The organism is Parabacteroides sp. AF17-3, assembly GCF_003635445.1.
Lineage (GTDB): Bacteria > Bacteroidota > Bacteroidia > Bacteroidales > Tannerellaceae > Parabacteroides > Parabacteroides goldsteinii.
Genome location: NZ_QTMM01000009.1, coordinates 1 through 52119, shown reverse-complemented (window position 1 = coordinate 52119; position 52119 = coordinate 1). Strand labels below are relative to the sequence as shown.

35 protein-coding genes and 2 riboswitches (1 of these 37 only partly in view) are annotated in these 52119 nt (G+C 46.5%); of the genes, 11 read left to right on the top strand and 24 right to left on the bottom strand.

Annotation, left to right across the window (positions count from 1 at the left end; genetic code table 11):
* Positions 1–34: riboswitch (cobalamin riboswitch) on the bottom strand (it extends 161 nt beyond the left edge of the window).
* A gap of 241 nt (positions 35–275) precedes the next feature.
* Genes DWW91_RS13305 through DWW91_RS13290 form a run of 4 tightly spaced genes read right to left on the bottom strand, consistent with a single transcriptional unit; the run spans position 276 to position 4100 of the window.
* Entirely contained in the window at positions 276–1808 is a 1533-nt protein-coding gene (locus tag DWW91_RS13305; RefSeq protein ID WP_046145583.1) for an acyl-CoA carboxylase subunit beta, read from the bottom strand.
* Position 1809: 1 nt separating this feature from the next.
* Positions 1810–2331: a biotin/lipoyl-containing protein gene (locus DWW91_RS13300; RefSeq protein ID WP_046145584.1), complete on the bottom strand. Its 522-nt coding sequence runs from the start codon at positions 2329–2331 to the stop codon at positions 1810–1812.
* A 37-nt stretch (positions 2332–2368) separates the two neighbouring features.
* On the bottom strand, positions 2369–3883 hold the full coding sequence (accC, locus tag DWW91_RS13295; RefSeq protein WP_122328003.1) for an acetyl-CoA carboxylase biotin carboxylase subunit: 1515 nt from the start codon (positions 3881–3883) through the stop codon (positions 2369–2371).
* Between the two features lies 1 nt (position 3884).
* Positions 3885–4100, bottom strand: coding sequence for a cysteine-rich CWC family protein (locus DWW91_RS13290; protein WP_046146438.1), 216 nt, complete (start codon positions 4098–4100; stop codon positions 3885–3887).
* A 58-nt stretch (positions 4101–4158) separates the two neighbouring features.
* Positions 4159–4356, bottom strand: a riboswitch (cobalamin riboswitch).
* Positions 4357–4493: 137 nt separating this feature from the next.
* Between DWW91_RS13290 and DWW91_RS13285 the strand changes: the two genes are divergently transcribed.
* The 5 genes from DWW91_RS13285 (at position 4494) to nrdG (ending at position 9543) form a co-directional block, all read left to right on the top strand.
* Positions 4494–5261, top strand: coding sequence for a threonine/serine exporter ThrE family protein (locus tag DWW91_RS13285; RefSeq protein WP_007655662.1), 768 nt, complete (start codon positions 4494–4496; stop codon positions 5259–5261).
* A complete protein-coding gene (locus DWW91_RS13280; RefSeq protein ID WP_007655663.1) occupies positions 5258–5746 on the top strand; it encodes a threonine/serine exporter family protein in 489 nt (162 codons plus the stop codon). The genes DWW91_RS13285 and DWW91_RS13280 overlap by 4 nt, the downstream gene beginning before the upstream one ends.
* Before the next feature lie 24 nt (positions 5747–5770).
* Positions 5771–6499: a DUF6064 family protein gene (locus DWW91_RS13275; RefSeq protein ID WP_122328002.1), complete on the top strand. Its 729-nt coding sequence runs from the start codon at positions 5771–5773 to the stop codon at positions 6497–6499.
* Between the two features lie 326 nt (positions 6500–6825).
* Positions 6826–9033, top strand: a complete 2208-nt coding sequence (locus tag DWW91_RS13270; RefSeq protein ID WP_007655665.1) for an anaerobic ribonucleoside triphosphate reductase — start codon at positions 6826–6828, stop codon at positions 9031–9033.
* 9 nt (positions 9034–9042) lie between these two features.
* On the top strand, positions 9043–9543 hold the full coding sequence (gene nrdG / locus DWW91_RS13265; protein WP_007655666.1) for an anaerobic ribonucleoside-triphosphate reductase activating protein: 501 nt from the start codon (positions 9043–9045) through the stop codon (positions 9541–9543).
* A gap of 602 nt (positions 9544–10145) precedes the next feature.
* On the opposite strand, the gene DWW91_RS13260 is transcribed toward nrdG, so the two are convergent.
* Complete coding sequence (locus tag DWW91_RS13260) at positions 10146–11057, bottom strand: AraC family transcriptional regulator (RefSeq protein ID WP_228100131.1); 912 nt, start codon at positions 11055–11057, stop codon at positions 10146–10148.
* Positions 11058–11353: 296 nt separating this feature from the next.
* On the opposite strand from DWW91_RS13260, the gene DWW91_RS13255 reads away from it, so the two are divergent.
* From DWW91_RS13255 to DWW91_RS13245, 3 genes are read left to right on the top strand one after another with little or no spacing between them, the layout of a single operon-like run.
* Complete coding sequence (locus DWW91_RS13255; RefSeq protein WP_122328001.1) at positions 11354–12469, top strand: efflux RND transporter periplasmic adaptor subunit; 1116 nt, start codon at positions 11354–11356, stop codon at positions 12467–12469.
* A gap of 14 nt (positions 12470–12483) precedes the next feature.
* The gene (locus DWW91_RS13250; RefSeq protein ID WP_122328000.1) at positions 12484–15696 is read left to right on the top strand and encodes an efflux RND transporter permease subunit; all 3213 of its coding nucleotides are present in this window, start codon (positions 12484–12486) and stop codon (positions 15694–15696) included.
* Positions 15697–15700: 4 nt separating this feature from the next.
* Positions 15701–17071, top strand: coding sequence for a TolC family protein (locus DWW91_RS13245; RefSeq protein ID WP_122327999.1), 1371 nt, complete (start codon positions 15701–15703; stop codon positions 17069–17071).
* A gap of 147 nt (positions 17072–17218) precedes the next feature.
* On the opposite strand, the gene rocF is transcribed toward DWW91_RS13245, so the two are convergent.
* The 8 genes from rocF to DWW91_RS13210 form a co-directional block, all read right to left on the bottom strand.
* Positions 17219–18115, bottom strand: coding sequence for an arginase (gene rocF, locus DWW91_RS13240; RefSeq protein WP_007655677.1), 897 nt, complete (start codon positions 18113–18115; stop codon positions 17219–17221).
* A 23-nt stretch (positions 18116–18138) separates the two neighbouring features.
* The gene (rocD, locus tag DWW91_RS13235; RefSeq protein ID WP_122327998.1) at positions 18139–19347 is read right to left on the bottom strand and encodes an ornithine--oxo-acid transaminase; all 1209 of its coding nucleotides are present in this window, start codon (positions 19345–19347) and stop codon (positions 18139–18141) included.
* Between the two features lie 242 nt (positions 19348–19589).
* The gene (locus DWW91_RS13230) at positions 19590–22196 is read right to left on the bottom strand and encodes a cadherin-like beta sandwich domain-containing protein (protein ID WP_122327997.1); all 2607 of its coding nucleotides are present in this window, start codon (positions 22194–22196) and stop codon (positions 19590–19592) included.
* 1 nt (position 22197) lies between these two features.
* Complete coding sequence (locus DWW91_RS13225; RefSeq protein WP_199722579.1) at positions 22198–26388, bottom strand: hypothetical protein; 4191 nt, start codon at positions 26386–26388, stop codon at positions 22198–22200.
* A 663-nt stretch (positions 26389–27051) separates the two neighbouring features.
* Positions 27052–28002, bottom strand: coding sequence for an Rpn family recombination-promoting nuclease/putative transposase (locus DWW91_RS13220; RefSeq protein WP_122327996.1), 951 nt, complete (start codon positions 28000–28002; stop codon positions 27052–27054).
* A 165-nt stretch (positions 28003–28167) separates the two neighbouring features.
* Positions 28168–28992, bottom strand: a complete 825-nt coding sequence (locus DWW91_RS13215; RefSeq protein ID WP_122327995.1) for a DUF6261 family protein — start codon at positions 28990–28992, stop codon at positions 28168–28170.
* Between the two features lie 30 nt (positions 28993–29022).
* The gene (locus DWW91_RS28315; protein ID WP_255420033.1) at positions 29023–29154 is read right to left on the bottom strand and encodes a hypothetical protein; all 132 of its coding nucleotides are present in this window, start codon (positions 29152–29154) and stop codon (positions 29023–29025) included.
* A gap of 72 nt (positions 29155–29226) precedes the next feature.
* Positions 29227–29778 (bottom strand): hypothetical protein, encoded by a 552-nt coding sequence (locus DWW91_RS13210; RefSeq protein WP_046145599.1) that lies wholly within the window; start codon positions 29776–29778, stop codon positions 29227–29229.
* Between the two features lie 298 nt (positions 29779–30076).
* On the opposite strand from DWW91_RS13210, the gene DWW91_RS13205 reads away from it, so the two are divergent.
* A complete protein-coding gene (locus DWW91_RS13205) occupies positions 30077–32032 on the top strand; it encodes a hypothetical protein (RefSeq protein WP_122327994.1) in 1956 nt (651 codons plus the stop codon).
* A gap of 75 nt (positions 32033–32107) precedes the next feature.
* Here DWW91_RS13205 and DWW91_RS13200 read toward each other — a convergent pair whose 3' ends face one another.
* Positions 32108–33343 carry an MFS transporter gene (locus DWW91_RS13200; RefSeq protein ID WP_007655681.1) on the bottom strand — a complete coding sequence of 412 codons (1236 nt, stop codon included), beginning with the start codon at positions 33341–33343 and terminating at the stop codon, positions 32108–32110.
* Between the two features lie 225 nt (positions 33344–33568).
* Here DWW91_RS13200 and DWW91_RS13195 point away from each other — a divergent pair, with 225 nt between their 5' ends.
* Complete coding sequence (locus DWW91_RS13195; RefSeq protein WP_122327993.1) at positions 33569–37528, top strand: hybrid sensor histidine kinase/response regulator transcription factor; 3960 nt, start codon at positions 33569–33571, stop codon at positions 37526–37528.
* Between the two features lie 766 nt (positions 37529–38294).
* Here the strand turns inward: DWW91_RS13195 and DWW91_RS13190 are convergent.
* From DWW91_RS13190 to DWW91_RS13145, 10 genes are all read right to left on the bottom strand, one after another.
* Positions 38295–39455 carry a 1-acyl-sn-glycerol-3-phosphate acyltransferase gene (locus tag DWW91_RS13190; protein WP_122327992.1) on the bottom strand — a complete coding sequence of 387 codons (1161 nt, stop codon included), beginning with the start codon at positions 39453–39455 and terminating at the stop codon, positions 38295–38297.
* Positions 39456–39466: 11 nt separating this feature from the next.
* Complete coding sequence (locus DWW91_RS13185) at positions 39467–40474, bottom strand: D-alanine--D-alanine ligase (protein ID WP_122327991.1); 1008 nt, start codon at positions 40472–40474, stop codon at positions 39467–39469.
* Between the two features lie 2 nt (positions 40475–40476).
* Positions 40477–41550, bottom strand: a complete 1074-nt coding sequence (locus DWW91_RS13180) for an RluA family pseudouridine synthase (RefSeq protein WP_010801503.1) — start codon at positions 41548–41550, stop codon at positions 40477–40479.
* 2 nt (positions 41551–41552) lie between these two features.
* The gene (locus tag DWW91_RS13175; protein WP_122327990.1) at positions 41553–42188 is read right to left on the bottom strand and encodes a PASTA domain-containing protein; all 636 of its coding nucleotides are present in this window, start codon (positions 42186–42188) and stop codon (positions 41553–41555) included.
* Positions 42189–42305: 117 nt separating this feature from the next.
* Positions 42306–42458 carry a 50S ribosomal protein L34 gene (rpmH, locus tag DWW91_RS13170; RefSeq protein ID WP_005633099.1) on the bottom strand — a complete coding sequence of 51 codons (153 nt, stop codon included), beginning with the start codon at positions 42456–42458 and terminating at the stop codon, positions 42306–42308.
* A gap of 97 nt (positions 42459–42555) precedes the next feature.
* On the bottom strand, positions 42556–44445 hold the full coding sequence (locus DWW91_RS13165) for a RagB/SusD family nutrient uptake outer membrane protein (protein WP_007655707.1): 1890 nt from the start codon (positions 44443–44445) through the stop codon (positions 42556–42558).
* A gap of 12 nt (positions 44446–44457) precedes the next feature.
* A complete protein-coding gene (locus DWW91_RS13160; protein ID WP_122327989.1) occupies positions 44458–47910 on the bottom strand; it encodes a TonB-dependent receptor in 3453 nt (1150 codons plus the stop codon).
* Positions 47911–48150: 240 nt separating this feature from the next.
* Positions 48151–49173, bottom strand: a complete 1023-nt coding sequence (locus tag DWW91_RS13155; protein ID WP_046145603.1) for a FecR domain-containing protein — start codon at positions 49171–49173, stop codon at positions 48151–48153.
* A 66-nt stretch (positions 49174–49239) separates the two neighbouring features.
* A complete protein-coding gene (locus tag DWW91_RS13150; protein ID WP_232434158.1) occupies positions 49240–49836 on the bottom strand; it encodes an RNA polymerase sigma-70 factor in 597 nt (198 codons plus the stop codon).
* A gap of 36 nt (positions 49837–49872) precedes the next feature.
* Positions 49873–50835, bottom strand: a complete 963-nt coding sequence (locus tag DWW91_RS13145) for a tetratricopeptide repeat protein (RefSeq protein WP_007655712.1) — start codon at positions 50833–50835, stop codon at positions 49873–49875.
* Between the two features lie 940 nt (positions 50836–51775).
* Between DWW91_RS13145 and DWW91_RS13140 the strand changes: the two genes are divergently transcribed.
* Positions 51776–52051 (top strand): OadG family protein, encoded by a 276-nt coding sequence (locus DWW91_RS13140; protein ID WP_010801500.1) that lies wholly within the window; start codon positions 51776–51778, stop codon positions 52049–52051.
* Positions 52052–52119: the final 68 nt, after the last annotated feature.

The window sequence follows — 52119 nt, the reverse complement described above, 5'->3', positions numbered from 1 at the left end:
TTGTTTTCAGGATGTTATTAGAGCTTCACAGCAGCGGGACTGTCCGGGATTTACACCCGATTCCCTTTTAATCCGTATCATCCGAACAGACAACACGAAACCAATTCGGAGGCAAAGCTACAAAAATAAAAGACAAAATCAATATGATAAATACAAGTTTTTTAAACTTTTACGTTCCTGTTTATTTATAAAACTATGACATAAGCAGAAATCCCTGCCAGCCTCACGGTCGACAGGGATTTACCATTCATAATTCTAACAACAAAATCAAATCGTTACAATGGCATATTGCCATGTTTTTTCGGCGGATTGCTCTGGCTTTTGTTCTTTGCCATCTCCAACGCCTGTATCAGCTTGAAACGAGTCTGCCGCGGCATGATAATCTCGTCGATAAATCCTTGCTCGGCAGCCCGGTAAGGATTAGAGAAGTTTTCCGCATATTCTTTCATTGCCTGCTCTTTCTCTTCCCCGGTTGCTTTTCTATATAAGATATTAACAGCCCCTTCTGCTCCCATAACGGCTATCTCCGCCATAGGGTAAGCCAGGTTAACATCGGCACCGGTCGGTTTGCTCGACATAACGATATAAGCACCGCCATAGGCTTTCCGGGTAATCAACGTGATTTTAGGCACGGTCGCTTCCGCATAAGCATAGACGATCTTCGCACCGTGGCGGATAATACCGTCGTGCTCCTGGGTACATCCCGGAAGAAAACCGGGTACATCTTCAAAAGTAACCAGTGGAATATTGAAACAATCGCAAAAACGGATGAAACGAGCCGCCTTATCCGAAGCATCGATATCCAGCACACCTGCCAGGAATGCCGGCTGGTTGGCAACGATACCGACCGTACGTCCGCCTAAACGGGCAAAACCGACTACGATGTTTTTTGCAAAATGCGGCATTACCTCAAAGAAATAGTGATTATCCACCACCGGTTCAATAATATCTTTTATATCATAAGGAATATTCGGATCATCCGGAATCACCTCCTGCAACGATTCTTCTTCGCGGCGGATATCATCCGTACAAGGAACAAGTGGGGCATCTTCCATATTATTGGCCGGAAGAAAACCGAGTAATTCGCGGATACTCATTAATGTTTCTTCTTCCGTATCACACATAAAATGAGTAACACCGCTCTTAGTACTATGTGTATAAGCACCACCCAATTCTTCTTTTCCTACTTCTTCATGGGTAACCGCCTTGACCACGTCCGGACCGGTGATAAACATATGGCTTTTTTCTTTCACCATAAAAATAAAATCGGTCAACGCAGGCGAATAGCAGGCTCCTCCGGCACAAGGTCCGAGGATCGCAGAAATCTGCGGAACCACTCCCGAGGCCATCGTATTCTGATAGAAAATGGAAGCATATCCGGCCAGACTGCTGACCCCTTCCTGAATACGGGCACCACCCGAATCATTCAGGGCAATTACCGGCGCTCCGTTTTTCAATGCCAGTTGTTGCACCTTGACGATCTTCGCGGCATTCGTTCCGCTCAATGTTCCTCCGTAAGCGGTAAAGTCATAAGCATAGACAAACACTTGGCGTCCGTCTATCTTGCCATACCCCGAAACGATCCCGTCACCCGCTATTTTGTTCTTTTCCATACCGAAATTGGTACAACGGTGAACGACAAACTTATCCAGTTCGACAAATGTACCCTTATCCAGTAACATGTCAATACGTTCACGGGCAGTCATACGTCCGGCTTCATGCTGTTTCTCTATGCGTGCCATACCGCCTCCCAATGAAGCTGCCTTATCCAGTTCTTCAAACGTTTTATATAAATGTTCTTTTCCCATTTTAATCCTCTTTGTCTGTTATTATATCCAAAGTCAGAAGGACCTGGTTGCTCGTCACCGAATCCCCTTCTTTTACCTGTACATCGCGTACCGTGCAGGCCGAACTTACCTTATAATTACTCTGCATCTTCATTGCTTCGATCACTACGACAATATCGCCAGGTTCGAGACGGTCGCCTTTCTGAACAGCAACCTTCACCACCTTGCCGGGCATCGGAGAAATAATCTTATTGTCCTGCCGCTCTTCGCTATTCCTGCGCATACGCAAATATTTCACCTGCGTATCAACAATATCCACACCATAAGAGAGGAAATGGGTATTCACCGTATAGTTTTTACCACTTTCTCCGCGGATCAGTTCTGCATTATACGAAACACCGTTGTGCAAAATAGAACAGGCGCCATTTTCGGCCATTACGACATCGACTTCATAAAGGATACCGTCAATAGTCAACCGGACTTTGTTCCCATCTTTACTGACCAACGAAACATCCGCAACTCTTTTTCCAATATGTATTTCCATAAATAATAATTATTCAATAGTGCTAATGTGCCGATTATTAAATACGCAGGACTCCTTTTTGTAATCCGAATTCACGCCAGCGGCTGATCGGACGATTGTCGGAAGCCTGACCGGATCTGTTTTCCTCCAGATTGACCAGATAATCTATATAGGCAGCGATCATAGCTATATTTTCAGTCTCTGTTCCACCCTCTTCTACGGGATGTTGCAATTGTCCGGCATTTTTTTCAATAAAAGAAGTATCATACTTTCCCTGCACAAAGTCGGATGTATCCATAATCCGACGTAAGTAACCGATATTCGTTCTCAACCCGGTAATCTTATACTCATGCAATACCCGCCGCATGCGTTCGATCGCATATTGGCGCGTTGTCGCCCAAACGATCAGTTTTCCGATCATCGGGTCGTAATAAACCGGTATTTCATATCCTTCATACACATAACTGTCTACACGGACACCGATGCCGTTCGGCTCTGTCAATTGTTTAATGACACCGGGAGAAGGCATAAAACCGGCTTCTGTATCTTCTGCACAGATACGGCATTCAATGGCATGTCCGCGCTGGACGATCTCCTCCTGGCGGATATGGAGTGGTTCGTTGTTAGCCACCCGAATCTGTTCTTTTACCAGATCGACGCCTAAAACTTCCTCGGTAATCGGATGCTCCACCTGGAGACGCGTATTCATTTCCAGAAAATAAAAATTCCGATGTTTGTCCACCAAAAACTCAATGGTACCAGCACCGGAATAGTTGACAGCTTTTGCCGCAGCAACAGCCTTTTCACCCATATTTTTTCTTAACTCGGGAGTGATGAACGGAGACGGACTTTCCTCCACGATTTTCTGATTACGGCGTTGAACGGAACATTCACGTTCGCAAAGATGGATTACATTCCCGTGATTGTCACCCAATACCTGAAATTCGATATGATGAGGTTCCTCTACGAATTTCTCCAGATAAACTGTGTCGTCACCAAAAGACGATAACGATTCCGAACGGGCAGAATGATAAGCCTCCACCACATCTTCTTCTTTATAGATCAGTCGCATCCCTTTTCCTCCGCCTCCCATAGAGGCTTTCAGCATAACGGGGAAACCGATTTCCTTACATATCCGAACGGCTTCGGCAGCATCCAGCAACGGTTGTTGCGTTCCCGGAACAACCGGCACACCAGCCTCGATCATCCGCTTACGGGCTGATATCTTATCGCCCATCGCCTCCATCGTCTCAGCAGCCGGGCCAATAAAAATAATATTTTCCTCTTTACATCTGCGGGCAAAAGCTGCATTTTCCGAAAGGAAACCATAACCGGGATGAATGGCATCGGCTTTATGAATTTTTGCCGCTTGGATAATCTTTTCAATATCCAGATAACTATCTTTTGATGCAGCAGGCCCTATCAGGCAGGCCTCATCAGCATAAAGTACATGTCGTGCTGCCCGGTCGGCTTCCGAAAAAACAGCCACAGACTGTATTCCCATCTCCCGGCAGGAATGCATCACACGTACGGCGATCTCGCCACGGTTTGCAATTAATATCTTCCGTATCATATCAATGCTTTAAATGTTTATAACGGGGATTCACCTCACAGGCATAGAAATATTTCTTGATCTCATTCAAACAGGAGTTGCACAAACATCCCGGATAATGGACCTTCACATAAGCAAGCTGGAGTTCATCCAATTTCACAGGCACACAATGACAGGCGGATATATCATCTACCCGACAAACAAAAGAGTCCCCACAACGCGGACAATCTTTCTCCATAAATCTGATAAATTTAGAATAAACAATCATTTCGAACCCGTATCCTAACCCACGAGGATATGAGCCTTTAACGAACGGCAGGTCTTCTGACTGACTCCCATCCTGAAGCCTTCCCGACACATGTCAGTGGCATAAGTTGTTTTCAGAATGTTATTAGAGCTTCACAGCAGCGGGACTGTCCGGGATTTACACCCGATTCCCTTTTAATCTGTATTTCCAGAATCAAAAATACAGAACCATTTCGGTGCAAAACTACAAAAATAAAAGACAAAACAATGATATAAAATAAGTTTTTTATACTTTTGCGCCCCGGTTTAGGTTTATCGCCCGTTTTTCAGCCAGCAAAAAGAAACATTCCGGAATAGAATCCGGTTCATATATAAAAAGTACGACATGAGTAGAAATGAATCTTTGCTACCCGTAGCCAAATTCATCGCAGAGTACTCCGCCCATATGATGGGATGCGGGGTACACACATCCCGGGTAGTCCGGAGTTCCAAACGAATAGGAGAAGCATATGGCGCTGATGTTAAAATCAGCATTTTTCAGAAAAATATTATTCTGACGATCTCCGACAATGATACGAAAGAAACATACAGCGAGGTGATCGATATCCCCGCCCTTCCGATAAGTTTCGAGAAGAACGCCAAACTGAGCGCTCTGAGTTGGGAAACGTATGACAAACATTTGTCGCTGGAAGAATTAAAAGATAAATATGAGGAGATTATCGCCAGCCCGCACATCGATCCGCTTTTCGTTCTGATACTGGTAGGTTTTGCCAATGCCTCTTTCTGCCGCCTGTTCGGGGGAGATATTACTTCGATGGGGATTGTCTTTTCTGCGACTATCACCGGTTTTTTCCTGAAACAACAGATGCAGATACGGAAATTCAATCATTACATAATCTTCGTGGTATCGGCCTTTATTGCATCGCTTTGTGCCTCTACAGCGTTGATATTCGACACGACCTCGGACATTGCACTGGCAACGAGCGTCCTGTTCCTGATACCGGGCGTACCGCTGATCAATGGGGTCATCGATATTGTCGAAGGGTATATACTGACCGGTTTTGCCCGGCTGGTCAATGCACTGATGCTGATTATCTGTATCGCGATCGGGCTTTCTTTCACATTAATGATGGTAAAAAATAATTTGATATGATAGTATTGGATATTCTTTTAGACGGACTTTTTGCAGCCATTGCAGGTATTGGTTTCGGTGCGATTTCCGACCCACCTATGCGGGCGTTTCCTTACATTGCCTTGCTGGCTGCCGTAGGCCATGCCTGCCGATTCTGCCTGATGACTTTCTTTGGTGTGGATATCGCCACCGCCTCCCTGTTCGGGGCATTGGTGATCGGATTCGGTAGTTTGTGGCTGGGAGGCAGGATTTACTGCCCGATGACAGTGCTTTATATCCCGGCTTTATTGCCGATGATCCCAGGCAAATTTGCCTACAACATGGTTTTCTCGCTGATCATGTTCCTCCAGACGATGGACGAACCGGTACAGAAAGCGAAATATATTGAAATGTTCATGTCGAACGGTTTCGTTACCTTCACCGCGATCTTCATGCTGACGGTCGGTGCGACACTGCCGATCTTCCTCCTGCCGGGTAAGGCTTTTTCATTAACACGACGCAAATAAAATCATCAGCATACGAATAACTCTATGGAAATTTTCTGGAAAACGATAGGACTCTACAATACAGCAACCTGGGAATGGCAACTGGGAATTATCCTGATCGGGATAATATTGACCGTCCTGCTGACCCGCAACCCTCAGCCGTGGGTAAAGAACGGAATGAAAATCTATCTGATTGCCGTCTATCTGTGGATATCGGTCATCTATTACTACATCTACTGTGCCGAGCGCAGCTACAACGAAGTGATGGCCTTATTCTGGGCGATCATGGCGATACTATGGGGGTGGGATGCCTTGTCAGGATACACCACTTTCGAACGTACCCGCAAATATGACTGGTTGGCGTACTTCCTGTTTGCCATGCCGTTTATCTATCCGCTGATATCGATGGCACGGGGACTGACTTTCCCGGAAATGACTTCGCCGGTCATGCCTTGTTCGGTCGTTGTTTTCACCATCGGGCTCCTGTTGTTCTTCTCTAAGAATATCAACATGTTCATAGTCCTGTTTCTGACACACTGGTCGCTGATCGGCTTGTCAAAAACATATTACTTCAATATCCCGGAAGATTTCCTGCTGGCCAGTGCTTCCGTCCCGGCGTTATATCTTTTCTTCAAAGAATATTTCGCCAACAACCTGCACACCGGCTCGAAGCCGAATGCGAAATATGTAAACTTATTACTTATCCTGGTCTGCGTTGCCATTGGGATATTACTGACGACAACCATGTTTATTGAATTACTGAAAGACAAATAGCAATCCGAATAAGCAATTATAGATATTTCGTACTATCGACAGACAGGGCGATTGACCGGAATCGCCTCTGTTTTCTCTGTTTTCTCTGTTTTTCTGCATAAACAATTGATACCTTTCACATTATACCCTATTATCACCAAGCAGCCTTTTTGGGGAAACTTTTTATCATCAAAATCTTCAAAGTTTTCCGTTTTCACAAACAACACATATGACTATCAGTTATTTGACATAATTTAACCCGTTAAAAGTTTTCCAAAAAGAAAACTATATAACAATTGAGTATACCTTTGCAGGAGAATAAAAAGTAATACACCAATACAATTATCATGATTCAGACAGTTATCAAAAGGGATGGACGTATCGTCGGATTTAATGAGGAAAAAATAGTAACGGCGATCCGTAAAGCGATGCTGCATACGGAAAATGGAGAAGATTTGCAGTTGATCCGCCAGATCACGGATCATATTTCATTCAAAGGAGAACCGCAAATGACAGTCGAAGCGATTCAGGACGCTGTCGAACTGGAACTAATGAACAGTAGCCGCAAGGATGTGGCTCAGAAATACATTGCCTACCGCAATCAGCGCAGTGTTGCCCGTAAAGCAAAAACCCGCGATATGTTCCTGGAAATCATCAATATCAAGTCGAACGACATTACCCGCGAAAATGCAAATATGAACGCAGATACCCCCGCAGGTATGATGATGAAATTTTCCAGTGAGACAACCAAACCGTTCGTTGACGATTACCTGTTGAGCGAAGAGGTAAAAGAGGCAGTTGCCAACAATTACCTGCATATTCATGATAAAGATTATTACCCGACCAAGAGCCTGACTTGCGTACAGCATCCGCTGGACCGCATCCTTAAATATGGATTCTCGGCCGGACACGGCGAATCGCGCCCCGCCAAACGTATCGAAACGGCAAGTATCTTGGGATGTATCTCTTTAGAAACTGCACAAAATGAGATGCATGGCGGACAGGCGATCCCGGCTTTCGATTTTTACCTGGCACCTTATGTGCGTAACAGCTATATCGAAGAAGTCAAAAATCTGGAAGATCTGAATGGCGTAGACTATTCACACCTTTATAATAAAGAAATAGACGATTATGTAACCCGTCCGCTGGATGGCCTGACCGGAGACAAACGGCTCGTACAGCATGCTATCAATAAAACCGTCAGCCGCGTTCATCAGTCCATGGAAGCTTTCATCCACAATATGAACACGATCCATTCACGCGGTGGTAACCAGGTGGTATTCAGCTCCATCAACTACGGAACGGATACGTCTGCCGAAGGCCGCTGCATTATCCGTGAATTGCTGAAAAGTACATACCGGGGTGTCGGCAACGGTGAAACCGCCATTTTCCCGATCCAGATATGGAAAAAGAAACGGGGCGTAAGTTATCTGCCGGAAGACCGGAACTATGACCTGTATGAACTGGCCTGTAAAGTGACTGCCCGCCGCTTCTTCCCGAACTTCCTGAACCTGGATGCCACATTCAACCAGCATGAAGACTGGAGAGCCGACGATCCCGAACGTTACAAATACGAAGTGGCGACCATGGGATGCCGTACCCGCGTATTCGAAAACCGTTTCGGACCGAAAACATCTATCGGACGCGGCAACCTGTCGTTCTCGACGATCAACATCGTACGTCTGGCAATCGAATGCATGGACATTGAAAATAAAGAAGAGCGGATTGCCCGTTTCTTCGCAAAGCTGGATGAAATGCTGGAAACCACGGCCCTTCAACTTCATGAACGTATGGAATTCCAAAAAACGGCTTATGCCAAACAGTTCCCGCTACTGATGTCCTCTTTATGGCTGGGCAGCGAGAAATTGAAACCGACCGATACAATTGCCCCGGTTATCAACCAGGGCACACTGGGAATCGGATTCATCGGACTGGCAGAATGCCTGGTTGCCCTGACCGGCAAACATCACGGCGAAGACGCAGCCTCACAGGAACTGGGATTACGGATCGTGACTTATATGCGTGACCGTGTAAACCAGTTCTCGGAACGTTATCAGCATAATTACAGTGTACTGGCAACTCCGGCAGAAGGACTTTCCGGTAAGTTTACCGCCAGAGACCGCAAGAAATTCGGACCGTTACCCGGTATTACCGATCGCGATTATTACACGAATTCCAACCATGTCCCGGTATATTACAAATGTAGCGCCCGCCATAAAGCAGAAGTAGAAGCCCCTTACCACGCACTGACAGGCGGCGGCCATATCTTCTATGTGGAAATAGACGGCGACGCCACCCACAACCCGGAAGTGATCATGAAGGTGGTCGACATGATGGATAAATACAATATCGGCTACGGCTCGGTAAACCATAACCGCAACCGCTGTCTGGATTGTGGCTACGAAAACGCAGCAAACCATCTGGACGAATGCCCCAAATGCGGCAGCAAACATCTGGACAAGCTACAACGCATCACCGGCTATCTGGTAGGTACAACCGACCGCTGGAACAATGCCAAGTTAGCGGAGTTGAATGACAGAATTATTCATAATTAGAAAAATACGATGTTATCGATTATTGATATTATAGAAGATACGACTGTAGACGGTCCGGGATTCCGGACCGCTATCTACGCTGCCGGCTGCCCAAACCAGTGTCCGGGTTGCCATAACCCTGAATCGTGGGATATCAATAAGGGCCGACCTGTTCCTACTGAAGAGATACTGGAAAAGGTTCTCGCAGACGATTTTGCAGACGTAACTTTCAGCGGGGGCGACCCGATGTTTCAGCCGGAAGAATTCACCAAGCTGGCACGAGCCATCAAAGAAAAAAGCCGGAAAAACATCTGGTGTTACACCGGATATACATTTGAGAGACTGCTGGAAAACCCGAAACAGGCCGCACTGCTTCAATATGTAGACGTTCTGGTAGACGGCAAATTCAAACAAGCCCTCCACGACGAAAGCCTCCTGTTCCGAGGCAGCAGTAACCAGCGATTGATCGATGTCAAAAAATCACTGAAAGAAAATAAAGTCGTTTTCTATAATTATAACCCGTTTATATAAAAAACAAAACGACAATAGAATAAGACATATACAAACATTATGGCAGATAACAACCCTAAATGAAAACAGACTTATTTTTCATTTAGTCATTCCAGAAAAACCCATTACACATTTATTAACATATAGATTATCTAATAGCTACTTTTTATCTCGTTTTAAACGAATTAAATTTTGTTTTAAACAAATTCGAACTTCGTTTAAAACGAGATAAAATTTTGTTGTAGTAGAAATTGCGCCTTTTTTAGACAAAAAATTTGTTAATTAAGACATCCGCAATACAACTATCAGTACTATTAAAAGAGAAAATTACATGTTTTTAGGCAGTTTTTATTTCCAGAACAACCAAAATTCAACATCCGCAACAAATGGCAATATGTCAACATAACAACAGAAAACATAACAGATTAGCTATAGTTCATAAACAATATGCAGCATTCTGCTAAAGTTAGCACAATAATCAAGACACAACGAGCAAAAGCAACCTCACGAGAGGCTCATAAAAACAAACCAACATTCCCGCCAGCCCGTACAATTCATCCACCCCACACATAAATATCATTTTGATAATCAATAGACAAAAGCTCAAAAGGCAAAAAACTTTCCTAGTCTTTTGCAAATTGCCGTTTGAATGCCAACGGAGAAATATCCCGGTGCTTTTTGAAGAACTTTCCGAACGAAGACTGGTCGGAAAAGTTCAGCATATCTGCAACCTGTTGGATTGTAAGGTCCGGATTACGTAACAAAATCTCGGATTCACGTATCAGCGCCTCGCTAATCCATTGGTTGACTGTTTTTCCACTGAAACTTTTCATAATGCGTGAAAGATATTCGGGAGTAATACATAACTCGCCAGCATAAAAAGAGACGGAATGTTCTGTCCGGCAATGTTTGTTCAGCAACTGGATAAACAGGAACAACAGCAAATCGCGGCTGGGAGGATTCGGACTGACATTTCCGCGGTTGGCCTGGTAAACGATATTATTCATTTCCAGCAGAAAACCGCGAAGTTCATTCATAATAATATCCCGTTGCCAAGCATGTTCCGTACGTTCGATATTCCGTTCGATACGGTGCAGGCATTTTTCCAGCAAGACGCCTTCTTCCTCATTCAGTTTCTGTATCGGGCGGCTATGCCGGGAAGCAATATAGGCAGCGGGCATACGGCGACTGTTCAGCATAATCTCCGAAAACAAATTTCGCTCGATAATCAGGTGGTATCCCCTGAAATCAGGAGAAATACGGAAATCCTTTACCGAATGCATATCCATAATATCCAACAGCAGGTTATCCGACAAATGATAGGTAAAATCATCTATCGTAATATCAATCTCTCCCTGCCGGACCAGAAAAATAGAAAATGCATCCAACCGGATGGAAGCCCCTTCCTTGAATCCCGGATTCTTATGGTCGCCGCCACTAAATTCGACAATAATCAATTTATCCTGATAGGACTTGGAATTCATACCAAAAGAAAGCAAGTCCTCAATAGTTAACTGCAAAACGGATTGTTCCATGAATAATTTTCTATGAACGGCAAAGATAAAAAATATATCTGAAAGCAATCCCGACCATTTTGCTGACGTCAGCAAAATGGTTTCGTGTGATATCCCCTGTTCAATTTTGGAACAACAATATTCAATTTTCAACCACACTTCATTTGAGAAAAAGTCGGACATTTGCACCGGTTATTAGTTAAGGCAGTAAATATCAAAGAGTAACAAACTATTCTCACTTGAATATCACCCTATTGATGTTTTTTATTTTGGAACAATCCGGCTGCCGGGATTATAAATAAAATAAGTACGTAGAAATGAAGAAAAATTTAATTACCAGATGCCTGGGTGGCATCGGGGTAGGGTTCTTATGCCTTGTTGCCAGCTCATGTAAAGAACAGCCGGCCATGATGGTGAACAATGAGTACAAAGTACTAAAAGTGTCTACAACCGACAAAACCCTGAGCAGTCTCTATTCTGCCACTATCCGCGGACGTCAGGACATCGACATCTATCCGCAGGTTTCAGGTTTTATCACTCAATTATGTGTGGAAGAAGGGCAGGCTGTACGCAAAGGACAATTATTGTTTGTAATCGACCAGGTGCCTTATCAGGCGGCTTTACAGACAGCCCAAGCCAATGTGGAAGCCGCAGAAGCAGCGTTAAGCACTGCAAAACTGACGTTAGACAGCAAAAAAGAATTACATGCACAAAATGTAGTCTCCGCTTTCGACCTACAGACTGCCGAAAACTCCTGGCTAAGTGCCAAGGCCCAACTGGCACAGATGAAAGCCCTGGAACTGAATGCCCGCAATAACCTGTCCTATACAGAGGTGAAAAGTCCGTCGAATGGAGTTGTCGGAACACTCCCCTACCGCGTCGGAGCACTGGTCAGCGCCAGTCTGCCTAAGCCGTTGACTACGGTTTCGGACAATTCGGACATGTATGTCTACTTCTCCCTGACGGAAAACCAACTACTGGGACTTACCCGCCAGTACGGCTCCAAACAGAAAGCGCTGGAAATGATGCCGGAAGTGGAATTACAACTGAACGATAAATCCGTTTACCCCGTAAAAGGAAAAGTGGAGACCATCAGCGGTGTAATTGACCGCAGTACGGGAACCGTAAGCCTGCGTGCCGTATTCCCGAATGAAGACGGCATACTTTACAGCGGCAACTCCGGTAACATCATCCTGTCTACCGAGAAATCCGGCAGTATCGTAATTCCGCAGACGGCGACTTTCGAGATACAGGACAAAGTATATGTCTATAAGGTGGTAGACGGCAAAGCAACCTCTGCCCAGGTGAATGTCACCCGTGTAAACGGCGGACAGGAATATATCGTGAACGATGGCTTGAAGCCGGGTGACGTGATTGTTGCCGAAGGCGTAGGTTTGTTGCGTGAAGGAACCCCGATTCAGGTTAAACAATAATTGAAAGAAGGAATATGAAATTAAGAACCTTTATAGAACGCCCGGTACTATCAGCCGTTATCTCTATCGTGATAGTATTCATGGGTATCATCGGATTGACGAGCCTGCCCGTCGAACAATATCCCGATATCGCACCGCCTACCGTCATGGTAAGTACCACTTATTTCGGAGCCAGTGCCGAAACACTTCAAAAGAGTGTGATCGCCCCGCTGGAAGAGGCCATAAACGGTGTTGAAGACATGACTTACATGACATCTACGGCAACCAATGCCGGAACGGTATCCATCATGGTATACTTCAAACAAGGTACCGATCCGGATATGGCAACCGTAAACGTACAGAACCGTGTGTCCAAAGCCACCGGTCAGTTACCCGCAGAAGTGACTCAAGTGGGGGTCACTACAACTAAGCGTCAAACCAGCATGTTGCAGATCTTCTCGATTTATAGCCCGGACGACTCATACGACGAAGGCTTTCTAGCCAACTACCTGAGCATTAACCTGAAACCGGAAATCCTCCGAATCTCAGGTGTCGGCGAACTGATGGTAATGGGTGGAGATTACAGTATGCGTGTCTGGATGAAACCGGACGTGATGGCTCAATATAACCTGATCCCTTCGGATGTGACCGCCGTTCTGGCCGAACAGAATATAGAATCGGCTACCGGTGCATTCGGTGAGAACTCTACGGAGACCTACCAATACACGATGAAGTACAAAGGCCGTCTGATACAGCCGGAAGAATTCGGGGATATCGTGATCCGTTCGACCGAAGACGGTGAAGTACTGAAACTGAAAGATATAGCAGAAATAGAACTGGGACGTGAAAACTACTCTTACATCGGTGAACTGACCGGGCATGTCGGCGTTTCCTGTATGGTATTCCAGACAGCCGGTTCCAACGCGACCGAGGTAAACCAGCAAATCGACGCTTTCCTCGACGAAGCACGCAAAGACCTGCCGAAAGGTGTCGAGATCGTACAGATGATGAGCTCGAACGACTTCCTGTTCGCTTCCATCCACGAGGTGATAAAGACATTGATCGAAGCGATCTTACTGGTTATCCTGGTGGTATACATTTTCCTGCAGGATATCCGTTCGACCCTGATCCCGCTGGTAGGTATCATCGTGTCGCTGATCGGTACATTCGCATTCATGTCGATTGCCGGATTCAGTATCAACCTGATTACTTTGTTTGCACTCGTTCTCGTGATCGGTACGGTGGTCGACGATGCCATCGTCGTCGTCGAGGCGGTACAGGCCCGGTTCGACGTCGGGTATAAATCTTCGTACATGGCCAGTATGGATGCCATGAGCGGGATCAGTGCCGCCATTATCTCTTCTTCACTGGTGTTTATGGCCGTGTTCATTCCGGTATCGTTCATGAGCGGAACGTCAGGTACATTCTATACACAGTTCGGTCTGACGATGGCGGTTGCCGTAGGTATCTCGGCGATCAATGCATTGACATTGAGCCCGGCATTATGCGCACTGATACTGAAACCGTATATCAATGAGGACGGTTCGCAAAAGAATAACTTTGCCTCCCGTTTCCGTAAAGCGTTCAATACTGCTTTCGACGTCCTAATCGCCAAATACAAGAAGGGTGTACTCTTCTTTATCAAACGCAGATGGCTGATGTGGTCGATGCTGGCCTGCTCGGTTGTCCTGTTGTTCTTCCTGATGAAAACGACGAAGACCAGTCTGGTGCCGGACGAAGACCAGGGTGTATTGTTCGTCAACGTTACAACAGCTGCCGGCAACTCACTGGCTACGACCAACGACGTGATGACCAACATCGAGAACCGTATCAAAGACCTGCCGCAGATCAAGGAATATAACAAAGTATCCGGTTACGGACTGATATCCGGACAAGGAAACTCATTCGGTATGTTCATCATCAAACTGAAACCGTGGGATGAACGTACAGATAAGGAAGACCATGTACAATCGGTTATCAACCAGGTGTACGGACGGACTGCCGACATCAAGGATGCAACAGTCTTCGCCATGTCGCCGGGTATGATCCCCGGTTACGGTATGGGTAATGCGCTGGAAATGTATATGCAGGATAAAAAAGGAGGCGATCTGACTGATTTCTTCAATACGACACAACAATATCTGGGAGCCTTGCGCGAACGCCCGGAAATTGCAGCCGCTTATTCAACCTTCTCCATCAACTACCCGCAGTGGGAAGTGACGGTAGATGCAGCTAAATGTAAGCGTGCCGGTATCACTCCGGATGCCGTTCTGAGCACCCTGTCAGGTTATTACGGAGGACAATATGTATCTAACTTCAAGCGCTTCTCGAAAGTGTATAAGGTGATGATACAGGCTTCCCCGGATTATCGTCTGGATGAGTCTTCACTGGATAATACTTTCGTACGTATGGCAAACGGCGAAATGGCGCCGTTAAGCCAGTTCGTGAACCTGACAAAGGTATACGGCGCCGAATCGCTGAGCCGTTTCAATATGTACAACTCGATCGGGGTTAATGCGATGCCGGCGCCGGGATATAGTTCCGGTGATGCCATCAATGCCGTAAAAGAAGTAGCGGCAACCAGCCTGCCGAAAGGCTACGGTTACGACTTTGCCGGTATCACCCGCGAAGAGAACCAGGAAAGCAATACGACAGCCGTGATCTTCGCCATCTGTATCCTGATGATCTACCTGATCCTGAGTGCGCTTTACGAGAGCTTCCTGATCCCGTTTGCCGTGATCCTTTCAGTACCATTCGGCCTGATGGGGAGCTTCCTGTTTGCAAGAATGATGGGGTTGGAGAATAATATTTACCTGCAAACCGGTTTGATTATGCTAATCGGACTTCTGGCAAAGACAGCGATCCTGCTGACCGAATATGCAACCGAACGCCGTGCAGCCGGTATGAGTCTGACTTCGGCCGCGCTGTCTGCCGCCAAAGTTCGCCTGCGTCCGATTCTGATGACGGCGTTGACGATGATTTTCGGTCTGCTCCCGCTAGTTGTAGCGACCGGTGTAGGTGCAAACGGTAACAGTTCGTTGGGAACAGGTGCTGTCGGCGGTATGCTGATCGGAACGCTCGCCCTGCTGTTCGTCGTTCCTTCGCTGTTCATTGTATTCCAGTATTTGCAGGAGAAAGTGCGCCCGATACAGTTCGAACCGACACACGACTGGCAGATTCAGGAAGAAGTAGAAGAAGTAACTGCCGAGCGGAAAGAATATCTCGATAGTAAAAAGAAAGAAAAATAAGCAGATGAAAAATAATATCATTCTATTATCTGTCGTCACCCTCTCGCTACTGAGCGGGTGCGGCATCTACAAATCCTACCAACCGGAAACCTCCGTCCCTGACAACCTCTTCAGGGAGGAGGCGCCGGTTACGGATACGACAAGCATCGGCAATCTCGACTGGCGGGAACTTTTCACAGACCCTCAGTTGCAGGCACTAATTGAGAAAGGGTTGGAAAACAACACCGACCTGCGCACCGCCCACCTGCGGGTACAGGAGGCCGAAGCCGCCCTGATGACGTCGCGCCTGGCTTACCTGCCGGCTCTTAACCTGACTCCGCAGGGTACCATCAGCAGTTTCGACGGTTCGAAAGCCGCCAAAAGTTATCAGCTGGCGGCCTCAGCAAGTTGGGAAATAGATATATTCGGGAGACTGACAAACGCCAAAAGAAGTGCGCAGGCAGCTCTCGAACAAACCAAATCATACAAACAGGCCGTCCGGACACAGCTAATAGCCACTATAGCCAACTCCTACTACACTTTATTATTGCTCGACAAACAACTTGTCATCAGTGAACGGACGGCCTCTCTTTGGAAAGAGAATGTACAAGCCATGCAGGCATTGAAAAAGGCAGGCCTGGCAAACGAAGCCGCCGTCTCGCAGTCAGAAGCGAACAGCCTCAGCGTAGAAGCCTCCCTCCTGACCTTGCGCCAACAGATTAATGAGATGGAGAACAGCCTTTCCAACCTACTCGGAGAAGTACCGCAGCGGGTGGAACGGGGCAACCTGGACCGCCAGGAGTTTCCCGAAACATTGTCGACCGGCGTTCCGCTCGCCCTCCTGGGTAACCGTCCGGACGTACGGCAGGCTGAATACTCGCTGGCACAGGCGTTTTATACAACGAACGGGGCACGGAGCGCTTTCTATCCGAACATCAACCTGAGCGGTGTGGCCGGATGGACCAACAGCGGAGGAGGCATCATCGCGAATCCCGGCGGTCTGTTGTTGCAGGCTATCGGTTCGCTGACGCAGCCGTTATTCAACAAAGGTGCCAACATCGCCCAACTGAAGATTGCGAAAGCGCAGCAGGAAGAAGCCTCACTGGCTTTCCAGCAAAGCATACTGAATGCGGGTAGCGAAGTGAACAACGCCCTGACCCAGTGGCAGACGGCACGCGGACGCATCACACTGGCTGACCGGCAAATCGTTTCCCTGCAAAAGGCCGTAAAAAGCACGCAGTTGCTGATGGACCACGGAAATATCACCTACCTGGAAGTGCTGACTGCCCAACAATCATTGTTGCAGGCCGAACTTTCCCAGGCGGCTGACCGCTTCGACGAAATACAAGGTGTCATCAACCTCTACCATGCTTTGGGAGGAGGACAGGAAGAATAAAAATTCTAGCCTACCTAGAACCTCCTTTCGAGGCAGGCTAGAAAGGGGCTTCCAGGCAAGATAGAAAGTAGTTTCCAGGTTAACAAGAAAGGTGCCGCATCTTTTAGCAGATGCGGCACCTTTTTTTATCTCTTTCCGGCAGTGCGGTCAGAGCCGGGCGGTTATATAATCAATAATATCGAGGCAGAGATTGGTTGTCAGGTCATTTGTATCCAGATCGGGATTCAGCTCGACCAGGTCCATCGACTTTATCAGGTTCGTAGATAGCATATGTTCCACAAAATCTTTAAACTCGTCGGGGATCAGACCTTCGCTGACCCGCGTTCCCGTTCCCGGAGCAAAGCGGGGGTCGATACTGTCCACATCGATACTGAAATGGACGTTGCGTATTTTCCTTTCCTTCAGTTTCCGTTTAATATCTTCCGCTACAAAGCCGATGCCTTTCAGACGGATCGTTTCCATCGTGTAGACACTTAAATGTTCCCGGTCTATCAATGCCAACTCTCCTTCATCCAGGCTACGGGTACCTACCAGAAAAACATTCTGCGGATTCACCTTATTCCCTTGTCCGTATATATTGACCAGTTCCTCGCTACCCATGCCCATCAAAGCACTCAACGGCATACCGTGGATATTTCCGCTGGGAGAAGTTTCATTCGTATTGAGATCGCCGTGTGCATCCAGCCAGATGATACCGAAATCATCAAAACTTTTTCCAACCCCGGAGGCACTCCCCAGCCCAAGTGAATGATCGCCACCGATAACCAGCGGGAAAGCTCCTCCGCGTAGCGTATCATAGACCAGTTCCGCCAGGTTATTGTTCACCTCCACTATCGCATCGAGGTATTTCATACTCTTGCTCCGGGCAAACTTATCCGCTTCCGACACAAGCGGGACATAGAGGTTGCCCAAATCAAAGGCACGATGCCCATTCTTCCGGATAACCTGCATCAGTCCCCGTTCACGCAGATGATTCGGGGCCCGTTCAACGCCTTCCCGGTCACAACCCAGGTTCAGAGGGACTCCTATTACGTTTATTTTCATATGATAATTTATTACGATTATTATCAAAACCGAGCAAACGTCTCCTTTATAATACCTACCGCCTCCATCATCTGTTCACGGGTAATAATCAGAGGTGGGGTGAAGCGGATAATATGGTCGTGCGTCGGCTTGGCTATCAGGCCGTTTTCTTTCAGTGCGAGGCAAATATCCCAGGCAACCTTTCCGTCATGCGGTTCGGTGACTACGGCATTCAGTAATCCTTTACCACGAACTTGTTTGACCATCGGATTGTCTATCTTTTCCATTTCACTACGGAAAAGTTCACCTATTGCATAAGCATTTTCAGACAGATATTCATCGCGCACCACCTCCAATGCAGCAATACCGACGGCAGCAGCCAACGGGTTTCCGCCATAAGTGGAACCATGTTCGCCCGGAGCAATCGTCAGCATAATCTCATCGTTTGCCAGTACAGCGGAAACAGGAGTCACACCTCCTGAAAGAGCCTTGCCCAGTATCAGGATATCCGGATGAATATTCTCATAATCGCAAGCCAGCAGTTTCCCGGTACGACCGATACCGGTCTGTATCTCATCTGCAATGAACAGGACATTATGTTGTTTGCAGAGGTCGTAGCACCGGCGGAGATAACCGTCATCGGGAACAACTACGCCTGCCTCTCCCTGTATCGGCTCCAACAGGAGACCGACTACATCGGGATCTTGCAATGCTTCTGCCAATGCTTCTACATTATTATATTGTACTTTAATAAAACCCGGCGTGTATGGTCCGAAGTCTTCATAGGAACTCGGGTCGGTACTCATCGAGATGATTGTAATCGTCCGCCCGTGGAAGTTCTCGCTGCAAACAATAATCTTTGCTTTTTCGGGAGCGATACCCTTGATGCGGTATCCCCAGCGGCGTGCCAGCTTCAGGGCGGTCTCGACCGCTTCTGCTCCGGTATTCATCGGTAACAGTTTGTCGTAGCCGAAGAACTTACAGGCAAACTCCATATATTCACCCAATATATCTGCGTAAAATGCACGCGATACGAGTGTCAGCTTCTGCGCCTGTTCGGTTAATGCTTTGATGATTTTAGGATGACAATGCCCCTGGCTCAGGGCGGAATAACCGGACAGGAAATCAAAATAACGTTTGCCTTCCACGTCCCACACAAATACGCCTTCTCCTTTCTCGAGAACGACAGGCAGGGGATGATAGTTGTGTGCACCAAACTTCCCCTCACGGGTGATGTAATCTTCCGGTCTCATACTATTTCTGATTTAATTGTTTTTGTCAGACTGTAAGCGTTTCATACAGCCATTGAGCCAAAGATAGTAAATCAGCGTGACAATATGTTATGAAAAGGTATATGTTAAGAAACACACAAACGCAGACAAGAGATGCCGGATTGCTTATCGACTAGAGAATAAAAAAAGGGTATGTCAAAAAAGCTATTACTAAACGCAAACTTTTGACATACCCTTCTATGGTGATTACCTGATAGTCCTTTCTATCGCACAATCACCTTACACACCATGCGGGCGGTCTGTACGATATACAGGCCGGGGGCCAGGGACCGGCGGTTAAGGCCGGGTTGGGCTTTGAATGTGGCCAGTGTTGCGCCGCCGAGGGTGAGGATGCGGACCTCTTCGGGGCGGTCGATTTCGAGGCAGAGGGCGGAAGGCTCTGTTCGGATTTTCAAGCCGGTGGTGATGGTGGCGTTGGCGACATCGGTGTTCTTTTGGATACCGGCGATCGAGATGGTGACCGGGGCACGGACGTAATCGATGATGTAAGCGCCGTCGCTTATGCGAGGAGTAATCGTTTCATCGCGGCCGACCGTTTCACCACGTCTGATTGTTACAACGGGGACGGATTGGTCGTAATCCTTATCCAGCGTGAGGTAGAAACGGAAGTGGTCCCAGGACTCCACCTCGTAATTACCCGGAGCCGGATCGGTCATCGCACCTTCTACTGCGGGAAGGGTGACAGTGTAGTAAACCGGATCAGGATCGGGGCCTGGACCCGGATCGGGTGACGACTTAGCCACATAAGCCACAGCAAACGGACTGAAACCGGTAACAGTGATTTCCATATACTCATCAGCCAACGTCAGATTTCCTTTAGCCGTGGAATACACGTCGGTGCTACCGTCCGATTTGAGATGGATGATCGTGAAATCATGTTTGCTCTTGTCCACATTTTCCGGATACGGGATACGCACTTTCACTTTGTCGGTAGGCTGGACAGGAGTAACGGTAGTTTCAGACTTACCGCTGCTGTTATCGAAAATAGTCGTTACCTTGACCAGCGTCACTTCCATGAGAATCATATTATTCGCATCAATGTCAATATTAGCCTGCGAAGCAGCCGCCTCTGCCTTGCTCTTTACATCATTCTCCTTCGATTCGGGGACATCATCCTTTACTAGGCGAAGCTGGGACAGTTCGGTATCAGACGGAAGGGAACCTGCATCGGGGATGATAACCACCGGGGCATCCGTCGGACTTGTTTCCTCTTCCTTTTCTTTGGGGACGGCAGGTGTACCGATATTTTCCGGCTGTATCGGATCGGTCGGCGGGGTAAACCCGGCGGAGATCGTTACGTCGGAAGCGACGGTAAACCTAACAGGGTTCGTTACATCGGTATAATCAGATGTATTATTTACAGTCGTTTTTACAGTATATTTTAAGATACTATATCCCGGCACAGCCGTATTCGTCAATGTCAATTCAGCTCCATCAGCAACCACATCGCCGGAATTGATCACTTTGCCGGTCGCATCGGTAACGGTTATCGTGCCGCCTACAACAGTTTCGATAGTTACGATGTACTTCTGTGCTTCGGCCTTTTGGAATTTGACTTTATAAGTCTCCGTTGTCGAGCGATCCTCTGCGGTAACGGTCAGGGTAGCCGTACCGGAACCATCGGAAAGGGTGACGGTTACCGCATCGGACGGCAGGGTTGCACCGACATCGGCAGGCGTGCCGGAAAGGGTAATTTGTGCATTATCGGCAGTGGCGGAAGGAAGGGTTACAGTGTATTCTTTCCTGGCGGCGGTGAAGTCGGGAACTGGAATGAAAGTACCGGAATTATCAGTACCAACCTTATACTGCAACGATCTCAACCGGGTATCCGATGAAAGTTGTGCGGGTTTGGCTTCAAACTCTACGTCGACGGTCACCGGCTCTCCCGGCATAGTGAAAGTGTACTCGCCGGACTCGCCGGAAACGGGGTCCAATTGGAGGTTTTTAGCAACCTCATTCGTGCAATACACTTTCAGGGAACCGAAAACGACCCTGTAACCGGTAGCCGGGGCGACTTTCAGTGTCACCTCCGTGCCGGAAATAAGCTTGGTGCCGGAAGTTAGCGAGGTTCCGGCCGTATCCAAAGCCAACGTGCCGTTCGCCGGGGCGGAGAAGGTGACGGCATACGGAATCTTTTCGTACACCGCCTCTACCGTGACCGGATATTCCGGTACGGTAAAGGAATAAGCATTATCTCTGCCTGCGACCGGCGTAACCACCACCATTGTGGCGGATGCATCCGTGCGGTAAGCCTTCGGGTAGCCAAAAGCCAGCCGGTAGCCTGTGGCGGGGGTAGTCGTAAGCGTCACTGTCGTGCCGGGAACAAGCTCGGTGCCGGAGGTAAGCGAGGTTCCGGCAGTATCCAAGGCCAGCGAACCGTTCGCAGGGGCGGCAAAGGAAACAGCGTACGGGATCTTCTCGTACTTCGCCTCTACCGTAGCCGGATAGTCCGGCATGGTGAAGGTGTAGGTGTTATCGCTGCCGGTGACCGGCGTAACCTCTATCGTTGTGGCAGGCGTATCCGTGCGGTAGGCCTTCGGATAGCCGAAAACCATCCGGTAGCCCGCGGCGGGGACGGTTGTAATCGTCACCTTCGTGCCGGAATACAAGGTCGTAGGGGCAGTGAGCGTCTTGTCGTCTGCCGAGATCGAGAAAGAGGCCGAGCCTTCCGCGGGGGCCGCAAAAGTCAGCGTGAAAGGTAGAGCGGGGAAGTTGGGCTGAGCTTTCGTCCCGGTCCCTTCCTGCGCCCGGGCGGTCAGCGAGAAGACCGCCAGCAGGCATACAAGCCATAAACTAATATATCGTTTCATATCAAAGCGCTATTTTATAAGTGATGTTATTGATTCGGATCATGTAAATACCGGAAGGCAAGTCCAGGCGGGTATCGCCTGGAGCGATAGAGGCAGCGTAGACGACACGTCCGTCAGAGCGGACCACGGTAAGCGCAGCGGCCTCTCCGGAATAAACATGCAACGAGCCACGAGTTCCCCAGACACGGGCGGTGACGGCGGCAAGCGGCTGTTCGATACCCGTAGCAATGCCCTCTCCTATTTTCAGGCTGGCTACCCGGGCACGGGTGACGGCATTGGCGACGATAAAGGCCTCGAACGGCTTCACGGTGTACTCGCCTTCTTTCAGTTCAAAACGTTTACCGTCGGCATTCAACACGTAGATATTGGAAAGCGTCAGGTTCGCCAGGTTCGGGTTCGTTTGGAAAACGAACGTGCCATCCTCCAAGGCATCACCTAAAGTAACCGGAATGGTCGCCGGTATCTCGATCGCCTGGTCGGCAGAAGCGGTGGCGGCGAAGGTTACCGTAGTCGAATTCTCCTCGGCAGCAAGCAGATAGGGATTATCGGCGGCAATATTAACCTTTTTCGTTCCGTTAGCAGCATCGGATATGTTCGTCCAACCTTGGGCGGAGGCATCCTTACCGGTGTAGCCGGTGGCGGCATAAAGGCGTTGACCCTCGGCATCCCCCACGGAGGCCGTCAGGGTGACAGGGCTGCCGAAGGTTGTCCATTTGTTACCGAGCGTACGGGTGGTCGAGAAAGTTTCGGACACTTTCAATGGATTTGTCGTTACGACCTGTGCGCCTTCCTCCAGCGTCAGACTGAAGACAAAAGCATTGTCGGCATCGACGGTAAGTACGCCATTCGATTTAACAACGACGTCCTGGGCGGCGCAATTGGCATCCGAGAAATCCTTGGTATCGGAAATCGTGATTGTTTTCAGGTCTTCTACCTCAGTATAGACGCTCACGGCATTGGCTATCGCGGAGAAGAGCTTGACCGGCGTTCCATTACCATCCAGTCCTTTCTGAGGGGTACGGACTTCACCACCAGCATTCGTTACCTTCCAAAGCCGATACGTTTTGCCGGCTGTAACAGTCGTGGCAAAGGTTTTACCATTGTACGACAGGGAAGATGGAGATTGGTCGGCAGCATCGGTGGCGGCAAAGGCTATGTCCTCGTAGCTTTCCAATGCGTTCGAGAACCGCCATTCCATCCAGGCGTTGGCAAGGGTTCCGGTGTTATGGATGGCGGTGTTGGCACAATGGAAGGTGACAGAGGTCGACGACGGATCGGTCACGGTGAAGGAGCCGGAGTTATTAAGGCCGTAATATTCGTTATTATCGCCGGTATTCCCGATGTACAGGCCTTTGCCCGTCAACGTCAAGGAACCATTATTCACCAGGGTAGAGGCACCGGATGAGCTGAGAGTGGAAGTGTTATCTCCCGTTGTGTTGAGGGTCAGGGCGCAATCTTTATTGATAGTTAGGGCAGCGCCGTCGGTCGGTTTGATTACCACTTGCTCGAAAGTCAGCGTCGGGTTGCCGGTGGCGGCGGAGATGCTGAGTTTGTTGGTGGACGAAGATGCGCCTTCGGCCATCTTGACCGTGCCGTTGAAACGGGTCGAAACTCCTGCTTCTCCCTTTTTGTAACTCCATTTGCCATCGGAGCAAGAGAGGGTGAGAACGGTGCCGTCATTGGAAGACAAAGACAACGGATCAGGGAAAGGCAGATAGGTGGAAGAGGTCAAATTGTCGGGCTGGCCGGGGATGAAAGAACTTTCCTCGTAAGCGGTCGGCAGTCCGTTGGCATCATAGTTGGTGATGGCTTTCAGTAGCGGGAGCAGGCCGTTTTCGGTGGTATCAATGGCGGTGAAGGCTTTGCCCCCGCCTGTCCAACCGGTGATAACGTCAGCGACCTCATCGAGGTAGACGTTGGCCCCGTTGATCGCATCGGCGGCGATGTTATCGGTGGGGGCGGCTTCCGTAGTTCCCACCGTCAGCAAGATATTGACGCTGGCGTAGTTGTTGGAAAGGGTAACAGTACCATTACTACTCTCATTGTTCTTTCCGATGATACGACCGGCCAATTTCGTAGAGGTGTTTCCGGTAGCTTTCACGCCGCCGGTATTTAAGGCGAGGCAATCCTTTATGGTAACACTACTAGGGTTCCAAATCCACCCGAGAATACCGCCTGCATAGGCAGCGTCGCTGCTACTACCTGATGATTGAGCAGAAACAGTACCCGTAGCAAAACAAGATTCAATAACCACATGTTGAGCACCTCCGACAATACCGCCGGAAGTACTTGACGAGGTTGCTTTAGCGGTTATATTCCCTGTTGAATAGCAGTGCGATATATGACCTGGATTACTGCTACTACCATTAGTATCACTGTCGCTCACGATACCGCCCGCATAGGCGGAACCTTTAGCGGCGTTAACATCAATATTACCCGTGTTGAAGCAGGAAGCAATAGAAGATTTGGAACTTCCCCCTACAATTCCACCACCATAACCAGACGATCCTTGTATCTTGATAGTTCCACTGTTTGAACAAGAGCTAACCACCGAGCTTTCATTTATTTTATCGACAATTACACCGACAATTACACCGGCAATTCCACCGACACTCCCTTTATTGCCAGACACAGAGAAACTGACCGCGCATCGGTTATGGCAATTGATGATTTTTCCTTTCGCCACAGCCCCCGCAATGCTGCCAAGACAGTAGTTGGGGTCACTAGAGCTAGTCGGAATAGTCTCCCAATTAATTGTTGGGGTGTTTCCCTCATCTGCCATCGTCAGATCCTTCACGGTCGCTCCATACAGATAGCCGAAAAGGCCGACATAGTTTACCGAGGCCGAGGAGATCGTCATTCCGGTAATGGTCTTGCCATTCCCGTCGAAGGTGCCTTGAAAGCATTTAGTGTAGTCGGTGCCTGAAAGGTAGCTATAAGTCCCTATCGGTACCCAATTATTCTTGAAATCAGCGGTGACACCCTTAGGCGTAGCCAGAGAGATATCCTTGGCAAGCGTAACCGTGCAGTCCTTAAAGCCTGCATAGGTAGGATAGTAAGCCTCACCGGTATTGGTAATATTGGTGGTAGTATTGGCGATATTTCCATTATTCGTCACCCAAGCGATCCACGCGAGGCCGCGGGGGGTTTTGACGGTGTAGGTTGTGCCGGAGACGGAGACATCGGTGCCATCCGTGCCGACATGGGCTGTCTGACCGTAGTCGGACCAGTCGGTAGGAAATTGCATTCCTTCGAAGGAGAATAATTTATTGTTCGTCGCCGTAAAGACGGTTGTTTTATTCTTATCCATGAGTAGATTACCGCCTAGCCAAACGGTGTAGCTGGTGTCCTTCGCGACGTTGATAGCGAAACACCTATTTTTGCCGTCGGTGATGAATTGGATAGCAGGATCAAGGGAGTTGCCGTTGGCATTTTTTATTTCCAGCCCCTTGCCGCTCTCCGGGGCGACGTCAAACCTCCATTGAAGGAAGGGGGAATGCACACGCGAATTACTATTGTCAAGAATTGCTTTTTTTCCCGCAGAAGCCGTTATTTTCGCATCTTCGGCCGCAGATAAAGAAGAGTTATTATCTACCGTTACAGCATAATGCTCATCCGCTATGGCATTATCCGCTGTGACATTTATTTTGCCTTTGAGGATGCCACTTAAACTATATGTTCCACTAGAGCGCAAATATATTCCACCTCCATCCCCAACGATATTCAATCCAGCATCTCCACCATCCAGAAGCAGGATACCTCCATTATCGTGCTTAATTACATAAAATTGACTATTACCAGTCGCTTTACATTTCAAGGTAGACTCACCTGTTGCCTGGATACAGATCGGCTTAGTATTCCCTATTACAAACAAACCGGAATCAGCAACAGCAGTCAGCTTTACTCCATTCAATATGAGTTTGGCACAATCATCATAATTCGGGGAAGTGGCTTCTTTCTCGCTTTTGATGGTGATGACGGGGCAATTGGTTTTTTCCTCCGAGCCTGTCAGCGTGCCGGTAAATTCGGTTTCTTCACCCTCGCCGATCTTGTAATGCCAGGCATATGTATCAGGATCGCTTTTCTTTTTATAGGTCAGTGTCGTTGCGGCTGTAATGTTGCTCACATTGAGATCTGGAGGTGTTTGTTCTTGCGCCCCTCCCCCCACCGGCCATAAAAAAGCCAGTATCATGATACTGATTATCCGTGCAGCGCCCCTCTGGCTCGCTGCACGGTGGTTACTTTTTACCTATAAAAAGTTGTTCATAAGTAAATATGTCTATTTAAATGATTAATGTTATATATAAAAGATGGAAGATGATGGGAGAATTATTAATAATAAGGCAATGTTGCAATGAAGATTGCAAGGATTCGGTTTTTGGCAGATTTGAATGTTACTTTTCTCTTGAAAGAAAAGTAACCAAAAGTTCAAGGCTGCATCTGTCTCGCTACTCAGCATCCTTCGTTCGCTGTCGTCTGTGAACTCGCTTCGCTCAAACAGCACAGCCTCCGGGCGCTCTCTACGGATGCTTCGCTTTACGCTCACCAGATGAGGCCTTTCATAGAACGCTAAGCGTTCTTTTGTGATTGCCGATACTGCCTGTTAAAGCAGAAAGCACCTGTTATAAAATACAGGTATCGGTGTCGGCCATCCTAAGAGGAAGCAGAGCTTCCTGGGAAAGGCCTAAGCGGGTGAACGTCCGCGAAGGGGAAAGACGGAGCGACAGGAGCATCTGCTGTTTGAGCGTAGCGAGTTCAGATGCGACAGCGGAGTCTTTCTCCGTAGCAGTGAAGCCGGTTAAGCCTTGATCTTTTGACTACTTTTGGATCAAGCCAAAAGTAGGTTCAAAACTTTCTATAACGACTCTATTTCTTCGACCGACAAACCTGTACATTCTGCAATGCCGGTAGTCGCGATACCCATACGTTTCATATTAATTGCTGTCTGACGCAGAGCTTTGGCTTTTCCTTTGGCCTCCCCTTCAGCCAGGCCCTCTGCTTTGCCTTCGGCCAGGCCTTCGATACGGCCCTCCCATTTGGCGGTGTCGAGCACGTCGTTCTGGATCATGATCACATTCAGATGTTCGTCGTACGCTTGACGCTCCTGCAAGGACATGGAGTAATACTTCAGTTTCTCGCGGGCTTCACGAAGACCGGGAGCAGTCGTGTCGGGACGGATCGTGCCGTCTTTCAGGTAGGCGATCCATTCGTCCAGAGGGGTTGTGGCCACTTTGTCGAACTCGTTTACACGGATCAGGATGTACTCGGGGAAAATCTCGGCAGGCAGGCGGGTTATGACGGCATCCCGGTCGCGCATGTTGATTCGCAAACGATCGCCGGTATGCACACCTGTGAAATGATTCTGCCCATGGTAGAAATAGTCCGTCCCCACGCCCAGATCGAAATAGAGGATACTGATCGAGTAGACCTTCTTTACTTTCTGATAGCCTTCGCCCAGCGAGATATGCTCGGTGATGGCTTTGGCTACGCCGTAAAGGATGCGTTCGAGGTAATGCACTTCGCGCGTATTCTGAATTTCGACGATGATAATCTCACCTTTGCTGTTCAGGGCTTTGATATCGACACGGTTGAATTTGTCGTCGGCACTTTCCTGGTTGCTTTCGCTTTCGAGAATTTCGAGGATACGAACTTCTTCACGCAGCATAACGGTCAGGAAACCGTTGAGCACATCGAAGTTGGCCTTCTGACGCAACAAACGTTTGATGGCCCAATCGAAGCGGATATACCGGTCCTGTAACTCTTTTCTTTCATTCTCTGCCATGACTTTCGGATCTAAATTTTTCATAATTAAGTGTTTTATGTATTATGTAGTTCACAAAGATATACAAGAAAATGAAACCGGCCACCTCTTTTTCCTCATTATTTTCCTCCATCATCTTCCATCATGTCAAAGAACTCTCCGGGTGGCCAGTGCAAAGGCTGTTAAGATATTGCACCGGCTACCGCTGTATTATTCGATCTCCGGACGATCGCCTCCACCGGGAGACGGATCGGGATCGGGGGTCGGGTCAGGCACCGGGTCAGGGGTCGGATAGGGTTTATCGTCGGGCTGGGTCGGTGTAGAAGGGCCACCTTTAGCAGCGATCAAGTCTTTGTATTTGCGGAAGATCTGGTTCACCGTGTCAATAAAGCCGTTGATCACGTCGGTCGGTTCCAATACGGCATAGGCGTTGACGCGCTGGACGACCAGGTCGAGCGTCTCGTCGGTCGCCTTGCGGGCCTTCGAGGTGTCGGTCTTCACGCGGGCGGTGTATTCGTCGGTGCGGGCAGCGTCGAGCGTCTTGTACTCGCCGTTCTGGGTTTTCAACTGGGTGACATACGTTTCGAGATGAAGGGTCTGCAGCGCCGTTGCCACTTCAGGTTTAGCCAGGTCGGCCAGCAGTCCGTCGATCAGGGCGGTTTCTTCGGCATAGGCCTTGCTGTACAGCTTGTCGTAGGCACGGAGCACGGCGTCGACCGTACGGGCTGCCGACTGGAAGGCAGGATCGGGGCAGACCAGGTAGGAGCCGTTCATAGAGAATATGAACTGGATCGTCTTGTCGCGTTCACCGTCTTTGGTTACCAACTGGTCAGTTGTCGCGCTTTTGGTGATGCGGTTGACGCATTCGCCTTCACGGTCGATACATTCCTTGTAACCGGGAGCCAGCGACTCGAGATGCAGCGCGGCAATCGTAACGGCCAGGATACGGTCGTATATCTCCGTATTCATGTTCTTGTGGGCCGCGTTGCTCAACTTCGTTTTGTTAATCGTGCCGATTTGTTTTGCTAATGGCATAATCGTCTGTTTTAATATTGATACTAGAAATTATTTCGTTTTTTCTGTTTTAAAAGCTCCGTCGGCCGGAGAAACCGTCGCTACGGTTGTCGGGGCCGTTCCGCCCGCCAACGGAGGTATCGCTACGACCTCAGCAACCGTTTTGCCGGTTGGCGGAGGCATCGCTACGGTCGTTGTATTCCTTTTTCCTACCGGCGGAGACTCCGCGACAGTCGCAGCGATAACTCCGCCGACCTACAGCCGCTGTATCCATTCGTTGAGCTCCTCTTCCCGAGGAACAGCCAGTTTGAGCTTAAGCCGGTAGCGGGTAGTGTGAAGGCTGCCTTGCGAAATAGATAGTCGTTTCATCGCCTCTTTATTGTTTATTTTCATTTTAATAAGCATACATAGAAATTCGTCCGACCGGGTCAATGCCGGACAATGGGCATGCAGGCGCGCCAGGAACTCCGGATGATTAGCCCGGAAAGTTTCACACAGCCGGTCGTTTCCTATTTCTGCTTTGTCGGGCATTGCACCGTCTTCAGGCTCTGTGTCGGGCGTAGGCGAAGCGGCTATAGAAAGAGATTCCAATTTACGGTTAACGCATTGGTGATACACATCGATCTTCCGGTTCAAATGATACCAGAAAATGCAATTTGTTGCCAGCAGAAGATAAAAAAGAACCGAGAGGATTACCACCGTCCAGCGGAGATATACCTCGCCCACGATCATCACCGCTACCATTTGCAACAAGGGTAGCGATAAAAGGATCGGGATCAGGAATGCCTGTGTTCTTTTCTTCTTCATATCAGCTCTTTTTATTTGCACCCAAAGTAAAACAATACTTTGCGTCCGCTCACTCTCACAGTCTGAACAATTTGCTGAACAACGACTGAACAACAACGTTTTTTTTCACATTTCTGTTCATCACACGTTACTGAACAAATAGCTCACGGCCTTGTCTTCGGACGCTGTAAAGGTATATACTGGCTCATGAACCACCTCGGATAACCAATAGACGGTTTAATAGATTTCCTACAAAAACAAGGGGTAAAACCGGATAAATACACTATTTTTGTCCCCAACCTTAAATATCAACCGAGATATGAGCAATTATCTGTTTTCCTCCATTTTTTTTCTTCTTTTTCTGCTGGCCGGTTGCCGACAGCATCCCGTCGATCCTTTACAACCGCTCGAAACACGGCTGGCTGCGGATACGGAAACGACGCTTAGGGAATATAATGACCGAAGCGAAAAACTACTCCGGCAGAAAAACTGCGATTCGGTTATCACATGCAGCAGGCAGCTGCTCCGGGCTTTTCCGCAACACCCGTCGGGCAACGGCGACTCGGTATTGAAGGAGACACGCCGCCTGCTCAACTTCTACCTGAAAAGTAGTACCCAAAACAAACAAGCAGCCGAAAACTGCCAGCTGACAGATAGTTTGCTGGAGGCTGGCCATCCTTATTTCGACGGGCCTGCCCATTACGACCTGCTGGCCGTCTGCACCGCCTTCCACAATTACGGCAACGACCCGGAAGGGACGCGCAAGCTGATCGAACGCTTTGCCGCCCTTCCTCTCTCGCCCGACCCGGCACAGGAAATCTATGCCTGCCACCTGGTTGCCAACGCCTGCTATCGTTACAGCGAACAACCGGAGAGGGAGATTCTTTTCCAGAAACGGGCCGTCGACGCTTACCATGCCGGCGGAGAAGCCGATGACCCGGCCGATCTTTTAAGTACATTAGGCAATTATTACCGTCGCAGGGGCCTGTATGAACAGGCCATCGGTTATTTGCAGGAGGCCCGCGACTGGTGCCTGGCCCACCCCGACCAACTAAACGATGGGTTCGTCTATAACTTTACCGACCTGGCTAACCTGTACGACACGATGGAGCAACAGGATAAGGCACTGGAAAACATTTCGCAGGCCATCGCCTACTCCCTTGCGCTCGACAGCGTGGTGCTGAGCGACCTCTACCGCATGAAAGCAGGCATGTTCTGGAAACCCGAACAGAAAGATTCGGCACAGTTTTATATTCTAAAGGCGCTCAGGCTGGGTGAAGCGCATCAGCACCAGGCGGAGATCGCAGCGGCAAAGAACTTGCTTTACAGCTTCTACGACGAATTTTACCCGGACTCGGTGGCACTGGTAGTGAAAGGTTTCCGGGAATTATGCGCCGTTTCGCAAAACGACGTCATGAGCTATCACTACCCGACTTTCCGTTTTTCTTTAGGGAACGCTCTGGTCAAAACGGGACAGTTGCAGGAAGGTTTTCCGCTGATGGAAGAGACTATGGACTATTATCTGGAACAGGATTTCCCAGAAATGATCGACTGGTGCGGGAATATCTTGCTAAAAAGATATGCGGAACATAAGATGTACAGCCGGATAGGCGAGATTTACCCGGTCTATACCGCCATACATGATTCTTTACAGAAAAAAGAAAAGCAGCGGTATGCCATCGCCGCCAATATCCGTTATGAAACGGAACGAAAGGAACAGGAAAACCGTGCGTTGACTGCCGAGGTGGCACTGAAAGAGCAATCGCTCGTCTATACCCGGATTATCCTGGGGTTGTCGGGCTGTTTACTGGCTGCCGGAGTCGTTTACCTGATCCGTCGCCGTCGTCGCCATCTCAAAGAACAGGAAGAACACCGCCGCCAACTGAACGAGTTACTGACTTCACAGCAGGAACTGAACCGGCGTAATGAAACGTTAAGCCATGAACTGGAGCAGTTATCGCACAACGAAATCATCGACAATGTGCGCCGGCAACTCGACCCGACCTTGTTGAGCGGCGAGGACGAAAAGCGTTTCCGCCAATCGTTCGCCGCCCTTTATCCGCGCTATCTGCCCGGACTGCGGAGCCGCTGTCCGGAATTGACCAAATCGGACGAGTTATTTTGCATGCTCATTTACCTGAAACAAAATACGGATGAAATAGCTTTGGCCTTAGGTATTTCGCGCGCCAGTGTCAACACGGCACGGAGCCGGATACGAAAAAAACTCGGATTACAAAAGGAAGATTCACTGGATGAATACCTGCAAGTAAACTAAAAAAGGGATGACCTTTGTCATCCCCTTTTTCTTGTTTGGCGTGAAATATATATAGTCTTGAGAATTAAATGCGTATTATTTATCGACAGTTTTAAGGCTTACCGGCTTAAACAGGAATATGAATAAAAACAGCAATACCGCCGTGCAAGCCGAAGAGATCAGGAACAATACCGGCCAGTCACATTTGTCGCCGTCACGGAACTGACCGATCAACCATCCGTTCCACAAAGTTCCTATCAGGAAACCGATTCCCCATACCAGGAAGAAAAGTAATCCCTGCGCCTGTGCCTTCATCTCTTTCGGTGCCACATTATCGGTATAGACCTGTCCGCCGACATAGAATAATCCGAAAATCAAACCGTGCACAATGATACCGATATAATAGAACCATTGCTGCCCTGTTTCCGCCCCAAAGAAAAAGGCCCCGTAACGAACCAGCATAGCAGCCATACCAAATATCAATGTATTCTTAATACCCGATTTTACCAGAATAGTCGTGGTAATTATCAGGAAAAACATCTCTGCCAATTGCCCGAAGTTCATCGTCACTGTGATATTTCGTACCTGTTCGTCCGCCAGAATCATGGAACCGTATACATGGTAAAGCGTAAACGGGATGATCGACAAGAATGTAAGAATCATAAACACACGGTAATTCTTATCTTTCATCAAAGAAAAAGCGGAGAATCCTGTAATATCCATCACCGATATCTTTGTACTCTTTGCCACCGACGGAGGAGTATGCGGAAGTGTCAGGTTGGCAAAAGCAGCAATGAAACAGACACCCGCTCCGCAATACATCGGCAGGTTCGTATCATCAAACGCTTCCATCCCCAACAGATGAATAGCTACCAGACTGAAAATCCCCGAAGCTACCCATCCGACCGAACCGAACATACGTATACGCGGGAACTGCTCGGAAGGAGCGTGGCTCATCGCAATCGTACTTGTCAGACTCTGTGTCGGCATGTGACAAAGCATCGCCATTACAACAAAGAACATGAGAGGAGGAAAATCCTGCTGCTGAGCAGCCAGCAGCAGGAAAACTCCCGTTAAAATATTCAAAACTGCCAAAATCTTCTCTGCGGCAAAATAGCGGTCGGCAATTGCTCCGATAAACGAAGAGGCCATTGCACCGATAGCCATTGCACTTAATACTAAAGAAACCTGATACACTTCCAGCTTGAGCGTGTGAGACAAATAAGCTGCCAGCGGCACCCACCAGACAGCACTCAGCATGTACTGCAAAAACATCATCAGACAAAGTTGAATCTTTGTTCCTATTCCTGTATTAAAATGTAGTGTACTCATGATAGTAATATAAAAAGGTTTCTTGTTGTGTTTTCCAATCGTTGCTCAAAAGTACTCCCTATCAAAAGAAAAGTCTGTTTGTTCCGGTTGCATTAATTCCTCTAATCATCTCATTCTGTGCTGTTCTCACCCGGTATGATACGATTTTTGAAATCCGTGATACAATAAATGAAAACTGGTAATACAATTTTGCATATCTTGCAGTGTCAAACAACAAACTTATATATGAGCTATCTGAAGTTGATCTTATCTATACTTTTCCTGTCTTGTTCCTGCTGGCTTTTTGCAGAAGAAAGCAACTATCTCTTCCGCCATTACCAGGTGGAAAACGGGTTAAGCGATAATATGGTGACCTGTTGCGTGCAGGATAAAAGCGGCTATATATGGATCGGGACGCGTGACGGACTGAACCGCTTTGACGGCTATACATTTAAAGTATTCCGGAATGACCCGGACGTCCCGGAATCGCTCGGCAACAACTGGATCACACATCTGGACTGCGACCGTGACGGGAATTTATGGGTGGGTACCCTTTCCGGGCTATACCAGTACAATGAGGCCAAAGAATCATTTCTGCATGTTCCTTTCACAAAAAACAAAGGGATCGACCTATTCCGGTTTGATAAAAACAATCAGCTGTGGTTGCTCATGGACGGAACACTGATACAATATAATGTATCCGACGGACAGTTTCATATCTTTGCCGGTAATAACGGACAGACCTATACCTCCTTTTGTATCATGGCAGACAATTCCCTTTGGCTGGGTGATTCGGAAGGCTTTATCTCTCTGTTGAACCCGGAAGACGGCAGTCTGGAATCGCACAACCTGTTTGCCCATTCACCTGCCACTACCTCCCGGAAGTTATCCATGCTATCCCCCTCTCCTTCTTCTGCCAACATCTATGTGGCATTTGAGCATGATGACGTGAAAATATTCAATGTTCTTTCAAAAACCTATCAGGACCTGAATATCCAGGAAAAAAATCAATTGACTATCCTGATCAACTGTTTCCTCGAAAAAAACCAGAAAGAACTCTGGATCGGAACCGACTCGGGCCTGTTCATCTATGACCTGGACCTCGGAACCTGCAAACGTATCAGGCAGGACCCGTTAGACCCCTATGCACTATCCAGCCATTTTGTCTCAGCCTTGTTTAAAGACCGCGAAGACGGAGTCTGGATATGCTTCCACCAGAACGGAGTGAACTACTACTCTCCCTTCCGTCCTTTCAATGTATATTATCCCTGGAACGAAACACATTCGCTGAAAGGAGAAGTAATACGCGACATTTGTACAGACATCTACGGGAATATCTGGGTAGGGACAGAAGACGCCGGCATCAATTGCCTGGAAAAGAAAACCGGGACTTTCACCAACTACCAGCCTGTCCCCGGCATGAAAAGTCTTTCACACACTAATATCCGGGGATTGGCGGCCTCCGGGGATAACCTGTGGATAGGCCATGTGATACACGGCATCGACCTGATGGATATACGGACCCGGAAAGTAATCAAACACTACGACCTGCTGAAAGATGCACAAACGGTAAAGAACAGTACCGTCAAATGTATCAAGGTCCTGCGTGAGGGAGAAGTACTGGTCGGAACGGAAGACGGCATTTTCCGTTACGATTACCTGAACGATCGCTTTGTCTATGCTACCCAATTCCCGCCATTCGCCGTCAACTGCCTGTATGAGGACCGGGTCGGAAAGATATGGCTCGGCATGTTCAACCGGAGCTATTATTTCAATACGATCAGCAATAGCGGTATGTATCTCCAATATGATAAACTGAACACCCAGCGCCACAATTCAGTAAACGATGCCTGTGAAGACAAATCCGGCAATATGTGGTTTGCCACGGTGGAAGGAGTGATCAAATATGACTTTCAAACCGGCGAATCATTACATTATACGGTGAAAAACGGTATGCCGAGTAACGTTGCTTTCCGTATTCTCCCCGATGATAATAATCATATCTGGATCAGTACCGCAAACGGATTGGTTCGCCTTAACACACAGACCGAAGAAATCACGACCTACACGGAAGCACACGGCCTCGTTACCCGGCAGTTCAATTATAACTCAGCTTTCAAAGATGAAGACGGTACCCTTTATTTTGGTACAGTGAAAGGATTTATACACTTCAGACCGACGGATGTACGTCCGGCAGACGAAAAGATGGACGTACATATCAGTTCCCTGGATATACAGAACGGAGCAGACGGAAGAAAAGTTATCAACAGTTCAGCCGTATCGGAAGTCAAAAGCATTACACTGAATCATAAAGAATCGTCTTTCAATATCAATTTCTCAGCTCTCAACTTCATTGCTCCCGGTTCGGTGCAATACGCTTACCGGATGGTTAACCTCGACAGGGATTGGATTTCACTCGGAGAACGTAACATCGTTTACTTCACCGATCTGCATCCGGGCAGCTATACATTTGAAGTAAAAGCAGCCAATCTTGCCAATAGCTGGGGGGATGATATTACCCGACTGCATATCACGGTACTCCCTCCCTGGTGGACATCCACTACAGCCTATGTAATTTATGCTTTCTTCTTCCTTGTAATGATTATTTACCTGATCTTTTCCTGGCAAAAGAAAGAAAGAAGGAATATGGCATACAACATGCAGATATTTGAAAGCAAGAAAGAGAAAGAACTTTACCAGGCAAAGATAGACTTCTTTATCAACATCGCACATGAGATCCGCACGCCACTCACGCTGATCAAGAATCCGCTGGAGCGCCTGCTGAAATCGGACAAGATCGGAGAAAAAGAGAATAACTCACTGATACTGATGGATAAAAATGTATCCCGCCTGTTATCACTCGTCAACCAGTTGCTGGATTTCCGGAAAACAGAGATCGAAGGTTATCGTCTGAACTTTGTCCGCACGGAAGTCGTTTCGCTCCTTTCCGAGACCGCCAAACGCTTTCAGGATATAGCCACGGAGAATAATCTCCTGTTAAATCTGGATCTGTCTGTACAGGAGCTATATGTTTTTGTTGACCGCGAAGCTCTCACCAAGATAATGAGCAACCTGTTTTCGAATGCCGTTAAGTATGCAGCCAAGAGCATCGTGGTGCGCTTGCATCTATCTTCCGATTACGAAACATTCATGATCGACTTTATCAACGACGGGGTTCCCGTTCCTATCGATATGAGGGATAAAATATTCGAACCTTTCTACCGTATCAAAGGGAATGAAGACAAGCCAGGGACCGGTCTGGGATTACCATTAGCTCGCTCGCTAGCCGAAATGCATCATGGAATACTTGAATTGGTGGACTTCCAGAACAACCAAACAATGTTCCGTATCACCCTGCCGGTAAAACAAACCGGAGCAGTAAAAACAACAGACGAGGAATCTCAGCCACAGACATCCCTTCCTAAAATAACTTATACCTGCGAAGAGGGGCGTCCGACCGTCCTGATCGTTGAAGACAATAAGGAAATGAGTGCTTTCATCGCAGACGAGGTCAATGAGAACTATAATGTATTGGTGGCCGGTAATGGCTCCGAGGCATTGGACTGGTTGAAAAAACAAAGTGTACAACTTATTATAAGCGATGTCATGATGCCAGTAATGGATGGCTTCGCCCTCCTCCAACACGTAAAAGCGGATATTGAATTCAGCCATATCCCGATCATTTTATTAACAGCAAAAAATACCATGCAGTCACGCCTGGAAGGGTTGGAACTCGGAGCAGATGCTTATATAGACAAACCGTTTTCCACCAGCTTGCTGATGGCACAAATTTCAAATCTGCTATCAAACCGGGACAATATCCGTAAGTTCTATTTCAACTCACCGATCGCCAACATGAAATCGATGGCTTACACCAAAGCAGACGAAGGTTTCCTTGAAAAATTGAACGAGATTATCAACGAACATATTGGTAATCAGGACCTGGATGTAAACATGATCGCCGACCTGATGCACCTGAGCCGCCCGACACTGTACCGTAAAATCCGTGCCATATCAGATCTTACTCCCAATGAACTGATCAAAATCAGCCGTTTAAAGAAAGCAGCCGAACTATTGCTACAGGGAAATATGAAGATATATGAGATATCGGATGCAGTAGGATTCAGTTCGCAATCTTATTTCTGGTCTGCATTTATCAAACAGTTTGGAGTTAGTCCGTCAAAATATGCAAAAGAAAACAGGTAAAAATACATACACCCTGTTGCACGATAAAAGAAAATGAGTTCATTGATAATCAATACCTATTAAGCAAACAGGACAGAAAAGGACAAAAAGGACACCGCCACATTTTCAGAAACGAGGCATCAAAAAGCTGCCATGCCGCAGGCTCTCTTTTGCCGTCTGCTTCAGCTCAATGTCATTAAGTTAAGCAAGAAAGCAATAGTAATGATGGGCTTAGTTACAGGTTTGTTTGCCGTCTGCTTCAGCTGACGGATAGTTAATTGATATATATTCATTGGACTTTAGTCCCATTTCTTACTGATTATAGCTATTGATTTATAAGAGAAATGTGGCTGAAGCCAAAAGAGAGAACAGCTTTTAAACCGTCAGCTGAAGCAGACGGCAAATGAACCTGTAATGACCAAGTGACTCTGATTCATGAAAGTTTATATTCTTAACTTAATGACATTGAGCTGAAGCAGACGGCAAAAGAGAGCCCGCGGCATGGACAACGCTTTTTGAAACCTTACTTTCTGAAAATGTGGCGGTGTCCTTTTTGTCCTTTTCTGTCCCTATCTTTTAATATTAGCTGATTTACAACTATTTACCCTATAGCCCACCATGCAACTGGGTATAAGGTAGCGAGGGGCGGAATATAGGGTATTCAACCATACCCTATAGAGAAAAACGGGGTATGGTTCCCTAAACAAAACCTGCTTATAAACAACAAAAGGCATCCTTTCCGGGACACCTTTTGCTATTCATATTTTTATATGGATTTCTTTCTATCTTATTCCTGAGTTGCCAGGTGATTCTTCAATGGGTTGGTATACATTTCCAGAATCTTTGTACGCAGGAAGGCTTCATCTTTGTTTGGCAATACAATTTTATCCAACTGTCCCTGCAAATATTCTTCAAAGTGTTTTTTGTCTCTTAAACCGTAGTTACTACTGAAACGCTTTGTACCTGTCAACATATCGTATGCTACGTAATTACAAGGATAGAAACGGTAATGTTTATAGATTTCCTTGTCTATGATGTTTGCGATAGTAGCGATCAGTTCATTCTTTTCCATATCCTTATCCAAAGCAGCTAGCTGATCATTGATAGGCTGTGTCAATGTAAAATGAACGCGGCCCTTATTGTTCAGGATACCTGTTTCCATACTCAAGAGGTCGTCACGCTGACTTTTCACATAATTAGGATCATCGCGTTTCATCTGGAACTCTTTTGCTTTCAGGAAGTCACACGGATCATACTCGTAAGAAATAGCTACCGGGAAGATATTCAAATCCATGATATTCGATACGATATCCTTGTCACCACTCATGTTCAGCATTTTCAATACGCTACCCTGTGTACGGTCGTTTGAATCCTTGGCACGGCCTTCACGCTGTGCAATCCAGATCGATTCTTTCGTTTCGTTGATCGTATGACGGATATAAGCAGACAATGTACGGCTTACATCCAGCATCTGACGTACGGAAACACCACGTTTCACGATAAAACTGTTGTTCAGGCGAACCAAAGTTTCTATCCAGGGACGGATCATCAGATTATCACCGATGGCTACCTGTGTCATACCATAACCTACATCATACAACATGACATTCAGGAAGGAAGCATCCAATACAATATCCCGATGATTGGAAATAAACGTACAAGGCTTTTTATCCTTCGGCAGACGGCTTCGTCCGGAGATCGTCAGCGAGAAAGTCGTCTTGTTAGCCACCATCATCACTGCCTCATAAGCCAGCTTCGATTTAAAATCTTCTTTCGTCTTGAAAGAACGCATTGTTTCGGAAAACTCTTTCCAGTTTACATCCGGTTTGATGTACCGGAAGGCCCGCTCGAAATCTTCGTTGGTTACCAATGCCTCGATTGCATCCTTCACCTCGTTGTTGTTCAGCGGACGAATGTCGTCAAAATTATAGGAAACTTCTGTATCCATATCGTTTAATTTTATTTACCTACCTTTTGCAGTTCGTTCTCAATAATGTCAGTCATGACATCTTTGATATCCAATCCGGCAGCCCGAACCTGCTGCGGAATAAAGCTGGTAGCTGTCATACCCGGTGTTGTATTTACTTCGAGCATTTTCGGTTCACCGTCTGCCTCAATAATAAAATCCACCCGGATAAGCCCTTTGGCGCCCAGTATATCGTAAATCTTTGATGCTTCGCGTTGTACCTTCTCCGTCAGTTCAGGAGAAATACGGGCCGGAGTGATCTCGTCAGACTCCCCGTTGTACTTGGCGTTAAAATCAAAGAACTCATTCTTTGTAACTACTTCGGTAAGCGGAAAAACTACTTCTTTCCGGGCTGCTCCCGAGCCACAGCCTACCTTATAACAACCGCAGGTCACTTCTGTTCCGGAAATAAAACTCTCCAACATGACCTCATTCCCTTCGGCAAAAGCCTTAGCTATAGCCGGTTGTAATTGTGAAGCATCCTTCACCTTTGTAACACCGAAGCTGCTTCCCCCGTCGTTGGGTTTCACAAATATCGGCAATCCCAAACGGCTCACAGCCTCTTCGTCCGTAACTGTCTGTCCTCTGAACAAACGGATGGAATCAGAGACTCTGACGCCAAAGCTACGCAAATAATTATTACAAACAAATTTATTAAAGGTTAGAGCGCTCACCAACTGACTGCATGAAGAATAAGGCATGCCTATCAAATCGAAATACCCCTGCAACCGTCCGTCTTCACCCGGAGTACCGTGAATAGTGATGTAAGCAAAGTCGAAATGCTTTACTTCGCCATTCTCACGGAAACTAAAATCATTTTTGTCTATTGGTGTATGTTCCCCTCCAGGAAGTTTTACCGCCCATTCGCCCTTCTTAACGATGGCAATATATAAATTATATTTGTCTTTATCAATAAAAGAGTAGATTCCTTCTGCACTTTTTAATGAAACAACAATTTCAGAGGAGTCTCCTCCGGCTACAATAGCAATGTTCTTTTTCATTTTTATATCTCTTTAGTATTTGCATATACCCGCCACTTTTCTATCAGTTGTGTCATATCGGCCGGAATTTCGGAATCAAAAAACATTTCCTCGCCGGTAGTAGGATGCACAAACCCCAACGTCTTGGCATGGAGTGCCTGCCGGGGACAGATAGCAAAGCAGTTCTGTACGAACTGTTTATATCTTGTAAAAGTCGTTCCTTTCAATATTTCATTTCCGCCATAACGTTCATCGTTGAAAAGCGTATGGCCGATATATTTCATATGCACACGGATCTGATGCGTACGTCCCGTCTCCAGGCGGCATTTCACCAATGTCACATATCCCAGACGTTCCAACACGGAGTAATGGGTAACGGCCGTCTTTCCCTGATCTCCTTCGGGAAATACCGTCATCTGCATCCGGTCGCGCGGGTCGCGTCCGATATTACCTTCGATACGGCCTTCGTCGTCTTTCACGATGCCCCATACCAGGGCACGATATTCGCGTTTAGTCGTCTTATTGAAAAACTGCATACTGAGATGCGCCTTTGCCTCCGGCTTCTTGGCAACAACCAGTAATCCGGAAGTATCTTTGTCGATACGGTGAACCAGTCCTAACGCCGGATCATTCGGATCGTAAGTAGGATCATCTTTTAAATACCATGCCAAGGCATTTACCAACGTACCGGTATAATTGCCATGGCCCGGATGCACGACCAGACCTGCCGGTTTATCAACCACCAGCAAATCATCGTCTTCATAAATAATCTTTATAGGAATATTCTCAGGAATAATTGCTAAATCCCGACGGGGACGAGACATCATAATAGTCACGACATCCTCCGGTTTCACCCGGTAATTACTTTTTACCGGCTTGCCGTTTGCCATGATACAACCGGCATCGGCAGCCAACTGTATTCGGTTACGGGTGGCCCCCATCATCCGGTCTACCAGAAATTTATCTACCCGCAACAAGGATTGTCCGCGATCGGCAACGAAGCGGAAATGTTCATACAGCCGGGGAACATCCTCCTCGTTCTGTTCTAACAGGTCATCAACCTGTTCATCATCCATTTCGTCGAAAAATTCATCCATAGCTAAAACCAGTTTTCTTCTTCACTATCCAATGATTCGATGGGCATCGTCGACAGGGAGTCGATCGACAAAGAGTCGGGGTGAATCTCGGCTTCACCGCTGCTCACCTTCAGCACCAGCGGTGCCGTAAGCGGAACATGCTCACCTTTTGCCAACGCCCGTCCACGCAGATCGACAGAAACTGCCAGATCCTTGAAGTCACCCGGAACATACTCGATCTCCACATTTTCAAACCCACGGGCTTTTAAAAGCGCATACGCCTGGCGGAATGACAGGTCTTCCACTTCCGGAATTGTTGCCATCTGCGAGGTCAAAGCATTCACGGTGATAAAAACGATACGTCCTTCTTTCACCTTCGAGCCGGCCAATGGAGACAGCTCGACGATAGCTCCCGGTTCCACGTCTTTAGAGAATACCGAGTCGATCACATTATAACGCAGGTTGTTATTTTTGAAGAATTCAGCGGCTTCTTCTATCTTCAGTCCCTTCACATCCGGAACTACAACGGCCTCATTATGTCGTGTATAATGATCCAGCCATTTCAAAGCACCATAGATCAGGCCACACGTCACGACCACTGCCAGCAGCAGGTTCAAGACGTACGGATTCTTTATCAGTTTAACAAAAAAGTTATTCATCTCTGTTTGTTTTTGTAGGCGGGATCAAAAATAGAAAACAAAGCCGTTAAAACAAAGAAAGTAAAGGCTTTTTAGCAAAAACCTCTACTTTCTTATACTAATTTCTTCTAACGGAGATTATCCGTTATATTCGTCAGATACAGTTAATTTAGCTCTTCCTTTAGCACGACGAGATGCTAATACTCTGCGGCCATTAGCAGTAGCCATTCTAGAACGGAAGCCATGCTTGTTCTTTCTTTTTCTGTTGGAAGGTTGGAATGTTCTTTTCATCTTTCTATATATTTATTTATTATTATCTTACATATCAATTCGGGCTGCAAAGATAGAGGCTTTTTTTTAATAAACAAAGAGTTGAAAGTTTTTTCTTCTAATTCCAGCCCGGATTCTGCTTCAAATTCGGATTAAGAGCAATTTCATTGGTAGGAATCTGATACAGATAGTATTTCTCCAGCCAGCCTTTACCTGTTTTTACCGGATCATTATACATATATACATATCCCTCTGTTTTTCCGGAGGCATCGGCAAAACCTGTATTCAAATCAATAAACTGCCCGCTGTTACCAATCTGCTCTTTAGTCGCCCATTGTCCGTACTGTACTTTGTTTACAAACCATTCCGCTTTTTTCCAACGCCGTATGTCGTAAAAGCCAAAACCTTCGCCCATCAGTTCCACCATCCGTTCACGACGAATCTCCCAAAGAACCGGAGCTACCGACGGGTCCCGAGCCAGGTCGAAGCTGTCATTGATCTCGCTGACCGTCATACTGGCAATCTTTGCCCTTACTCGCAGTTTATTAATGGTTGCATCAGCTACTCCCTGATTAAACTCTCCCTTCTCGAATTTGGCTTCCGCATAGTTCAGCAGGACTTCTTCAATCTTAAATAAAGGGACATCGGTTGTCCCCTGATTTTCACGAGAATCATCCCATACATTATAATAACGGTATACATAATTACCGCTACGGGCTACAATGAAACCTTGCCCCCAATTATTAGTCGAGAAATGAGGGATGCCTTCCAATACAGAAGCCGACCAGTTCATCAGAGGAAAAACCTTATGCTTGCCAGCTTCCCCGTTTCCACCTCCATATCCGGTATAAGTGGTAATCCCCATCAAGTCCATATACTCTTTATCAGCCGGATTATCCGTATATTCCCAAGAATTGTTATTGTTTTTACGAACAACTTTATAGGGTGGTGCGACTGTCTCCAACAAACGGTAATCACGATGCCGAAATGTTGAATACATCGTTTTATCCGTTTTTCCCCATTCATAGGAGCTACTGGTAGAAATCGGTTTTCCGTCTTCACACAGATACATGTCGACAATGTGCTGGGGCATTTCCACATTATGGGTGGAAGTCCGTTCCACATGTGTCAGCACATAATTTGTAAAAATCTTAGGAACATACTCCTGATACAGGATCACTCCCGGAACACCTGCCAGGTCAGAGGTCAGCATTTCCCCGAAACTGCTGTGTACCGTCGGATAGGCAGCCATCAGACTTTCGGATGCTTTGATACAGGCATCAAAATATTTCTCATAATCGCCCAGTTCATGATATTTCCGCCAGGTTCCTTCAAATAAGGCAAAACGGGAGATCAATGCACGTACAACATGCACATTGATCGTGTTATCCCCGTCGCCTTCCGGTTTTATATGTTGTTCAGCGTATAATAAGTTTTCCAGAACCTTGTCCGCCACTTCTTTACGCGGAGTACGCGGACCATAAGCCACTTCGGTATCACTATCACCCAGGATATGCTCTACCCAAGGCACATCGCCAAAACGGGCGATCAGTTCCATATAATAATAAGCACGAAAAAAGTAACCGACAGAGCGCCAATGTTCCTTATCGACATCACTCATAGAAGAATTATCTATATTATCCAGCATTAGGTTGGCATTACGGACAAAAGAGAAATTCCATCCGTTGCCGGAAGCCGCATCCGTTATCGTCTGGAAAGCATAACTGTTCCCGCTACCCAACCGGCGCATCAGATAACCCGCATTGATATCTCCCTGATAAGATACGGCACTGGCATAGGAACCTCCCGTCCCCGGACGCCGCAACATATTACCATTCGTAAATACATTATACAATCCCCACGCATATGTCTTGAACGTACTGTAGGTTGAAAATACAGTTTCTTCGGTCAATGAATCCTTCGGAGAATGTTCCATGAAATCATCATTACACCCCGGCATGGCAACCAATCCTGCCATAATCATCAAAGAATATATTATTTTTTTCATTTTCCTGCTAATTTAAAGTGTGACATTTATACCAAACGAAACGGTGCGATAGAAAGGATATCCCCAGGAAAGACGTTCCGGATCATACCCTTTAGGCAAAGAGGAGAATGTGTGTAAATTTTCACAACTCACAAAAGCCTTCAACGCATTTAGATGAATAACATCCATCCATGTTTTCGGGAATGTATAACTGAATGTGATGTTTTTCACACGTAGATAGGCCCCGTTCAACAGGTATTTCGTTTGTGCACGTGTATTCGAACCGGAATTTTCACGCTGGTTGTAAATGCGGAAATATTCAGCATCCGGATTTACCGGGTTCCAATTGCCATTATCCGGATCGATCGGTTTCCAATAATCCAGCTGATCGTCGAAAATCTGTCCGAACTGGCCGGAAGCAAACGACCATCTGCGGGCATCGCTTATCCAGACATCACGTTTACCGACACCCTGTAACAACACATTCAGGTCAAACCCTTTATAATTAACACCCAGATTAATACCATACTGGAGACGTATCTTATTGTTACCGATGATCTGACGATCTCCCGGATTCATCAATGTCCCGTCGCCAGCATCGATTCGGTTCACACTATCGTCATCATCACGCAGATTCTTGAACTTTATGTCACCGGGCCGTGGGTTTACAGCATTAATAGAGGTAACCCCCTCTTTTAGTTTCCAGGTATTCGTATCCTCAAAATCATCTACGGTATAATATCCGTCTGTCACATATCCCCATATTGTTCCGATCTCATAACCGGTATAGTAATTATTCTCTCCATTACTGTTCTGCAAGACAAACGATTCATTATCATACTTTGTAACAGTCGTACGCGAATCATACAGATTAAAACCGACATTATATCCCCAGTTACCGATCTTATCCCGCCAGTTCAGGCTCAACTCCCATCCTTTCGTACGTAAATCCGCCACATTCTGTAAAGGAGCGGACGCCCCGACTAAAGCCGGCAGTTCCAATCCGGGAGCCAACATATCCTTTGTATCACGCTGATACCAGTCGAAAGTTCCGCGCAAGCGGTTATTCAGCAAAGCGATATCCACACCAAAGTCCAATGTTTCCACTGTTTCCCAGGTAAAGTTATCACTAACCAGTCCCGGTGCTTTTATTGTAACCGGTTTATCTCCGTTTACGATCCAGTTCACTTCGTTTGCCGGATATGCCGACATAACCGGTGTAAACTGATAAGGATCGATCGCCTGGTTACCGATCTGCCCCCACGAGCCTCTCAGCTTTAATTCTCCCAGCCATCCGGCAGTCAACTCCATAAAGGCTTCACGGGCGACATTCCAGCCAACGGAGAAAGAAGGGAAGAAACCGAAACGGCTTTTCTTCGGGAACTTAGACGAACCGTCATAACGTCCGTTCGCCTCAAACAGATAACGCCCTTCATAATCGTAATTCAAACGATAGAATGCCCCACGCACAGAATACTCACGATACTGATCCGTAATCGTTTTTGTCTCGCCGGTTGCCGTGTTGAATGAGGGCACCTGATCATTTATCAAATCGTATGCGTAAGCAGTCAGTTTCGTATATTTGCTATGTTCCTGATTGAATCCGACCATTGCCGTCAAATTATGCTTCTCGTTGAACGTACGGGTGTAAGTAGCATAAGCATTTATCGCATGGTAATCGGTTGCTTCATTAATCTCCTGTAAAGAAGAGTTTGCCGCCGTTTGCATTTTAGCCATTTGTATATTGGCATAATCCATGATAGCCCGGTTCTGGCGGTTGTTCTGTACCACTTTATCAAAGGTATACTCAAAAACCATTTCCAAGCCACTCAACGGTTTCACGACCGTTTTCGACATCAAACGGGTATTATCCCTGATCGTCCTGTTATCTGTAGTCAACTTCAACAAGTTTTGCGGCGTATCCGTCAACAGTTCCTCTCCGTCAGGCAGAATCAGATAACCTTCCGGATAAAGGCTCGGTTTACGCATATCATAAAGCGTAGACGAAGATGACGTGATCGGCATATTTTTCGTGCTTTGCGCATAACGGACATCGGCCGATTGAGTAAGCCAGGAAGTGATATCAGCGGAGACATAGGCACTGGCAGATGCACGTTTATACGAATCTTTATCTGTTTTCAAAATACCCTGTTCTTTATTATATCCCAACGACATACGATAAGTAATCTTCTCACCGCCTCCGCTCAGCGAAGCATTGTGGTTCTGTAAAAAGCCGAAATTATCGAACATGTTCGTATAAACATTCTTTTCATTCAAATAATAGTTCACACCTGTTTCCGGATCCGTATAAATACCATCCCCGTACGTTTTAAACTGGCTGGGATCCTGCTGATAGGCTCCCAGATATTTAATCCAGGTATCGATATCCTGTCCTGCAAAATAACTCCCGGAACCAAACTGGGCGTCTTTATAAGCCTGCAACCATTGCATACCATTGGCTATACCCGGTTCGTTGATAGAAGACTGGAACCCGAAATTATTATTATAATTCACCTGGAACCGCTGCCCTTTCTGTGCCTTCTTCGTTGTAACCAATATTACACCAAAAGCGGCACGTGCCCCGTAAATAGCAGAGGAAGCAGCATCCTTCAAGACCGAAACACTTTCTATATCTTCCGGATTCAACATATCGATATCACCAGGCACGTTATCGATCAGCACCAACGGACCTCCTCCGTTAATTGAAGTCGTACCACGGATATTGAAATTCTTGGACGAACCCGGACCTGCCGCATCATTATTGGCGGTAATCTGCAACCCCGGCATAGTTCCTTGCAAGGCACTCATCGCATTCGTCACCGGACGCGAACCCAGCACTTCCGTCATTTTCACCTGCGAAACAGCTCCCGTCAAGTTCTCCTTTTTCTGAGAACCGAACCCAACAACAACCACTTCACCCAATGTCTGCGTATCTTCCACCAGATTAACCTGAATATTTCTTTGGTTATTTACCTGAATTTCTTTTGACAGATAACCGATATAAGAAATAATCAAGGTTGCACCAGGAGATACCTCAATAGAGAAACGTCCGTCTATATCGGTGATCGTTCCATTAGTCGTTCCTTTCTCAACAATATTCGCCCCGATAACAGGGTCTCCCATATGATCCTTCACAACTCCCGTAACCCGGTGTGCCTGTGCAGTTGCCGGACGGCCCGGTTGTGAACTTTTCGCTCTGAGGACAATGTGGTTATCAACCAATTGGATATCCACATTCTTATCTTTAAAAATACTTTCCAGCACGTGTTTAACCGACTTATTTTCGGCTTCCACTGAGACAACACGATTTACATCTACGTCTTTCAGGTCATACCAAAAGGAATAATCCGTTTGGGCGCGAATCGCATCAAAGACCTCATTCACTGTGACATTACTCAAATTAAACGTAACATTAGTCTCCTGTCCGTAAGATTTTGCAGACACTGAAAATATCCCCAGAAATAACAGCAAGACAGATATTTTCATAATATTTAGACTTTTTTTTATGCATAAAATTCGACACAACGAACCTATGCTACAAGCTTTTTGATACATTTGTAGTTAGTTGTTAAATAGTTAATAATCTAGTCTGAAATGATTTTCTACTTTTTTAGCAACAGAATTGAGGAATGTTAGCGCATTCCTCAATTTGTCTCAGGTTAACTCAGTTTTTATTCATAGGCATTTTAAATTAAATGTTAACACTATAGTTTTTTATTCACTCTCTTAATAAATATCTACTATACCTCCTTTGATCCGGTATCTGAATTTTTCATTAGCGGCCATTACTTTAAATATCTTTTCTATCGGATCATCCAGCTTGAAGTCACCGGCGAATCGCCGCTCACTCACTGAAGGATTATGAATTTCAATCTTCACATCATAATAACGTTGGAGGGTTTGTGCAATTTGTTTCATTGTTTCGCCTCGGAACACCAATTTGTTATTCATCCAGTTCAATGCAAAGGAGGCATCGTCTTCAAACACTTTCACCCGGTTGACCAACGTATTATAAACTGCCATCTCCTGCGGTTTAAGCGTCACCGGAGCCAACTCTTCATTTCCTGATAAACGGACCGACCCGTTCAAAAGAAAGACTTTTACATCTTCATCTCCGGCATAGGCACTCACATTAAATTTTGTCCCCAAGACTTTCACTTCAAGACCGCCTGCCTCAACAACAAAAGGTATCTCCTCGTTTCTTGCAACTTCCAGATAAGCTTCACCGGATAGCTTCAACGTACGGCTGTTCTTACCGAAATCATCCGCATAACTGATCGTACTCCCGGAATTCAGCCAGACAAGCGAACCGTCGGCCAGGTAAACCTGTGTTCGTGAACCTTTCGGACTCTTTATTTCTGAGATCAGAGGAGCACGTTCCTCAATGGAACGTGATTGAAAATAAAGGACGGTAAAATAACTCAGGAACACAAAAGGGATCAGCACTGCCGCCACTGCCACCCCTCTTTTCCACCACGGGACACTCAACCGTTTACGCGGGATCCCGGCAAAAGAGGCACACCTTTTGCTGAAAAGTATGTAGGCTTTCTCATCATCAAAAAGAAAATGCGGATTTGCAACTTCAGAAGAATCCCAAAGTTCTTTCATTTGGCTATAATATTGCCGATGTTCCTCCGATTCGTCCAACCATCTTTCCAGACGCGCCCGGTCATCTGCTGATAAATTTCCCGAAAGTCGGTCAATTATCAAATCATCCCAATATCCCCGATCTGTAATTCGTATATCCATAATGTTCCTCTTCTATAGATATGACAAGCGAAAAAAGAAAACGGGTGAAAAAAAATGATCTTTTTTTTACATAAAAAGGAACAAAGTCAGCCAGAACGGCAGGTAGTCCCGTAAATCATGACGCAACTGATTCAGGGATAAACGTATATGATATTTCACTATATCAATCGTGATATTTTTACGGGCGGCAATCTCTTCATACTTCAATCCATCATGACGGCTCATCTCGAAAATCTCACGTGTAAACTCAGGGAGGGAACTGACAGATTGCATAATCTTTCCCTCCAGTTCTTTTTCCAGCAAAGAAGACATCGGATAATAATCCTGCTCATGGAAAGATTCTTCCCTTTTTTCCATTTGTTGGGAAACGGATTGTCTCAGATTGTTTTGCCGCTCCAAATGGTCAAGATAATTGATGCTGCTATTTTTCACAGCTTTCATGAGATAGGCTCTCAATGATTGATTTATAATCAACGAATCACGTTTCTCCCAAATATTGAATATAATATCGCTGACTAAAGTTTCGGCAACAAAATAATCTTTCACATAGGTATATGCAAAAGCACAAAGCACCTTGTAATGCAGCTTATAAAGCGATTTATAAGCCTGTTCGTCCCCAAGACGCAGACCTTCTATTAAGTTTTCATCATGCAAAATTGTCACCGTTTATCCCCATCATTATCTACTCCTTATATAACATCAGAAAGGCATATAAGTTTTATTCTCGAAATTGGCATGTTGTCCTTCAAACTTCTTGGCTTCCTCTCCTTCCGGATTCAGTTCGATTGATTTTTTCAGGTCTTCGAAAGCACCTTCTTTATCGCCTTTCAGGTTTTTGGCGCGTCCACGTTCGGCATAAGCCTTGGCAAAATCCGGTTTTATTTCAATGGCCTCATCAAAAAAGACAATAGCTTCGTCTAACAAGTTTTTAGTGATCAGCAGCGAACCTTTCAGTATACAGGCATCTTCATTGAACGGGTTCAGGTCGAGCGCCTGCTGGTAGTCATCGGCGGCAGCATCCAGGTCACCCAGCGATTCGTGTATTTTACCTCTTACCAGATATGTTGTTTCTTCTTCCGGAGCCAATGAGATCGCTTTCTCGATATCGGGCAAAGCCTCCTGTCCCTGTTTCATGGCAAGCAACACCTCTGCACGAAGCAGATAAGCATCCGTGAAATCATCTTTCAAGGCAATGGCTTTCGTCAGGTCGGCAATGGCTCCCAACTGGTCGCCGGTTGTTCTTTTGGCTTTTGCCATCAGGAACCAGGCTAGATGGTTCGACTCATCCAGTTCGATCACCCGCAGGCAGTCGGCAATGACCTCGGCTTCCTTATCCAGCATAAAGAGCACGCTGACCCTTGTCAACAACGTCTGGATATGCTCCGGCTCCATTTCCACCATACGGTTCAATGTATCCAAAGCCTTTTCCGTCTGGTTTGCCATTGAATAGGCCGATACCAGATGGTTCATTGTTTCAAAATCTTCCTGTATATTCAAGGCTTCCGTAAAGCATTTGATAGCATAGGCCACCTGGCCGATTTTTTGCGCACGGATACCGTCATATTTTAATATGTCGAAGTTTTTCTGATCATTTTTAGCTTTTCCTTCTGCCGTATCCTCACTTTTGGAAGAAGAGAACAAAGATGTAAAGAAATTTCCCATGGTTATATGTTTATGTTCGAGAGGGCAAATATACCGATTATTTTGAATTTGCCATATGCAACAAGATATCATAAACCATATAAAAACAGATTTATTTTAAAACAACAATTTACACATATCAGAATGTCATTTCAACCTACTTTTAAAGAAGCTGTACAGCCATTAATCAAGCCCTGCTGCTATTCACTTACCTGTCGGCCATTTAGCCAATAACACTAAGACACACATAAACTCACAAATACAACATTATGAAATCCACAAAAAAGTATACTCAACAACAAGTCACATATTCTTCAAACACACTATCAATATTCTCTTTCATTCACAGCCCCTGTTTTCCTCGTTACAGAAAATAAAAATGTTTTTCAACATGCTTTTTAGGGATAAAAGAGCCTCAAAAAGATTCGAACTCAACATTTATTAACACAAATCTCGGTTTAAACAAATTGCCTATTCATTTAAAATGAAAAAAAATTCGTTTTAAACGAGTTAGAAATTTCTTTTAAACGAATCATAAAAGATGTATCTGCCGATCAGATTGTTAAATTTTGTATTCAACAGCACTCCAGAACATCTGTTTGAAAGAATATACACGCCACAAAAACTCGTCGAATAGGATCTTTTTGTTCAAGGACAACCCCAGATTGATTCATTTTGTCAAATACATTCCTTCAAACACTTATGTATGTACAACAAAAGCAATACCAATAAATAACAGACTTAAATACTTCATCTCATAAAAATAACTATTTATCACAAAAACCCACATTAATACTACGAAACAAAACATTCAAAAGAATAAATATTCTATTCTTTTACTTTTTTTATAGTCTTCCTGTACAGAAAATTGCGGGATTTTGTTATTTTTGCATGCAATTTATAACTTGGCGGAGATTGTTTTGATCGCTTCCCACAACACTTATTGTCATAAATATTAGATATGGAAAACATAGAAACTGGACTTTTGTTAATGGTAGTCGGAATGACCACAGTATTTGCAATTCTTTTAATCGTAATCTATTTAGGAAAAGGATTAATCACATTGGTTAACAAGTACGCACCGGAAGAAGTCATCGTAAAAAAACAAGTAACAACACAACCTGTTGCAGCCGGACAGTCCGGAAATATTCCGGGTAAGACTACCGCTGCTATCGTAGCCGCTGTCAGCATGGTAACAGGTGGACAAGGAAAGGTTACCAAAATTGAAAAATTATAATACTAGCTATACATAATATATCATGAAACATCCATGAAATAAATTTCGTCCAAGAGAATGTAAATAGG

Coding starts and splice junctions, on each gene's coding strand:
- DWW91_RS13255 (WP_122328001.1), top strand. CDS start 11,354: ATGAAGAAAAATTTAATTACCAGATGCCTGGGTGGCATCGGGGTAGGG.
- DWW91_RS13215 (WP_122327995.1), bottom strand. CDS start 28,992: ATGCCATTAGCAAAACAAATCGGCACGATTAACAAAACGAAGTTGAGC.
- DWW91_RS13250 (WP_122328000.1), top strand. CDS start 12,484: ATGAAATTAAGAACCTTTATAGAACGCCCGGTACTATCAGCCGTTATC.
- DWW91_RS13160 (WP_122327989.1), bottom strand. CDS start 47,910: ATGAAAATATCTGTCTTGCTGTTATTTCTGGGGATATTTTCAGTGTCT.
- rocF (WP_007655677.1), bottom strand. CDS start 18,115: ATGAAAATAAACGTAATAGGAGTCCCTCTGAACCTGGGTTGTGACCGG.
- DWW91_RS13220 (WP_122327996.1), bottom strand. CDS start 28,002: ATGAAAAATTTAGATCCGAAAGTCATGGCAGAGAATGAAAGAAAAGAG.
- DWW91_RS13285 (WP_007655662.1), top strand. CDS start 4,494: ATGAGTAGAAATGAATCTTTGCTACCCGTAGCCAAATTCATCGCAGAG.
- DWW91_RS28315 (WP_255420033.1), bottom strand. CDS start 29,154: ATGCCTCCGCCAACCGGCAAAACGGTTGCTGAGGTCGTAGCGATACCT.
- DWW91_RS13225 (WP_199722579.1), bottom strand. CDS start 26,388: ATGATACTGGCTTTTTTATGGCCGGTGGGGGGAGGGGCGCAAGAACAA.
- DWW91_RS13195 (WP_122327993.1), top strand. CDS start 33,569: ATGAGCTATCTGAAGTTGATCTTATCTATACTTTTCCTGTCTTGTTCC.
- DWW91_RS13180 (WP_010801503.1), bottom strand. CDS start 41,550: ATGGATGAATTTTTCGACGAAATGGATGATGAACAGGTTGATGACCTG.
- DWW91_RS13165 (WP_007655707.1), bottom strand. CDS start 44,445: ATGAAAAAAATAATATATTCTTTGATGATTATGGCAGGATTGGTTGCC.
- DWW91_RS13280 (WP_007655663.1), top strand. CDS start 5,258: ATGATAGTATTGGATATTCTTTTAGACGGACTTTTTGCAGCCATTGCA.
- accC (WP_122328003.1), bottom strand. CDS start 3,883: ATGATACGGAAGATATTAATTGCAAACCGTGGCGAGATCGCCGTACGT.
- DWW91_RS13300 (WP_046145584.1), bottom strand. CDS start 2,331: ATGGAAATACATATTGGAAAAAGAGTTGCGGATGTTTCGTTGGTCAGT.
- DWW91_RS13270 (WP_007655665.1), top strand. CDS start 6,826: ATGATTCAGACAGTTATCAAAAGGGATGGACGTATCGTCGGATTTAAT.
- DWW91_RS13205 (WP_122327994.1), top strand. CDS start 30,077: ATGAGCAATTATCTGTTTTCCTCCATTTTTTTTCTTCTTTTTCTGCTG.
- DWW91_RS13185 (WP_122327991.1), bottom strand. CDS start 40,474: ATGAAAAAGAACATTGCTATTGTAGCCGGAGGAGACTCCTCTGAAATT.
- DWW91_RS13145 (WP_007655712.1), bottom strand. CDS start 50,835: ATGGGAAATTTCTTTACATCTTTGTTCTCTTCTTCCAAAAGTGAGGAT.
- DWW91_RS13260 (WP_228100131.1), bottom strand. CDS start 11,057: ATGGAACAATCCGTTTTGCAGTTAACTATTGAGGACTTGCTTTCTTTT.
- DWW91_RS13230 (WP_122327997.1), bottom strand. CDS start 22,196: ATGAAACGATATATTAGTTTATGGCTTGTATGCCTGCTGGCGGTCTTC.
- DWW91_RS13175 (WP_122327990.1), bottom strand. CDS start 42,188: ATGAATAACTTTTTTGTTAAACTGATAAAGAATCCGTACGTCTTGAAC.
- rocD (WP_122327998.1), bottom strand. CDS start 19,347: ATGAGACCGGAAGATTACATCACCCGTGAGGGGAAGTTTGGTGCACAC.
- rpmH (WP_005633099.1), bottom strand. CDS start 42,458: ATGAAAAGAACATTCCAACCTTCCAACAGAAAAAGAAAGAACAAGCAT.
- DWW91_RS13200 (WP_007655681.1), bottom strand. CDS start 33,343: ATGAGTACACTACATTTTAATACAGGAATAGGAACAAAGATTCAACTT.
- DWW91_RS13275 (WP_122328002.1), top strand. CDS start 5,771: ATGGAAATTTTCTGGAAAACGATAGGACTCTACAATACAGCAACCTGG.
- DWW91_RS13290 (WP_046146438.1), bottom strand. CDS start 4,100: ATGGAGAAAGATTGTCCGCGTTGTGGGGACTCTTTTGTTTGTCGGGTA.
- DWW91_RS13190 (WP_122327992.1), bottom strand. CDS start 39,455: ATGGATACAGAAGTTTCCTATAATTTTGACGACATTCGTCCGCTGAAC.
- DWW91_RS13140 (WP_010801500.1), top strand. CDS start 51,776: ATGGAAAACATAGAAACTGGACTTTTGTTAATGGTAGTCGGAATGACC.
- nrdG (WP_007655666.1), top strand. CDS start 9,043: ATGTTATCGATTATTGATATTATAGAAGATACGACTGTAGACGGTCCG.
- DWW91_RS13305 (WP_046145583.1), bottom strand. CDS start 1,808: ATGGGAAAAGAACATTTATATAAAACGTTTGAAGAACTGGATAAGGCA.
- DWW91_RS13245 (WP_122327999.1), top strand. CDS start 15,701: ATGAAAAATAATATCATTCTATTATCTGTCGTCACCCTCTCGCTACTG.
- DWW91_RS13155 (WP_046145603.1), bottom strand. CDS start 49,173: ATGGATATACGAATTACAGATCGGGGATATTGGGATGATTTGATAATT.
- DWW91_RS13210 (WP_046145599.1), bottom strand. CDS start 29,778: ATGAAGAAGAAAAGAACACAGGCATTCCTGATCCCGATCCTTTTATCG.